The organism is Albibacillus kandeliae (assembly GCF_003116585.1).
Lineage (GTDB): Bacteria > Pseudomonadota > Alphaproteobacteria > Rhodobacterales > Rhodobacteraceae > Albibacillus > Albibacillus kandeliae.
In genome coordinates this window covers 1-57,341 of the sequence record NZ_QEHM01000016.1, presented here as the reverse complement: position 1 = coordinate 57,341, position 57,341 = coordinate 1, and the positions used below count along the sequence as shown (strand labels likewise).

At 66.5% G+C, this 57,341-nt stretch carries 47 protein-coding genes and 1 pseudogene (1 of these 48 running past the window's edge); 25 read left to right on the top strand and 23 right to left on the bottom strand.

Translation table 11 applies throughout. The features are described from left to right. The 3 genes in view from DDT93_RS25470 to DDT93_RS25460 are tightly spaced (at most 58 nt apart) and all read left to right on the top strand, a layout consistent with a single transcriptional unit that may run on beyond the window. Positions 1–215: the end of a hypothetical protein gene (locus DDT93_RS25470; protein ID WP_157960300.1), read on the top strand. The gene continues 901 nt to the left of window position 1, outside the view; only the last 215 of its 1,116 coding nucleotides appear in the window; its start codon lies off the left edge, out of view; it ends in the stop codon at positions 213–215. 43 nt (positions 216–258) lie between these two features. After that, positions 259–1,395, top strand: coding sequence for a hypothetical protein (locus DDT93_RS25465; protein WP_109468742.1), 1,137 nt, complete (start codon positions 259–261; stop codon positions 1,393–1,395). Between the two features lie 58 nt (positions 1,396–1,453). Then, positions 1,454–3,238: a glycosyltransferase gene (locus DDT93_RS25460; RefSeq protein ID WP_109468741.1), complete on the top strand. Its 1,785-nt coding sequence runs from the start codon at positions 1,454–1,456 to the stop codon at positions 3,236–3,238. A 22-nt stretch (positions 3,239–3,260) separates the two neighbouring features. Here DDT93_RS25460 and DDT93_RS25455 read toward each other — a convergent pair whose 3' ends face one another. Further along, positions 3,261–3,914, bottom strand: coding sequence for an ABC transporter ATP-binding protein (locus DDT93_RS25455; RefSeq protein WP_109468762.1), 654 nt, complete (start codon positions 3,912–3,914; stop codon positions 3,261–3,263). Positions 3,915–3,989: 75 nt separating this feature from the next. Beyond that, a complete protein-coding gene (locus DDT93_RS25450; RefSeq protein ID WP_232825577.1) occupies positions 3,990–5,363 on the bottom strand; it encodes a sugar transporter in 1,374 nt (457 codons plus the stop codon). A gap of 109 nt (positions 5,364–5,472) precedes the next feature. Between DDT93_RS25450 and DDT93_RS25445 the strand changes: the two genes are divergently transcribed. Then, entirely contained in the window at positions 5,473–6,306 is an 834-nt protein-coding gene (locus tag DDT93_RS25445; RefSeq protein WP_109468740.1) for an ABC transporter permease, read from the top strand. Positions 6,307–6,333: 27 nt separating this feature from the next. On the opposite strand, the gene DDT93_RS25440 is transcribed toward DDT93_RS25445, so the two are convergent. Beyond that, positions 6,334–7,311, bottom strand: a complete 978-nt coding sequence (locus DDT93_RS25440) for a glycosyltransferase (RefSeq protein WP_109468739.1) — start codon at positions 7,309–7,311, stop codon at positions 6,334–6,336. Between the two features lie 268 nt (positions 7,312–7,579). Between DDT93_RS25440 and DDT93_RS25435 the strand changes: the two genes are divergently transcribed. After that, positions 7,580–8,581: an NAD-dependent epimerase/dehydratase family protein gene (locus DDT93_RS25435; protein ID WP_109468738.1), complete on the top strand. Its 1,002-nt coding sequence runs from the start codon at positions 7,580–7,582 to the stop codon at positions 8,579–8,581. 381 nt (positions 8,582–8,962) lie between these two features. On the opposite strand, the gene DDT93_RS25430 is transcribed toward DDT93_RS25435, so the two are convergent. Further along, positions 8,963–10,084 carry a ParB/RepB/Spo0J family partition protein gene (locus tag DDT93_RS25430; protein WP_109468737.1) on the bottom strand — a complete coding sequence of 374 codons (1,122 nt, stop codon included), beginning with the start codon at positions 10,082–10,084 and terminating at the stop codon, positions 8,963–8,965. A 45-nt stretch (positions 10,085–10,129) separates the two neighbouring features. Further along, entirely contained in the window at positions 10,130–11,557 is a 1,428-nt protein-coding gene (locus DDT93_RS25425) for an AAA family ATPase (protein WP_109468736.1), read from the bottom strand. On the opposite strand from DDT93_RS25425, the gene DDT93_RS26645 reads away from it, so the two are divergent. The 7 genes from DDT93_RS26645 to rfbA all read left to right on the top strand — a co-directional run bounded on the left by DDT93_RS26645 (position 11,556) and on the right by rfbA (position 17,265). After that, entirely contained in the window at positions 11,556–11,837 is a 282-nt protein-coding gene (locus tag DDT93_RS26645; RefSeq protein WP_157960299.1) for a hypothetical protein, read from the top strand. The two genes, DDT93_RS25425 and DDT93_RS26645, sit on opposite strands and share 2 nt — an antisense overlap. A gap of 132 nt (positions 11,838–11,969) precedes the next feature. Beyond that, the gene (locus DDT93_RS25420) at positions 11,970–12,980 is read left to right on the top strand and encodes a replication initiator protein A (RefSeq protein ID WP_232825576.1); all 1,011 of its coding nucleotides are present in this window, start codon (positions 11,970–11,972) and stop codon (positions 12,978–12,980) included. A gap of 2 nt (positions 12,981–12,982) precedes the next feature. Then, positions 12,983–13,771, top strand: coding sequence for a sulfotransferase family protein (locus DDT93_RS25415; RefSeq protein ID WP_109468734.1), 789 nt, complete (start codon positions 12,983–12,985; stop codon positions 13,769–13,771). 159 nt (positions 13,772–13,930) lie between these two features. Continuing rightward, entirely contained in the window at positions 13,931–14,497 is a 567-nt protein-coding gene (gene rfbC, locus DDT93_RS25410) for a dTDP-4-dehydrorhamnose 3,5-epimerase (protein WP_109468733.1), read from the top strand. Then, the gene (gene rfbB, locus DDT93_RS25405; RefSeq protein ID WP_109468732.1) at positions 14,494–15,534 is read left to right on the top strand and encodes a dTDP-glucose 4,6-dehydratase; all 1,041 of its coding nucleotides are present in this window, start codon (positions 14,494–14,496) and stop codon (positions 15,532–15,534) included. The genes rfbC and rfbB overlap by 4 nt, the downstream gene beginning before the upstream one ends. Then, complete coding sequence (gene rfbD / locus DDT93_RS25400; protein WP_109468731.1) at positions 15,531–16,397, top strand: dTDP-4-dehydrorhamnose reductase; 867 nt, start codon at positions 15,531–15,533, stop codon at positions 16,395–16,397. The genes rfbB and rfbD overlap by 4 nt, the downstream gene beginning before the upstream one ends. Further along, entirely contained in the window at positions 16,390–17,265 is an 876-nt protein-coding gene (gene rfbA / locus DDT93_RS25395; RefSeq protein WP_109468730.1) for a glucose-1-phosphate thymidylyltransferase RfbA, read from the top strand. Before rfbD ends, rfbA begins: the two co-directional genes overlap by 8 nt. A 23-nt stretch (positions 17,266–17,288) precedes the next feature. Here the strand turns inward: rfbA and DDT93_RS25390 are convergent, their stop codons facing one another. Both DDT93_RS25390 and DDT93_RS25385 read right to left on the bottom strand, forming a co-directional pair. Beyond that, positions 17,289–18,428, bottom strand: a complete 1,140-nt coding sequence (locus DDT93_RS25390) for a glycosyltransferase (RefSeq protein WP_157960298.1) — start codon at positions 18,426–18,428, stop codon at positions 17,289–17,291. Positions 18,429–18,522: 94 nt separating this feature from the next. After that, complete coding sequence (locus DDT93_RS25385; RefSeq protein WP_157960297.1) at positions 18,523–21,696, bottom strand: hypothetical protein; 3,174 nt, start codon at positions 21,694–21,696, stop codon at positions 18,523–18,525. 1,061 nt (positions 21,697–22,757) lie between these two features. On the opposite strand from DDT93_RS25385, the gene DDT93_RS25380 reads away from it, so the two are divergent. From DDT93_RS25380 to DDT93_RS25355, 6 genes are all read left to right on the top strand, one after another. Beyond that, the gene (locus tag DDT93_RS25380; RefSeq protein WP_109468727.1) at positions 22,758–23,858 is read left to right on the top strand and encodes a Gfo/Idh/MocA family protein; all 1,101 of its coding nucleotides are present in this window, start codon (positions 22,758–22,760) and stop codon (positions 23,856–23,858) included. 14 nt (positions 23,859–23,872) lie between these two features. Beyond that, on the top strand, positions 23,873–24,742 hold the full coding sequence (locus tag DDT93_RS25375) for a hypothetical protein (protein WP_109468726.1): 870 nt from the start codon (positions 23,873–23,875) through the stop codon (positions 24,740–24,742). Positions 24,743–24,752: 10 nt separating this feature from the next. After that, positions 24,753–25,544, top strand: coding sequence for an FkbM family methyltransferase (locus tag DDT93_RS25370; protein WP_157960296.1), 792 nt, complete (start codon positions 24,753–24,755; stop codon positions 25,542–25,544). Continuing rightward, entirely contained in the window at positions 25,541–26,362 is an 822-nt protein-coding gene (locus tag DDT93_RS25365; protein ID WP_109468724.1) for a WecB/TagA/CpsF family glycosyltransferase, read from the top strand. The genes DDT93_RS25370 and DDT93_RS25365 overlap by 4 nt, the downstream gene beginning before the upstream one ends. 159 nt (positions 26,363–26,521) lie before the next feature. Further along, complete coding sequence (locus tag DDT93_RS25360) at positions 26,522–27,103, top strand: DUF433 domain-containing protein (protein WP_232825575.1); 582 nt, start codon at positions 26,522–26,524, stop codon at positions 27,101–27,103. Further along, on the top strand, positions 27,100–27,483 hold the full coding sequence (locus DDT93_RS25355) for a DUF5615 family PIN-like protein (RefSeq protein ID WP_109468723.1): 384 nt from the start codon (positions 27,100–27,102) through the stop codon (positions 27,481–27,483). Before DDT93_RS25360 ends, DDT93_RS25355 begins: the two co-directional genes overlap by 4 nt. Positions 27,484–27,497: 14 nt before the next feature. Here DDT93_RS25355 and xrtD read toward each other — a convergent pair whose 3' ends face one another. Next, positions 27,498–29,102: a VPLPA-CTERM-specific exosortase XrtD gene (xrtD, locus tag DDT93_RS25350; RefSeq protein ID WP_109468722.1), complete on the bottom strand. Its 1,605-nt coding sequence runs from the start codon at positions 29,100–29,102 to the stop codon at positions 27,498–27,500. Positions 29,103–29,515: 413 nt separating this feature from the next. Here xrtD and DDT93_RS25345 point away from each other — a divergent pair, with 413 nt between their 5' ends. Next, positions 29,516–30,475 (top strand): glycosyltransferase, encoded by a 960-nt coding sequence (locus tag DDT93_RS25345; protein ID WP_109468721.1) that lies wholly within the window; start codon positions 29,516–29,518, stop codon positions 30,473–30,475. Between the two features lie 6 nt (positions 30,476–30,481). Here the strand turns inward: DDT93_RS25345 and asnB are convergent, their stop codons facing one another. The 3 genes from asnB to DDT93_RS25330 all read right to left on the bottom strand — a co-directional run bounded on the left by asnB (position 30,482) and on the right by DDT93_RS25330 (position 35,849). Further along, positions 30,482–32,431, bottom strand: a complete 1,950-nt coding sequence (gene asnB / locus DDT93_RS25340) for an asparagine synthase (glutamine-hydrolyzing) (RefSeq protein ID WP_109468720.1) — start codon at positions 32,429–32,431, stop codon at positions 30,482–30,484. A gap of 3 nt (positions 32,432–32,434) precedes the next feature. Then, positions 32,435–33,727: a glycosyltransferase family 4 protein gene (locus DDT93_RS25335; RefSeq protein ID WP_109468719.1), complete on the bottom strand. Its 1,293-nt coding sequence runs from the start codon at positions 33,725–33,727 to the stop codon at positions 32,435–32,437. 70 nt (positions 33,728–33,797) lie between these two features. After that, the gene (locus DDT93_RS25330) at positions 33,798–35,849 is read right to left on the bottom strand and encodes a PKD domain-containing protein (protein WP_109468718.1); all 2,052 of its coding nucleotides are present in this window, start codon (positions 35,847–35,849) and stop codon (positions 33,798–33,800) included. 484 nt (positions 35,850–36,333) lie between these two features. Here DDT93_RS25330 and DDT93_RS25320 point away from each other — a divergent pair, with 484 nt between their 5' ends. Genes DDT93_RS25320 through DDT93_RS25305 form a run of 4 tightly spaced genes read left to right on the top strand, consistent with a single transcriptional unit; the run spans position 36,334 to position 40,475 of the window. Next, positions 36,334–37,932 carry a hypothetical protein gene (locus DDT93_RS25320; RefSeq protein ID WP_157960295.1) on the top strand — a complete coding sequence of 533 codons (1,599 nt, stop codon included), beginning with the start codon at positions 36,334–36,336 and terminating at the stop codon, positions 37,930–37,932. Beyond that, positions 37,925–38,926, top strand: coding sequence for a glycosyltransferase family 2 protein (locus tag DDT93_RS25315; RefSeq protein WP_109468715.1), 1,002 nt, complete (start codon positions 37,925–37,927; stop codon positions 38,924–38,926). The genes DDT93_RS25320 and DDT93_RS25315 overlap by 8 nt, the downstream gene beginning before the upstream one ends. Beyond that, positions 38,923–39,507, top strand: a complete 585-nt coding sequence (locus tag DDT93_RS25310) for a serine O-acetyltransferase (protein ID WP_109468714.1) — start codon at positions 38,923–38,925, stop codon at positions 39,505–39,507. Before DDT93_RS25315 ends, DDT93_RS25310 begins: the two co-directional genes overlap by 4 nt. Continuing rightward, positions 39,504–40,475 (top strand): glycosyltransferase family 2 protein, encoded by a 972-nt coding sequence (locus tag DDT93_RS25305; RefSeq protein ID WP_109468713.1) that lies wholly within the window; start codon positions 39,504–39,506, stop codon positions 40,473–40,475. Before DDT93_RS25310 ends, DDT93_RS25305 begins: the two co-directional genes overlap by 4 nt. Before the next feature lie 6 nt (positions 40,476–40,481). Here DDT93_RS25305 and DDT93_RS25300 read toward each other — a convergent pair whose 3' ends face one another. The 9 genes from DDT93_RS25300 to DDT93_RS25260 form a co-directional block, all read right to left on the bottom strand. Further along, positions 40,482–41,861, bottom strand: a complete 1,380-nt coding sequence (locus DDT93_RS25300; protein ID WP_109468712.1) for an oligosaccharide flippase family protein — start codon at positions 41,859–41,861, stop codon at positions 40,482–40,484. Positions 41,862–42,211: 350 nt separating this feature from the next. Then, the gene (locus DDT93_RS25295) at positions 42,212–42,460 is read right to left on the bottom strand and encodes a hypothetical protein (RefSeq protein WP_109468711.1); all 249 of its coding nucleotides are present in this window, start codon (positions 42,458–42,460) and stop codon (positions 42,212–42,214) included. 189 nt (positions 42,461–42,649) lie between these two features. Beyond that, the gene (locus DDT93_RS25290; protein WP_109468710.1) at positions 42,650–42,907 is read right to left on the bottom strand and encodes a hypothetical protein; all 258 of its coding nucleotides are present in this window, start codon (positions 42,905–42,907) and stop codon (positions 42,650–42,652) included. A 238-nt stretch (positions 42,908–43,145) separates the two neighbouring features. Beyond that, complete coding sequence (locus tag DDT93_RS25285) at positions 43,146–43,427, bottom strand: hypothetical protein (protein ID WP_109468709.1); 282 nt, start codon at positions 43,425–43,427, stop codon at positions 43,146–43,148. 170 nt (positions 43,428–43,597) lie between these two features. Beyond that, positions 43,598–44,317: a YjbF family lipoprotein gene (locus DDT93_RS25280; protein ID WP_109468708.1), complete on the bottom strand. Its 720-nt coding sequence runs from the start codon at positions 44,315–44,317 to the stop codon at positions 43,598–43,600. Continuing rightward, positions 44,314–46,578 carry a YjbH domain-containing protein gene (locus DDT93_RS25275; protein WP_232825573.1) on the bottom strand — a complete coding sequence of 755 codons (2,265 nt, stop codon included), beginning with the start codon at positions 46,576–46,578 and terminating at the stop codon, positions 44,314–44,316. The genes DDT93_RS25280 and DDT93_RS25275 overlap by 4 nt, the downstream gene beginning before the upstream one ends. A 172-nt stretch (positions 46,579–46,750) precedes the next feature. Next, a complete protein-coding gene (locus DDT93_RS25270; RefSeq protein WP_109468707.1) occupies positions 46,751–48,625 on the bottom strand; it encodes a polysaccharide biosynthesis protein in 1,875 nt (624 codons plus the stop codon). A 392-nt stretch (positions 48,626–49,017) separates the two neighbouring features. Further along, positions 49,018–49,629, bottom strand: coding sequence for a sugar transferase (locus DDT93_RS25265; protein WP_109468706.1), 612 nt, complete (start codon positions 49,627–49,629; stop codon positions 49,018–49,020). Between the two features lie 25 nt (positions 49,630–49,654). Continuing rightward, positions 49,655–50,530, bottom strand: coding sequence for an NAD-dependent epimerase/dehydratase family protein (locus DDT93_RS25260; protein WP_109468705.1), 876 nt, complete (start codon positions 50,528–50,530; stop codon positions 49,655–49,657). Positions 50,531–50,654: 124 nt separating this feature from the next. On the opposite strand from DDT93_RS25260, the gene DDT93_RS25255 reads away from it, so the two are divergent. Then, on the top strand, positions 50,655–51,785 hold the full coding sequence (locus DDT93_RS25255) for a polysaccharide biosynthesis/export family protein (RefSeq protein WP_109468704.1): 1,131 nt from the start codon (positions 50,655–50,657) through the stop codon (positions 51,783–51,785). A 538-nt stretch (positions 51,786–52,323) separates the two neighbouring features. Next, complete coding sequence (locus DDT93_RS27185) at positions 52,324–53,736, top strand: tyrosine-type recombinase/integrase (protein WP_109468703.1); 1,413 nt, start codon at positions 52,324–52,326, stop codon at positions 53,734–53,736. Between the two features lie 538 nt (positions 53,737–54,274). Here the strand turns inward: DDT93_RS27185 and DDT93_RS26640 are convergent. The 3 genes and pseudogenes from DDT93_RS26640 to DDT93_RS27180 form a co-directional block, all read right to left on the bottom strand. Further along, positions 54,275–54,610, bottom strand: a complete 336-nt coding sequence (locus DDT93_RS26640) for a hypothetical protein (RefSeq protein ID WP_157960294.1) — start codon at positions 54,608–54,610, stop codon at positions 54,275–54,277. Positions 54,611–54,860: 250 nt separating this feature from the next. After that, a complete protein-coding gene (locus DDT93_RS25245) occupies positions 54,861–56,543 on the bottom strand; it encodes a hypothetical protein (protein WP_157960293.1) in 1,683 nt (560 codons plus the stop codon). Positions 56,544–57,039: 496 nt separating this feature from the next. Next, positions 57,040–57,207: pseudogene (locus DDT93_RS27180) on the bottom strand (hypothetical protein); the annotation flags it as partial. Positions 57,208–57,341: the final 134 nt, after the last annotated feature.

The following is a 57,341-nucleotide window of genomic DNA, read 5'->3' as shown; positions in this document are numbered from 1 at the left end:
CCCTGCTCGAGACCGAGCTGAACCAGGCCGTCGAGAGCGCCGCTGCCGAGGCCCAGTCCACCGATCCGGCGGATTACCTCTCCGCCTCCGAGATCCGCTCCCTGACCATCCTCTCCGAGTTCATCTTCGAGATGCTCAAGGCGCCCAAGGTGAAGTGGTCTTCGTTCCTGCACAACAAGCGGGTCCTGGACGTGAAGAAGGCCAAGCTCTCCTGACCGTCCCGCCCCTCCCATCGGCACGCAGAACCAGGTCCCGCCCATGAAAGCCATCCTCTACTTCGGCCATCACAAGGTCGGCTCCACCGCGCTGCAGAGCTTTCTCTACCAGAACCAGGTGGCGCTGATGCGCCAGGGGCTGCTCTATCCCGGGGTCGATTTCGAGAGCCTGTCCCTCACCCTCGCGCGGCTGCTCGGCGAGCTGGATATCTCCGCCGATCAGGCGGCGGAGATGCTCGAGGCGCAGACCGGGCCGACCCCGATGAACGCCCGCGAGCCGCACAACGCGCTGGCCTTCCAGATGATCGCGCAGACCCACAAGGGCAAGGCACCGAACTGGCACCCCCTCCTGCCCGGCACCGGCCAGATGATCCGCGCCCTGCGCATGCAGCAGCGCTTCCTGCGGCCCTCGACGGTGGTGCTCTGTTCCGAGGTGATGTCGAACTTCGGCGCTGATCACCCGGAGCTGATCGACCGCGTGCGCGAGATCTACCCCGAGGCCGAATACAGTCTCTATTGCGTGCTCCGGCGGCCCGACGAGTACCTGGTATCCTGGCACGCCCAGCGGCTGCGCTTCGGCAACAAGCTGCTGCCGCTGAACGGCGGGGCACTCCAGACCTACATCCGCGGCATCCATTTCGACTACCGCAAGGTGGTGGAGCCCTGGCGCGACCGCTTCCCCGGCGCCACCCTGCACCTGCGCAACTACACCGACGTGCTGAAGAGCGGCGGATCGGTCGAGGACTTCTTCGCCGAGACCGGCCTCGAGATGCCCGCAGGCGCCATTCCCGCGGGCCGGGCCAACGAGAGCCTGCCGCGCGCCGCGATGGAAATCGCCCGGCGCGCCAACCAGGACCTCCCCCCGCGCGAGGCGCAGGAGATGCGCCAGTACCTGCTGACCTGCGACAGGCACGTCACCCCGGTGCCCAACCGCGATGTCGAGATGTTCGGCGCCGAGATCCGCGCCGACCTTGCCGAGCGTTTCGCGCCGATCCACGACTGGCTGTCGGCCGAGATCGGCCGCCCGTTCTTCCCCGATCTCGACGAGATGACCCGCACCCTCCCGGTCCCCGAGGCCGAGGCCACCGCCGACCTGCTGGCCAGGCTCCCGCTCTCCACGCTGCCCAACGAGACCCTGCGCAGCTTCATCCGCACCCTTGCACGGGAACAGGCCGCCTGATCCCGTGCCCCGGACGGGCAGCCGGACCCCCGGCTTTTGCCCTTGTTAGAGACTGATCATGATCACGCTCCAGAACATCATCTTCCCCGAACCGGCGATCTGCACCGAGCATCCGCTCTATTTCCACACCAGCGGACCGGCCGGCTTTTCCCAGAGCGAGGGCACGATCTGGCTCGGACAGGGCGGCACGGTGGCGCTGGACACCTACTTCAACCTGTTCAGCCTGTCGAAATGGATCCGGGCCTGCGACCTGCAGACCCTGCTGTTCGAGCTCTCCGGCAGCGGCCGGATCGAGCTGCGCGTCGTGCAGGCGATCTCCGAACGCTCGTGGGAGCTGCTGTTCTGCGACATCATCACGCTGGAGCCGGGCAGCCCGCAGGTGGTCGACCTCACCGACCTCATCATCCGCCCGGCGCAGAGCCTGATCTTCGTCGAGATCCGCTGCCTCGACCCCAAGGGCGTCCGGATCACCGGCGGGCGCTTCGCTACCCGTGACACCCCCGGCTCCGCCGAGGGGATCCTGCCGAGCCTCGCCATCTCGATCACCACCTTCAAGCGCGAGGAACAGGTGCGCGAGACGGTGGCCCGGCTGGAAGACTTCCTCGCCGGTTTTCCCTATGCCGACCGGATCCGCGTGCAGGTGGTCGACAATGGCGACAGCGCCGGGATCGCCGCGAGCGACAGGGTGGTGCCCTTCATCAACCCCAACTACGGCGGCGCCGGCGGCTTTGCCCGTGGCCTGCAGGAGGCCGAGAAGGCCGGCTTCAGCCACGTGCTCTTCATGGATGACGACGCCTCCTTCGACATGGAGAGCATCGCCCGCACCTACATGTTCCTGGCCTTCTCCAGAAACCCCAGGACCGCCGTCTCGGGCGCCATGATCAACAACACCCACAAGTGGGCCATGTGGGAGAACGGCGCCTGGTTCGACGGCTCCTGCCACCCGCTCTACTGCGGCACCGACCTGCGCAATCCGGCCCGGGTGATCGAGATGGAGCACGAGACCCTGAAGAACCGCCCGGCCACCCTCTACGGCGGCTGGTGGTTCTTCGCCTTCGCCATCGCCGAGGTCCGGCACCGCCCCTTCCCCTTCTTCGTGCGCGGCGACGACATCTCCTTCTCGCTGATGAACGACTTCGACATCACCACGCTGAACGGCGTGGTCTCGTTCCAGGACGATTTCTCCGAGAAGGAAAGCGCCCAGACCCTCTACCTCGACCTGCGCAACCACATCATCCAGCACCTGGTGACCCCCGGGCTCCAGCGCAGCGCCCTCGGCACCGCCAAGGTGCCGATCCGCTTCATCATGCGCTCGCTGCTGCGCTTTCACTACGAGAGCGCCGAGGCCCAGCTGCTGGCCTGGGAGGACGTGATGCGCGGCCCCGGTTTCTTCGACGACAACATCGACATGTCGCAGCGCCGGGCCGACATCAAGGCGATGATGCAGACCGAGGTCTGGGCCCCCGTCGACGCTGCCGCCATCCACGAGAAGAAGCGCCTGACCAAGCGCTCCCGCCCGCGCCGCACGCGGCTCGGGATCTATACTCTAAACGGGCATCTTGTGCCGTTTTCGCGCCGTCGCTGGGACCGGATCATGCTGACGATGGCCGACCGCGGCATCGTCTACCCGGCCTTCGGCGCGGCCGAGATCACCTACCTGAACGCCACCCGCGACAAGGCCTATACCGTCACCCAGTCCAAGGCGCGCTTCTTCTCGATCTGCTGGAAGATGCTGAAGATGACCCTGCGCTTCCGCCGCGAGTTCGACGCCCTGAAGGACACCTACCGCGGCGGCTACGACGAGCTGACGACGCCGGGCTACTGGGAACGCAAGCTGGCCTGAGCCCTCCGGCGCCGCGAGGCCTCTAGAGCATGGAGGCCTCGTGCACCGCGATGGCCTCCTCCAGGTCCTCGAAATAGGTCAGCCGGCCGTGCTCCAGCACCACCCCGGCGTTGCAGAACTGGCGGATCTGGTTCATCGAGTGGTTCACCATGATGGCGCTCGACTGCTTCATCCGGTCGGCGAAGATCGCCCGGCTCTTGCGCTTGAACACCGCGTCGCCCACCGCCGTGGTCTCGTCCACCAGGTAGGTGTCAAAGCGGATGCCCATGGAGGCGCCGAAGGCGAGGCGCGATTTCATGCCCGAGGAGTAGCTCCGGACCGGCATGTGGAAGAACTTGCCGAGCTCGGCGAAATCCTCGACGAAATGGATCAGGTCGTCGGTGTCCACCCCGTAGACCCGGGCGATGAAGCGCACGTTCTCCGCCCCGGTGAGGTCGCGGTGGAAGGAACCGCCGAAGCCCACCGGCCAGGAGATGGTGCCATCGCTGACGATGCGCCCGGAGTCGGGCCGGATGGTGCCCGCAATCATCTCTAACAAGGTGGATTTGCCCGCCCCGTTGCGCCCCATCAGCGCCAGCGACTTGCCCGAGGGCAGCGTCAGGCTGAGGTTGTCGATCACCACCCGCTTCTCGCCGCGCACCCGGAAGCTCTTGGTCAGGTTTTCGAAACGGATCACGGCGAAACCTCCGGTCTCGCCGCGGGTCGGCACTGCCGGCCCTCCATTCCGGGAACCACGCCGCCCCCCATGCCCTCAGCTCCGGTCGCGGATCGAGTAGTAGATCAGCGCCATGATCGACCAGGCCAGCACCAGGAACAGGGCCGCCAGCGCGATGATGATCGGGCGGCGGGGATATTCCGAGGTATGGGCCAGGGTCGGCTCCACGTAGGTGGCAAGGTAGCGGCTCTGCCGCTTGGCGTCGTCGCGGGCCACCTGCATCGCGGTCAGCGCGGCGCGATAGGTCTCCTCGGCATAGCTGGCGTCCACCGTCAGGCTCTCGAACTCGGCAATCAGCTCGGGGTAGTTCTCACCCACCGCGCCGGTGTCGGTATTGTCGCTGGTGAAGGTCTGCCGCTCGCTCTGGATGCGTTCCCGGATCACGTCGATGCGCTGCTGCGCCTTGGTCACCCGCGGGTCGCTGTCGGCGGTGGTGGTGCGCAGCAGGTCGTATTCGATCAGCGCCTCGGCCAGCTGCTGCTGCAGGCTGTTCATCACCCCCATGCGGCCCTGGATGTCGGCTGCCGGGTCGACGATGCGGGTCCGGGTCCGGAAATTGGTCAGCGCCTGCCGCGCCTCCTTCAGCCGCGACACCGATTCCTCCAGATCCTCCCGCGCATAGCGCAGGGCATCCTCGCGGGCCTGCGTATTCAGCGTGTTGATCCGCTCCTGGCTCTGTTTCAGCACCTCCCGGGTGATCCGCCGGGCGGTGTCGGGGTCGAAGGCCACCGCGCTGACCTCGATCAGGCCGGTGCTGGAGTCATAGGCGACCCCGACGATGCGGTTCCAGTACCAGACCAGGTCCTCGGTGGTGGCCTCGGGCCAGATGCCGAACACCCAGTCCCGCGGCCAGACCTCGGCGTAATGGGCGCGCAGGTCCACCTCGCGGTCGACGGCCTCGACCATCTCCTGGCTCTGGATGAACTCGTAGAGGATGTCGCTGTCCGAAACGGTCGAACTCCCGGCGAACTGCGCCAGCCCGCCCAGCAGCTCGGTGGCACCGCCGCTCTCCTGGCTGCGCACGGTAAAGCCGGTGGTCGAGAGATACTGGTCGGTGGCATAGATCCAGAGGTAGAGGATCACCGCCGCCAGCGGTGCCAGCACCAGTGCCACGAAGCTGGCGACCAGCCCCCAGTGGCGCTTCCTCATCCGGGCCGGCCGGGCGATGGGCTGGACCTCGATGACCGAGGCGGCCTGCTCCTCGGCGCGGGCCAGTGCCTTGCGCATCTTCTTCTCCGCCTTGCGCTTGGCCTTGCGCGCGGCCCGGGCCTCCGGGTCCATGGCGGGCACGGGCGCCGCCTCCTGCTCCGGCGCGACCGCCTCGTCGGCCACGACTTCCTGCAGCCTCGCCCGGCGGACGCGGCGGACTCCCTTGCCGGCCGGGCCGGCTGCCCTGGGGGTGCGGTTCATGCGGTCGCTTTCCTGCCTGTCCCGGCCCCGTCGGAATGCGAAGCCGTTTGTATTCTGCCCCCTTTTCTTACATAAGCGGCAGGGTAAACGCCAGCCGGGACACGCTTTCATGGCCGCTCTTCCGCCGCCGCTTTCCCCTTCTCCGCCCCCCGCCCTGCCGCCCGCCAACGCCGGCAGGCGGCGCTTTGCCACCCTGCGCACGGTGCTGGCGCTGATGCTGCGCGAGATGTCGACGCGCTACGGCAATACCCCCGGCGGCTATGTCTGGGCCATCCTCGAGCCGCTCGGCGCGATCCTGGTGCTCAGCGTCGGCTTCTCCTTGGTGCTGCGTTCACCTTCGCTCGGCACCAGCTTCCTGCTGTTCTACGCCACCGGCTACCTGCCCTTCTCCCTGTTCAACAGCATCTCCAACACCACCGCGCGCGCCCTTAACTTCTCGCGGGCCCTGCTGCGGTATCCTGCCGTCACCTGGCTCGACGCGGTGCTCGCCCGCTTCCTGCTCAACACGCTGACCTCGGTGGTGATCGCCACCCTGCTCTGCGGCAGCATCCTCATCCTCGAGGACGCCCACGCCGCCCTCGACGCCCCCCCGGTGATCGAGGGCTTCGTGCTCACCATGCTGCTCGGGCTCGGCGTCGGCACGGTGAACTGCGCCCTGATCGGGCTGCTGCCGGTCTGGGAGGTGGCATGGTCGATCATCACCCGCCCGCTGTTCCTCGCCTCGGGCGTGCTCTACATCTACGAGGACCTGCCGCAGATGGCCCGGGACATCCTGTGGTACAACCCGCTGATCCATGTCATCGGGCTGATCCGCACCGGCTTCTACCCGACCTACGCGGCGGCCTACGTCAACACGCTCTACGTGCTCGGCCTGTCGCTGGCGCTGCTGGCGATGGGGCTGATCCTGCTGGGCCGCTACCACCGCGACATCCTCAACAGCTGACCCGTTTCGCGCCGCAACAGAGCCTGTTCAGCGCCGTTCGGCCATCTCCAGGACCCGGGCGTGATCGATCCCGGTCCGCCGCAGCAGCCCGTCCCGCACCGCCGCCCCCAGCAGCCGCAGGAAGGCGCGGCGCTCGCCGGAATGGTGGCGCACCTTCGACAGCCACTTGGGCAGCACCGCCAGCAGCGCCAGCCAGAAGAACGGCCCCGCCGCCATGCGATAGAGGATCAGTAGGTTACGGTGGTAGTAATAGACCTTCCACAGCGGCAGGAACCGCCCGCGCTGGCCGTTGAAGGTCGATAGGTCATGCTCGAAGGACACCTCCGGCGCGAACCAGAGCCGTCCGCCCGCCTTGCTGAGCCCCAGCGTGTAGATGCCGTCCTCGCCGTAGACGAAGAGGCTGCCGTCCGGGTAGCCCGCCCGCTCCACCGCCGCACGCGACAGGAACAGGCCCACGAAGGAGGCGACATCCACCGCCCGCCCCGGCCCGGCATAATCCTCCGGTTCGATGTGAAAGCCGCCGCGCCCGCCGCCCAGCAGCGTGCGGCGGAACTCGCGCCCGTGCCAGAAGGGGTTGCGCGAGGGGCGGTTCATCTCGCAGATCTCGCCGCCCGGGAAATAGACCGCCGCCACCACTCCGTCGCAACCGCTCTTGTCGAGCCGGTGAAAGGCGGCCAGCGCCCCGGGGCGCGGGCGAGCGTCGTCGTCCATCACCACGATCCAGTCCGGGGCCAGCCCCGCCATGGCAAAGCGCATCCCCGCCTCGAAGCCGCCAGCCCCGCCCAGGTTCGAGGCATTGGGCCGCAGCACCAGCCGCGGGTCGTCCAGCGTCGCCAGCCAGTCCCCGGTGCCGTCGGTCGAGGCATTGTCGACCACCACCACCGCCGCCAGGTCCTCCGCCGGGGCCTCCAGCAGCCGCGCCAGCGTCGCCTGCAGCTTCTCCAGCCGGTTGTAGGTCACCACCACCGCCACGAGGCGCTGCGGTCCTGTCTGCGCGTTGTCCATGCCTGCCTGCTCTTCTTCTCTGCCGGGGGCAAAACTCACAAATCGGCCTGCGAGTCAACGCGGGGGCGCTGTCCCCGTCGCCGCAGGCGGCGACTCCCCCGGGATATTTGGGACCCAAAGAAGCAGCCCCGCGCCCGCCCTTCTTTGGGGTCCAAGTATCCCGGGGGTGAATTGGCCGCAGGCCAAGAGGGGGCAGCGCCCCCGAAAACGCCCTCGGATCAGAGCGTTGAGATTTGACAGGGGCGGCGGGGCAGGGCACCAAGTCCTTATGAAAACCGCTCTCGTCACCGGCTCGGCCGGCTTCATCGGCTACTTCCTCTCGACCCGGCTCATGGAGCTCGGATGGCGTGTCGTGGGGCTCGATGCCTTTTCCGATTACTACGACGTCCGGCTGAAGGAACGCCGCCAGGGGATGCTGTCGCAGTCCGGGCAGTTCGCGCCGGTGCGCGCGCGGCTGGAGGAGCCGGGGCGGCTGATAGCGCTGTTCGAGGATTACCGCCCCGAGCTGGTGATCCACCTCGCCGCGCAGGCCGGGGTGCGCTACTCGATCGACAACCCGCGCTCCTACGTGGAGTCGAACCTCGTGGGCACCTTCGAGCTGCTGGAGGCGGCGCGAGCCTTTCCGCCCGAGCACATGCTGCTGGCCTCCACCTCCTCGGCCTATGGCGCCAATACCGAGATGCCCTATCGCGAGGTCCAGAAGGCCGATCACCAGATGTCCTTCTACGCCGCGACCAAGAAGGCGACCGAGAACATGGCGCATTCCTATGCCCATCTCTATGGCCTGCCGACCACCATGTTCCGCTTTTTCACGGTCTACGGGCCCTGGGGCCGGCCCGACATGGCGCATTTCAAGTTCACCCGGGCGATCCTGAACGGCGAGCCGATCGACGTCTACAACCACGGGAAAATGAGCCGGGACTTCACCTATATCGACGACCTGGTCGATGGCATCTGCGCGCTGATCGCGGCGGTGCCCGGCGACGCGCCGGTCTCGGAGCGGGATTCCCTGAGCCCCGTGGCGCCCTTCCGGGTGGTGAACATCGGGGCCTCGACACCGACGCCGCTGATGGAGTTCATCGAGGCCATCGAGGCCGCCTGCGGGCGGGAGGCCGAGAAGGTGATGCACCCGATGCAGCCGGGCGACGTGCCCGCCACCTGGGCCGATACCGGGCTGATCGAGGATCTGACCGAGTTCCGCGCGCAGGTGCCGGTGCGCGAAGGGGTGCAGCGCTTCGTCGACTGGTACCGGGACTATTACGGGGTGTGACGTAGGCTTGGAAGCCGCGTCACACCCCGGGCTTAATCCGGAGTCCCGCTGAGGGAAGCCCTGGGGTCGGGGCCCCGGATCAAGCCCGGGGCGGTGGGGAGGCTGGGGCGGTGGGGAGGATCATCCGGAACACGTCTTTTCAATGACTTACGGGAAAAATGTTTCGCGCGCGAAACATTTGGTTTTCGAGATGTGTTTGGGAGAGGGGCGGCGCCCGGGGCTTGCCTCAGAGCCTCTTGAGGCGAGCGGCGTCATTTGCCTGCGAGGCCCCGGGGCAAGCCTGGGGCGTGGTGCGCGGAAAGTCAGAAAGTCATATTAAATGATTTCAATGGGTTAGCGGAAATTTGTTTCGCGCGCGAAACATTCCATTATCGGAATGCATTAGCGCGCCTTCAGCCAGGCCTGCAGCGCCGAGAAGAGCTCGGGCGAGACGCCGGCGCCGCTGAGCTGGATGCGGCCCTGCGTCCGGTCATAACTCACCTCCACCGCGCCCTTCAGCCGATGGGCCACGCCCTCGGCGTCGAGTCCGGTGACCCGGGGGGCGGGAGCGGGGCCGCGCGGGGCGGCCTCGGACTTGCGCTCGGGGGCAGGGACAGGGGCCGGGGCGAGGCCGGAGAAAGGATCGCCCGCCCCGCGCTGGCCCGCCAGCGCCGCGGAGAGGCGGTCGAGTTCGTCTTGCGCGCTCCGCGCCGGGGGATCGATCAGCGCCGAGACCAGGCGCGACTTGAAGCGGTGATCCTCCGACAGGGTCCGCGACAGCTCCAGCCCCAGCTTCTCGGGGATGCTGGTGGGGAACTGCAGCAGGGAATCCAGCGCCTCGACCAGCGGGATGAAGCTGTTGATCTTGGAGCGCTTGGAGCGCGAGACAGAGTCAAACAGCCCCTGCAGAGCCGCTTTCTGCGTCGGGTAGAGCCCCGCGCCATAGGCGCGCAGGGCGATGCGTGCCCGCTCGTAATGCGAGAGGTTGGCGCGGATCTCGTTTTCCTCGACCATCGCCACATAGGCCGCCTGCATGTTGTCGGGCGCGACGATGCGGGCGCGCACGGTGGCAAAGCGCGGATCCTCCGGCGCCTCGTGATGCAGCCGGGTGAGGGCGGTGAGGCGGCGCCAGCCCGAGATCAGGCCGTGGGTCTTGCCGTCCTTGGGCCCGGAATAGGCGATGACCTCGATCGGCGTCTGCTGGCCGCGGGCCCGCAGGGAGGAGATGAGCGCGCCCATCTCCTCCTCGTCCTGCACCAGGCGGTCGCGCATCAGGTAGCCCTGGTCGATCACCCCGAGCGGCAGCGCCTCGATCAGGCGCCCCTCGCTGCGGGCGCTGGAGAGGGCGGCGGAGAGTTCGTCGAGCGCGGCACGGGTGGCCGCCTCGCCCGCCACCTGGGCGATGGGGGCGCTGCCCATCCCCGCCATCGAGGGCGAGAGGGCCGGGCGGCTGCCGGCGGAAGGGGCCGGGGCGGCGGCGAGGAAGCCGTCCTGCGCCGGGGTCAGTCTCTTGCGTTTGGCCATGTGATCTCCTCTTCCCGCCCTTTGTCAGAGTCTTCTGAACAGGCTCTAAACAGCGCGTTCGCTGGTTGCGGCCTGCCCGCTTTCCTCGTCCCGATCCTTCTCGTCGCGCCGCCAGATGCCCAGCAGCAACCGTTTGAAGGCGGCATAGGTTTCGTCGAATGTCTCGCGGCCGCGGGCATAGGTCTCGCGGTTGAAGTCGCGGTAGTCGGCCTCGTAGATGCCCGAGACCTGCTCGCCCGCCTGCCCGATGAGGGCGGTGAAATCCTGCTTGTGCGGGCTGAGCGTGCGCCCGAGGTAGGCCTGCATCAGCGCCGAGAGCTCGCCCTGCTGGGCCCCGTCATAGCGGGTGATGACCGCGCGCACCGCGTCCCATTCAAAGGCCAGCCCCTCGCGCCCCAGCGCCCGGGCGGCGATGTTCTCGCCCTCCTCGATGCTGTTGAAGGTCGAGTGCAGCATGTCGAAGAAGCGGCCCGTGGAGTCGAACTCGAGGAAGGAGGCGCCGAGCGGCACCAGCAGGATGTCGGCGGCGGCAAGCCCGTTGATGGTCAGGTAGCCAAGCGCCGGGGGGGTGTCGATGAAGACCACGTCGTACTGGTCGAGCACCCCGTCGGCCTCGAGCCGGTCGGTGAGGGCATCCCAGAGCTTCCAGCTGCGCGCCTGCATGCGCCAGACCGGGATCTGGAACTCGGCCCAGTAGAGGTTCAGCTGGGCGCCGATCAGGTCGATGTTGGGCCAGTGGGTGGGCTGGATGATGTCCCTGGCGGTCATGTCCAGCGCCGCGCTCAGCGCCTCGTCGAGCGGCTGGGGCGCCTCGCCCCGGTCGAGCCGGCGCTGGTTGTCGGCGCGCAGGTGCTCGCCGTAGTGGCGGGCGAGGAGAGGGAAGGCGGTCTGCCATTCGTCCTCGACGCGGCCGCCGAAGATCGAGGTCATGGAGCCCTGGCTGTCGAGGTCGATCACCAGCACCTTGTAGCCGTCGAGGGCGGCCGACATGGCGAGATGCGCGGCGGTCGAGGTCTTGCCGACGCCGCCCTTGAAGTTGGCCACGGCGACCATCTTGGCGGGCAGCCCCTCGGGGCGGTAGGGCAGGTAGTTCTTGGCCTTGGACCCCTGCGCGCCGAAGAAGCTGCGCAGGCGCAGCACCTCGTCGAGGGTGAACCACTTGGCGCCGCCCTCGGATTCCGACAGGCCCTGGGGCAGCTCGGGGTTCTGTTTCAGCACGCGGCGGAAATGGGCCTGGGCCACGGGGATCAGGTAGCGGGTGATCTCCCAGGTCGAGAACAGGCGCAGGCTCTTGCGGCCCTCCGCGTCGAGCCCCCGGCTGGCGAGGTCGGCCCGGCCCCGGGCGCAGGCGGCGGCGATCTCGGCGAAGCCCCCGGTGGAGGTCGGTGCCTCCAGCTCGGCCAGCGCGGTGTCGGGGTCGATGTTGAAATAGGGCGGCAGAGCGCTCTGCGGAAAAGCGGTGTCCTTGGCCATGATCCTGCTCGATGTGCTGTGTTTTGGTCAGACTACCACAAAAGACAGCACATGGAAGAAAAAGGCGCACGCCCTGCCGATTTCCCTGGTTTTTCTCAGCAAATTAGCGGTGCGCAGGGGCAGTTTACCCCGGTTTTCGCGGGCGTGCGGATTTTTTTCTCAAGTTATAATCCTGTTATTTAGTGTTACGGAGATCCGGCCGCGCGCATCCAGCCTTGAAAACAAGGGCAGGGCGGCGGCTTTCGGGGCAGGGGGTGACTCTGAACCCCCGATAAAATGACTCTGTTCCCCCGATCCTCCGACTCCGAACCCCCGTTGTGCGGCCATGTGGATAACTCTAGGCTGGGTGTCATTGAAACCACGATCGCGAGTCGGGGAAACCGGCCGTGAAAACGGGCAGTGGGAGCAGGCAGTGACAGCAGCAGCCGCAGGCGGCGACGGGCTTTTGCCCGATCGTCATCGCCAGGGGGATTTCTTCCTCTGCGACATCTTCGATGCGATCCCCAAGGATGACATCGCCAGCATGGAGCACCCGATCTTCTCGCTGGCGACGCGGCCCGACCGGCGCATCCTCTCCTACGAGCACAACGGCACGCAGATCGAGGTGATCCCCTCGGTCAAGGGGCTGGCGACGATCCACGACAAGGACATCCTGATCTTCTGCATCTCCCAGCTGATGGGGGCGATCAACGCGGGGAGAAAGGTCAGCCGCACGCTGCAGCTCAAGGCGCACGACCTGCTGGTCGCCACCAACCGTGAGACCTCCGGCGATGCCTACCGCCGCCTGCGCGAGGCCTTCGAGCGGCTGGCGGGCACCCGCATCACCACCAATATCGTCACCGGCGCGCATGAGGTCACCACCGGCTTCGGCCTGATCGAGAGCTGGGAGATCGTGCGCAAGACGCGCGGCGGGCGCATGGTCAGCGTGGCCGTCACCCTCTCGGAGTGGCTCTACCGCGCGGTGCTGGCGAAATCGGTGCTCACCCTCAGCCGCGACTACTTCCGCCTGAGAAAGCCGCTGGAGCGGCGCATCTACGAGCTGGCCCGCAAGCATTGCGGTCGGCAGGACAGCTGGCGCGTCTCGGTCGACACGCTGCTGAAGAAATCCGGCTCCGCCTCGCCGCGCCGGGTGTTCCGCGCCATGCTGCGCGAGATGATCAAGTCGGGCCACCTGCCCGACTACGCGATGGCCGAGGAGGCGGGCGACCTCATCCGCTTTACCCAGAAACACCCGGTGACCGAGATGCCGCCCCCGGTGATCAGCGACAGCGCCCGCGCGCAGGCCCGTGACCTGGTGCCCGGGGTCGATGTCTACGGCCTCGAGGCCGAGTGGCGCGCCGTCTGGGCCCGCACCGGCGGCCAGCGCCTGAGAAAGCCCGACGCCGCCTTCCTCGGCTGGGTCAGGAAGCGGGCGGGGGGCTGAGCATGGACGCGGACCATGACCGAGGGGCCGTGAAACCCTCGTTTCTCGTCAGTTTTCCGAGGTCGGGGAGCAACTTTCTCCAGAATGTCCTGAGCAAGTCGTGCCAGGTGGCGGCCCGCTCCATCTACGCGGCAAACCCGGCCGAGGTCGAGGGCGGCAATCTGAAATCCCACGCGCCCACCCCGGAGTACCTGGCCGACGAGGTGACGCGGCGCCTAGGAGATGCCGCCCCGCAGGGTCATGTTCCGGTGATCTGGCTCGTGCGCGACCCCCGGGACGCGATGATCTCCTTCTACGAATATTCCCGACACCGTCTTGGGATGGAGCTTGACCAGACGCGGTTCTGCACCGATTTTGACTGGTTTCTGGCCGCGCCCATCGACCGGACCTGCGAGCGCCGGACGCTCCAGTCTCCGCTGACCGTCATGGAGGCCTACCGGCTGCATCTGGCCAGATGGCAGCAGGAGCACGCGGCGGGACGGGTTCTGTTGGTGCGCTACGAGGAGCTTCTTGTGCGGACCGAGGAGGTTTTCGCCGCGATTGCTGGGGCTCTCGGCCTGCCTGCCCCTAACCGGCTGGAGGGGATCGAGGAAAAGGTATCGCAATATTCGGACGACGGCCGGGCGCGGGGCACATCCGGGGCCTGGAAGCAACACCGCGAGACCTACGCCGAGATCATCGCCCGGGTCGAGGCGGCCTTGGGGTCGGAGATGGAGTGCCTCGGCTATCTGGTCTCCCCTGGCGGGGCAAAACCCTGGCGGTGGCTGCCGCGCCTAGGGCGCAGGGACTGAGGGAGAACCTCCAAAGGCAGAACAATCGGGGCTGGAAGATGCTTTTGTTGTCACGCGGGCCTCACCCGTCCCGGTTGCGCCGCTGGGAGTGCTGCAACGGATGACAGGGCCCGGGGTGCTTGCTAAGGAAGCCGCAGAGTGACGAGGTATTGAGTAAGCATGCAGATTGAAGACACTGCCCTGCCGGGCGTGAAGATCCTGACGCCGAAACGGTTTGGCGACGCGCGCGGCTTCTTCAGCGAGAGCTGGAACCGGCGTACGCTGGAGGGGCTCGGCATCGGGTTCGACTTCGTGCAGGACAACCATTCGCTCTCGGCAGCGGTGAACACTGTGCGCGGCCTGCATTTCCAGGCGCCGCCCCATGCCCAGGACAAGCTGGTGCGCTGCGGGCGGGGAGCGCTGTTCGACGTGGCGGTCGACATCCGCCGGGGCTCGCCCACCTACGGGCGCTGGGTCGGGGTGGAGCTGAGCGCCGAGAACGGCCGCCAGCTGCTTGTGCCCGCGGGCTTCCTGCATGGCTTTGCCACCCGCACGCCCGAGACCGAGGTGATCTACAAGTGCACCGACTACTACGAGCCCGAGTGTGACGGGGCGGTGCGCTTTGACGACCCGGGCATCGGCATCGACTGGGGGCTGACCGGCGTGGCGGTGCTCTCGGACAAGGACGCGGCGGCGCCGCTGCTGAAGGACTTCGACAGCCCCTTCGTCTGGGAGGGTGCGCAATGAAACTTGTCGTCACCGGGGGGGCGGGTTTCATCGGATCCGCCGTGGTGCGCCGCGCGGTGCGGGCCGGGCACGAGGTGGTGAACGTCGATGCGCTGACCTATGCCGCCTGTCTCGACAACGTGGCCGAGGTGGCCAAGGCGCCCAATTACACCTTTCTCGAGGCTGATATCCGCGATCGCCGGGCGATGGACACGCTGCTGGCAGAGCATCACCCGGATGCCATCATGCACCTGGCCGCCGAGTCCCACGTGGACCGCTCGATCGACGGGCCGGGCACCTTCATCGAGACCAATATCACCGGCACCTACACCCTGCTCGAGGCCGCGCGCGCCCATTGGGTCGCCCGCCGCCGTCCGGCGCAGTTCCGCTTTCACCATATTTCCACCGACGAGGTCTTTGGCTCGCTCGGGGTCACGGGGCAGTTCACCGAGGAGACGCCCTATGACCCGCGCTCGCCCTACTCGGCCTCCAAGGCCGCCTCGGACCATCTGGTGCGCGCCTGGCACGAGACCTACGGGCTGCCGGTGGTGCTGACCAACTGTTCCAACAACTACGGCCCCTTCCACTTCCCGGAAAAGCTGATCCCGGTGGTGATCCTGAACGCGCTCGCCGGCAAGCCGATCCCGGTCTACGGCGCGGGCGAGAACGTGCGCGACTGGCTCTACGTGGAAGATCACGCCGAGGCGCTGCTGCTGGTGGTGGAGAAGGGAGCGGTGGGCCGCTCCTACAACATCGGCGGCGAGAACGAGGCGCGGAACATCGACCTTGTGCGGATGATCTGCGCGATCCTCGATGCCAAGCGCCCGGGGGCCGCGCCTTACGCCGGGCAGATCACCTTTGTCACTGATCGTCCGGGGCACGACGCGCGCTATGCCATCGATCCCACGCGGATCCGCGAGGAACTGGGCTGGCGGCCCTCGGTCACGCTGGAACAGGGGCTGGAAAAGACGGTGCAGTGGTACCTCGACAACGAACCCTGGTGGCGGGCGCTGCAATCCCGCGCCGGGGTGGGCGAGCGGCTGGGAGTGAAGGCGTGAGGATCGCGGTCTTCGGCAGGACCGGGCAGGTGGCGACGGAATTGCAACGGCAGGCGCCCGGCGGTGTCACGCTCGACATGATCGGGCGCGATGCCGCGGACCTGGCCCGTCCCACCACCGTTCTGGAGGCCCTGCGCGCGCGCGATGTGGACGCCATCATCAATGCCGCGGCCTATACGGCGGTCGACCGCGCCGAAACCGAACCTGGCCTCGCAAGCGCCATCAACGGCGCTTCCGTGGGCACCATGGCCGAACACGCTGCGGCCCGGGGAATTCCCTTCGTCCATATCTCCACCGACTACGTCTTTGACGGAACCGGCGAGGCCCCCTGGCGCCCCGGCGATCCGACCGAACCGCTGGGGGTCTACGGGCAAAGCAAGCTTGCGGGCGAGGCGCTGACCCTCAACGCGGGCGGCATCCATGCCATAATCCGCACCTCCTGGGTGGTTTCGGCCCATGGGAGCAACTTCGTGAAGACCATGCTGCGGCTGGGGGCCGAGCGGGACGCCCTGCGCGTGGTGACCGATCAGGTCGGCGGGCCGACACCGGCGGCGGATCTGGCGCGGGCCTGCCTGGCCGCCGCCCAAGGGCTGGCCGACCCCGGCAAGAGCGGCACCTATCACTTCGCCGGCGCGCCGGATGTGAGCTGGGCGGGGTTCGCCCGCGAGATCTTCGCCCAAGCCGGGATTGCCTGCGCGGTCGAGGAGATCACGAGTTCGGACTATCCCACCCCGGCGGCGCGGCCGAAGAATTCGCGGCTCGATTGTACCTTGTTTGAGACTGTTTTTGACATGCCCCGGCCCGACTGGCGGGCGGGGCTCGACGATATTCTGAAGGAATTGGGAGCCGTCCGACATGGTTGAACGCAAGGGCATCATTCTCGCCGGGGGCTCGGGCACGCGGCTCTACCCGATCACCATGGGCGTCAGCAAGCAGCTGCTGCCGATCTATGACAAGCCGATGATCTACTACCCGCTGACCGCGCTGATGCTGGCGGGGATCCGCGAGATCTGCGTGATCACCACGCCGCAGGACCAGGACCAGTTCCGGCGCACGCTGGGCGACGGCAGCCAGTGGGGCGTGTCGCTGACCTACGTGGCGCAGCCCTCGCCCGACGGGCTGGCGCAAGCCTATATCCTTGCCGAGGAGTTCCTTGCCGGTGCGCCGAGCGCGATGGTGCTGGGCGACAACATCTTCTTCGGCCACGGGCTGCCCGAGCTGATGGCGCGGGCCGACACACAGCCGGAGGGCGGCACCGTCTTCGGCTATCACGTGGCCGACCCGGAGCGCTATGGCGTCGTCGCCTTCGACAAGGCGGGCGCGGTGCAGGAAATCATCGAGAAGCCCGCCGTGCCACCCTCGAACTACGCGGTGACCGGGCTCTACTTCCTCGACGGCACGGCCCCCGCGCGGGCGCGGCAGGTGACCCCCTCGGCGCGGGGCGAGCTGGAGATCACCACGCTTCTTGGCATGTACCTCTCCGAGGGGCTGCTGAAGGTCGAGACCATGGGGCGCGGCTATGCCTGGCTCGACACCGGGACCCATGCCTCGCTGCTGGATGCGGGCAACTTCGTGCGCACGCTGGAGGAACGGCAGGGCCTGCAGGCGGGCTGCCCGGAGGAGATCGCCTTCAACCGGGGCTGGATCGACGCCGACCAGCTGAAGGCGCGCGCCGAGATGTTCGCCAAGAACACCTACGGCAGCTACCTGGCGGGACTGTTACGCGATTAGAGCCTGTTTTCGGGCCTGCGCACCTAGGCATCCAGGCTGAGGTCGCGCCCGGTGTCCGACACGAAGCGGTTCTCGGCCAGGTAGGTGCGGGCGGCGCGGAAGGCGTTCAGCGCGATGCGGCGCTGTTCGCCCGGATCGGCCAGGATCCCGCGGGTGACCTCCTCGAGATCGGAGAAATCCCATTTCACCGGCAGGTAGGTCTCGCCGGGCAGGTAGAGATCCGGCAGGGTCTCGAGATGGGCCATGTCCGGCTTGACCAGCACGGCCCCGGTCATGAAGGCCTCGAGGTCGCGCCAGCACAGCTCTCCATAGCCGAAGGGGCTCCAGCACAGGCGGGCGCGGCGCATCTCGTCTAGGAACTCGGCCTGCGGGATCCGGCCGTCCGGGGTGAGGGTGACCCCGTCGAGAGCCCTGGCGGCCCGGTCGGCCTCGGCGCGCATCGCCGAGTACCAGGGGGTGCCCTTGACCGCGAGCCGGGAGTGCAGATCGATGGGACGGTCGGAGAACGAGGGCTCGGGCCCGAGGAAGCCGTCGCTGAGATAAGCAGCGGTCAGGAAGTTCGGCACCAGGCGCAGCCGGTCCAGCAGTTCGGGGGGCACCTGCCAGTCGGTCGGTTCCTGGTCGATGCCGTAGAGCGCGCCGTAATACTCGGAGAGATTGGTGTCCCCGGAGGGCATGGGGCGCAGGAACTGGCCGCGATCACGGAACAGGGCCTTGCGCAGGTAGACGTCCACGTGGGGGGCGACGGCGCGGCCGTAGCGCAGGTCGCACTGGGCGAAGGGGTCGAGGAAGATCATCCGCGCGCCGGGGTGGCGCTCCCGGTAGCGGGCGAAGGCGGTGTCCAGGTACGCGTCGGTGGCGGAGAGCCAGGGCTGGACCAGGACGACATCGGCCGCCGGCCCCGTCTGCCCTTTGAGGAAGTTCTCGACCGGGAGAGCGCGGACATGGGCGCCGAACTGCGCCGCGAAGGCCCCGGCGAAGCGGAAGAAGGGGTAGACCTGCGACCAGCCGATCGGGTTCGCGTGATAGTAGACGAGGACCCGGAGCCGGGCCCGGGCCGGAAAGCCCCCGCCCAGGGCCGAGCCCAGGACGGTATGGACGCCGCGAGAGAACCGGTGCCTGGCGATCCCCTCGCGCAGGGAGAAAAAAGTATTCTTTATCATGGTACTGGTCAGGATCTCGCCATTGCCGCGCCGCCGCTGCATAGCGCATTTCCGGGCCCGGGTCGACCGAGCGGCGCGAGCCCCCGGCGGGAGCTCAGCCGATGGGCAGGTCGCTGGAGCCGTAGGCGACATCCTCGCTGACGATCCCGGCCGAGAGCGAGGAGCTGCCCAGGGTGTCGAGGCTGGTGCTGCCATGCCCGGCGGTGATGGCGAGGGTCACCGTGTCGGTGTTGTAGTTGACCACAAGGCGGGCGTCGTAGGCGGCGCCGAGGCCGGTGATCTCGTAGTCGTCGAGCCGGCCGATCAGCTCGTCCACCTCGATCAGGGTGAACTCGCCCGCGCCGCCGGTATAGTCGCTGAGGTCGATCGAGAGCGTCCCGTTCAGCGAGACGCCCGATTTCACGCCCGAGTCCTCCCACTTGCCGCTGTGGAATTCCTCGATGGTGCTGACCCCGGCGGCATCGGCGATGAAGCTCAGGATGCTCGAGTCCTCGAGGCTGAGGAAGGCGAGGCCGTTGTCGTCGTCGCCGTCGAAGCCGATAACGGCGCTGGAACCGGTGACCCGCAGCTCGCTGCCCGCGGTGACGTGGTAGCTGCCGCCGTCGGTGGCCAGGATGGTCTGCCCGTCGCTGGCGACCAGCAGGGTGGAGCCGGTGACGTCGCCGGTGTTGGCGAACCGGCCGCCCTCGACCTCGATGGTCAGCTGGTCGCGGTCGCTGTAGCCGTCCATCCAGAACTGGCCGGCGCTCAGGGTGCGGATCAGCCCGCCCTCGCTGCCGACCGAGAGCGTGTCGTCCACCGTCAGGCGGCCGTAGTTCACGTAGAGTTCGCCGCCGTCGCCGAGGTCGAGGTTGGCCAGCGTGGTGGTGGCGCCGTAGTGCACCCAGTTGCCGTTCAGGTCGACGCTGTCGCCGTCCTCCGGCACGGTCTCGCTGTCCCAGTTGATGCTGTTGCCCCAGCGCATGCCCGAGGCCAGCGCATTGGGGATGAAGGTATGGCTGGTGGCGCTCGCGTCGCCGTCGATCTCGATGCCGAAGCCTTCCTGGAACCAGGCCACGATGGTTTCCGCGGTGATGGTGTCGTCGAGGTCGGTGTCGGCCAGCGCGATGAGATAGGCCATCAGGTCGCTGATGGTGGCATCCGGGTCGCCCAGCAGAGCGGCGGCATAGAGCTGGATCGTGGTCTGGTCGGCCGAGCTGGAGTCGACGCCCGCGGTATCGGTCTCGTTGCCCCAGTTGTAGACCACCGTGTCGTTGTAGGTGGTGTCCTGTTCGATGTTGAGCGCGTAGTTCAGCTTGTCCTTCTGGGCCTGTTCCTCGGCGTTGTTCGGATCGGCGAGATGGGCGATGAGATTGTCCAGATAGGTCGTCCCGTAGCTCTTGTCCCAAGCGCCTGCGGTGTATGCTCCTACCAGATAGTAGTTGTTCTCCTTGCCTGCACCGGAGGTAATCACGTTGTCTGCAATGAAGCTGAAGTTGCCGATGGGGCCATTGTTTTCATGGTCGAGGCCACCATAGATGCCACCAAACACCCCCAAACCAATGTTGTTATCGAGTAAAAGGTTTCCTTCGACATAGGCACCACCCCGAAGTTGAACTCCGAAGGAAGAGCCTTGTGCCGATATGTTGTTCGTGAATGTGACGTCGGTGGTATTGTACTGTATGTAAACGTTATGACTATGTCCGCTGGCTGGCATGCCGTATTCTGTTGACCCATTCGGATCGTAGCCGTCCTCCCAGCCGTTGTGCCAGAAGATGTTGCCGTCGAGCAGTAGCCCGGTGGTTCCGGATGAATAGAGGCCTTGAGTAAAGCCGGTCCAAGTGTCGCCCTCAGGGGTTTCGAGAACCACGTTGGCGATCTCGGAATCCCGCACGGTGAGCCCCGAGCCGTCCTTCAGGGTCATCATCCCTTCGCTGTAGATATCGTTGAAGATAATGTTGTTACCATTCAGGGAGATAACTTCATCGGCGAAGGCGACGTCGTCGAATACGATGTATTGGCTATCCTCCTGAAATATATAGACTTTTTCGCCAAGGACCGGCCGATCGCCCTCGCCCCAGGACGAGATGTAGATCGGGTGCAGCGCATCCTCGCCCGAGATGCCGCGGCTGATCAGCCGCGAGTTGTCGCTGCCGCCGATGTCATCGTAGGTATAGCCCTTCTCGAACAGCAGCCAGTGCGAGCTCTCGCCGTCTTCGCGGGTGATCCCGTACCAGAGTTCCAGGCCGATGTCGGCGGCGAGGGCGGTGTCCTCGGTGGCGCCGTACTCGGGGTGGTCCGCCAGCCATTCGGCGGTGACGGCGCTGGCGTCGATGCCCTCGATCCTGGCGATGTCCGCGGCGGTCAGCCCGTCCTCGCTGGCGGTGACATAGACCTTGCGGTGGGTCTCGCCGGTCTCGACGATCAGGTCGCCGTTGTCGTCGGTCTCGAGCATGTAGTGCTCGCCGAAGCCCCAGCCGGCAGCCTCTTCGGGTTCGGCCACGTCGAGGGTCACGGTCTGGGTCTTGATGGCCCCGTTGCCGTAGGTGACCTCGATGTCGAAGGAGAGCGAGCCGCTGTAGTCGCTGCCCGAGAGGACCACGGCGAGCGTGTTGTCGGGGTTGACGGTGACATTGCCCACCTCCGGGTCGCCCAGCGCGCTGATCGAGGCGATGTTGCGGTCGGTCACGATCTCGAGGGTGGTGACCATGCCGCCGGAGACCGAAACGGACTCGCCGAAGGTCAGCGGGGTCGTGGCCAGCGCGTCGGATTCGGTGCTCTCCGCACTCTCGCCGGAGAGGGAGGCGCCGGAGCCCATGGCGATACCTGAGTCGACACCGGTTTCGACAACCGTTTCGACGCTGGTTTCCAGCGTCGGGCTGGCTGCGGCGGATTCTGGGGCGGCGGCCGTGCTGACGCCCGAGTCGGTGAAGATGTTGTCGGCCTGTGCGGTGGTGCCCGAAGAAGCGCCAGAGGTGGTTCCCGTCGAGACCGAAGAGGTCGAGGCCATCGCGCCGCCACCGGAGGAGACCGAGGGGGCGGGGAGAGCGGCGTGCTGCAGCGCACCAGCGGTGTCGTGGAACAGGTTGCGCCAGGTGCCCGGGCTGACCGGTTCGGCCCCGGTCGCCACCGCGGCGACGGCATCCGCGATGATGTCGGCGGCGGCGATGCCGTGGGATCCGGCCCCGGTGCCGGCAGCCGGGGCCCCGGCGAGGAAAGCGGCGAGGGCGCTCTGCGGGGCGGTGCCTGCCTCGGCCGACGCACTGTCTGAAACGGGCTGATTTGTCACTGCAGACTCTGTATTCGAGTCTGTAGCAGAGTCTGCGCCAGACTCTGCACGGGCGGTTTCGGCAGCGACGGCGGGGGTTCCGGCAAAGGATTTGCCCTCGGGGGCGGTTTCGCCGTTCCAGGAGGCATCGCGCTGCGGGCGGGTGGCCGCGACGGCCGCGGCCGCGGTTCCCGCGGCGGCGATGCCGGCAAAAAGGGCAATCAGTTCTTCGGAGCGTCGGCGATCTGGGTGGGAGGCGAATCGATCCCGGAAGGTGGTGATGTTACCGTGCATACAATGTCCCGTTCGTTTCCCGCCCGGCCTGGCCCGTGTCCCTGCGGGCCTGTGCCTGCTGCATCCCATTCGGTCGCTTCCGCGTCCTGTCATGCCGTGGGAAACCCCCACGGACGTCGCGACGACCGAAGGGCAGTCTCGCCGCCAAAAACGGCCAAACTGGTGTGAAAATGTGGAAAAGATGCGCTGTGTCTGTCCGATTGCAGCAAATCCTCCCGCGCCCGCGAAACCGCGGGTGCGGGAGGCAAACTGCCAGACTGCCCCAAGTCTGCATGTTCGTCCCGTCGTTGGCGTGAGTGGCGCCGGTGTCATGTCCCCATCCGGACTGTGGGCCGCAGGGAGAACGGGGAAAAGCCGATGTCCCGGAATCCCCCCGGAATCCGCGAAAACCCGCCTACAGGTAGGGGGTCGCCTGCGGAAAACCGCCAGATATTGTGGCTTTTCCCAGGCAGACCGGGGGCCGGAGCAGCCTCGGAGCACGATCCTGCCGACCGGGGCGGGGCGCGCGCGCGGGCGGGCGGCCCGGGGCGGCCGGGGAGTCGCCGCGCAGGGCGGGGGATTCGCCCCGGCGCGCGCCCCGGAGGGGGCTGGATGCGGAGGGATTTGACAGGTGTGGTGTGCGCGGTAGATTCCACGGCAGATGCCCCGTCCCTTCCGCGCGGGAGCCTCAAAATGGCCCTATTATTGTTGCATGACGGGGTGGAATGATTGATAGGTCGGGCAGTTTGTTTTTGTGGGCGCGCAAGCGGCTCCGTCGAGCGCCCGCCGGTTCAGGTAGTTTGAGGGGCATGACTCAAGAAAAATTGAAACTGGCCGTCGTGGGTCTGGGCAAGATGGGCCTGTCACACTTCGCGATGGTCAATGCGCACCCCGAAGTCCAGGCCGTCGCCTGTGACGGATCGGGCTTCATGGTCGATGTGCTGAGCAAGAATGTCGGCACGCCGGTCTACCGCGACTTCGATGAGATGATGGACCGCGAGGCGCCGAAGGCGGTGGTCATCGCCACGCCCTCGCGGCTGCACGCGCCGATGGTGCGCCGGGCGCTGGAGGCCGGGGCGCACGTGTTCTGCGAGAAACCCTTCTGCCTCGACTGGCAGGACAGCGACGCGCTGACGGCGCTCGCCGCCGAGAAGGGGCTGGTAGCGCAGGTGGGCTATCACTACCGCTATGTCGGCGCCTTCCTCGAGATGAAGCGGCTGATCGAGGCCGGGGCCATCGGGCGCATCACCCATGTGCTGGCCGAGGCCTACGGGCCGGTGGTGCTGCGCGCCAAGCGCCAAACCTGGCGCACCCAGAAATCCGAGGGCGGCGGCTGTCTCTATGATTATGCCGCGCACCCGCTGAACCTGCTGAACTGGTTCTTCGGCGCCCCCGCCCAGGTCACCGGCTCGGTGCTCGACTCGGTCTTTTCCGAGGGCATCGACGACGAGGTCTTCTCGACCCTGCGCTGGAACGACGGGCCGACCGCCCAGCTCTCGGTGAACTGGTCGGACGAGAGCCACCGCAAGATGTCCACCAAGATCAGCCTGATCGGCACCAACGGCCGGCTCTTCGCCGACCGGCAGGAGTGCCAGCTGTACCTGCGCAGCCCGGTCGAGGGGCTGGAGGACTACGAGCCGGGCTGGACGGTGAAATACACCACCGAGCTGACCGACGACCGCTGGTTCTACCTGCGCGGCGAGGAATATTCCGCCCAGCTCGACGAGTTCATCGCCGCCGTCCGCGCCGGCGAACGCACCTCGCGCGAGAACGGCTTCGGCTCGGCGGCCGAGACCGACCGCACCATGGCGATGATCATCGAGAACGCCCGCACCGGACAGCCGGTGGGCGCCCCGCCGGTGATGTCGAAACCGGAAAAGACCGCGCGCAAGCGCTGGTTCGGACGCTGAGAGGGGCCGGGACCATGGACAAGCTTCTTTTCGGCGACAACCAGTTCTTCGGCATCAACCACATGTCCGAGGAGAAGGCGCGGGCCCAGGCCATGCGCTTTCAGAAGACCGACGCCATCATGGACGTGCTCGACACCGCCTACGATGCCGGCATCCGCACCTTCATGTGCACCACCCACGACCGCATTGCCGAGATCGTGACCCGGGTAAAGGCGGATCCCGCGCGCTATGGCGACTTCACCTTCTATCCCTGCATGCCCTACGCCCACAAATACGCCAACGCGGTGACCGATCACGGCATGGTGGGGGCGCTGCGCAACTTCATGCCCGAGGACGGCTTCCTCGCCACCGCGCTGGCGGGGGGCAAGGCGCTCGCCACCCGCGAGGTGGACGGCATCGCCAAGGTGCTGATCGACATGGAGATGAAGATGTTTGCCGGGGCCCGCGCGCCGGTGGTCTTCATGCAGAACGTCTTTGCCGACCTGCTGCTGGGCATGGGCTTTACCCGCGCCTTCCGCATCTTCCACGACCACGTGGTCGAGAAATACGGCGCCCAGCCCGCCTATATCACCATGAACATGCCGATGCTGCTCGACGCGCTCGAGAAGGAAGGCATCGAGCGGCCGATCATCTGCTCGAACATCAACAAGCTGGGCTTCCGCATGTCCGGGGGCTTCGACGCCTACCTCGACGCGCTGAAGTCGGGCCGGGTGCGGGCGGTGGCCATGTCGGTCTATGCCTCGGGCGCGATCCCGGCGGACGAGGCGATCCACTGGATCTCGGAGCTGCCGGGGGTGGAATCGATCGTCTTCGGCGCCTCTTCGGCGGGCAACATCCATTCGACCAAGGCGCTGGTGGACAAGTACATGGGAGTCTGTGCATGAGGCCGCGTTCGTGAACAAGCTGTACCTCAAGCACCGGCTGGTGACCTCGCCCGCGGGCGTCCCGCTGCTGAACCTGCGCCACCGGCTGTCCCGGTTCCGCTACCTGCGTCATCCCGAGCTCGCGCTGCTGCGCGAGGAGGAGACGATGATCCACACGCTGATCCAGCGCAGTGTCACGCCGGACTCGGTCTGCGTCGACGTCGGCGGCCACATCGGCTCGATCAGCGATGTCTTCCGCAGGGCCGCGCCCGGCGGCCGGCAGGTGATCGTCGAGGCCAGCCCGACCAAGGCGGACTGGCTCCGCCAGGCCTTTCCCGGTGCCGAGGTGCACCAAGTGGCGGTCTCCGACAGCGAGGGGGACGTCAGCTTCTTCGAGAACCTCGACCAGTCCGGCTTCAGCTCGCTGCGGGCCCGGGACACCCGGGGCCGGGTCCAGAAGATCGACGTGCGCTGCACCACCCTCGACCTGCTGCTGAAGGACCTGCCGCGGGTCGATTTCATCAAGATCGACGTGGAAGGGTTCGAGCACAGCGTGGTGCGCGGGGCCCAGGAGATCCTGCGCCGCCACCGGCCCGTCATGCTGTTCGAGGCGGGGGCGGCCACCGACGCCGATATCGACAACGAGGAATACGTCAGGCTGTTCTCGCTCCTGACCGGGCCGCTCGACTACGAGATCCGCCCGGTGTTCGGCGACATCTACGGCAAGGCGCCCATCTCGCTGGAGGAATTCGGGGCCATGCGCACCTATCCCTTCATGGCCTTCAACTACGTCGCACGACCCAAACAGGTGAGCGCCGCATGAACGAGATTTCGAGCAACTACTACGAGACGCCGCAGGAGGCGGGCAGCCCCCGGGCGGCGATGAAACGTGTCCCCCTGCTGAACGCCTTCGTGCACGACGTGGCGATGGACGACCTGGTGGAGAACTTCCGCGAGGGCGTGATGCTGACCCTGCACGTGGACATGATCATGAAGCTGCAGAAGGATCGTGCGTTCCACGACCTGCTGGAACAGTTCGACGTGGTCACCTGCGACAGCCAGATCATGTACTTCTCGACCCACTGGCTCGGCACCCCGGTGCGCGAGCGGGTCTCGGGCAGCGACTACTTCCCCCGGTTCTACACCCGCTATGCCGATGACCCCTCGATGACGGTCTTCCTCTGCGGCGGCAAGCCCGGGGTGGCGGACCTGGCGGCGCAGAACATCAACGCCAAGGTCGGGCGCGAGATGGTGGTGGGCACCGACAGCCCCGCCTTCGACTTCGACCGTGACCCGGAAGAGATCGAGCGCATGATCGCCGCGATCAACGCCAGCGGCGCCACCGTCTGCCTCGTCGGCCTGGCCGGCGGGCGGCAGGAAAAGTTCATCATGAAGTACCGCCACCGGATGCCCGGGGTGAAGCTGTGGCTGCCGCTGGGCGGCACCATCGACTACGAGAGCGGCACCTTCGACCGCCCGCCGTCGTGGATCACCGAGTCGGGCTTCGAATGGCTCTACCGCCTGATCAAGGAACCGCGCGCGCGCTTCCACCGCTACGTGATCCACGAGCCACCCTTCCTCTGGGCCATTCTCAAGCAGAAGCTGGGCCGATACCGCGATCCCTTCGCCCCCGGGAAATGACGGCGGCGGATCCCCCGGATCCGCCCCCCCGAACGCAAACGCCCCCGCAGGAGAGCCTGCGGGGGCGTTTTGTCTTGGCATCCCGTGTCCCGCCGTGGAGCTGGCGAATTGACTTTTCCGGCCGCCCCACTAAATCTTTCCCTGAGAAGGGAGACATTTATGGGTGCGATGGAGCTGACTGTGAGGGAAGCGGCCGAACTCTCGGGCGTTTCGGCGCGCAGTATCGAGAAGGCGGCCGAGGAAGGCGTGGTCACCAAGAAGGTGATCCAGGGCAGCTTGAGGGCCATACCTTCGGCGCATGTGCCCATGCATGTCGTGGCCTATGCTTCGGTTCTGAAGCACACGCAGGGCTTTCATATGAGCCTGAGCACGAAGAAGCGCCTGTTTCGCTGCATCAGGGAGTTCGGTGACGAGCTTGGCGCTTTTGAACCTACGCCCGGGGTGCGCCTGTCTGTCGACACCCTGGCCGCGGAAGAGTGGGCGCGGGCACGCAACTATGTCGCGGCGAAGGGCGCATACCTGGAGTCGCGCGCGGATATTCTTGGCGGCGAGCCGATCATCAAGGGAACGCGCATCACCTGCCGGTCTGTGCTGGGCCGGATCGAAGATGGTGATACCCTCGAGGATCTCTGCGACGACTACGACGATATTCCGCGCGAGGCTTTCGAGGCGGCCATCATCTATGCCCGCACGCATCCGCCGCGCGGACGACCGGTCAAGGGTAAGCCCTGGCGCGCATGAGGCTGTTTCTCGATGAATGCCTCTCGCCCGGAATCGCGCTCAACCTGAATGCCGACGGCCGGCACGTCGTGGTGCACCCACGCAACGATGGCGGCCGCGGAGAGCCCGATCACAGGGTTCTGGCGCGATGTACGGCAGAGAACCTTGTCCTCGTGACCGAGAATGCCCGGGACTTTCGGGCTCTGGCGGGAAGCAGTGACATTCACCCGGGCATGATCCTGCTGCCCTGTGTGGGCCGGCAGACGTCCGAGGCCCTCATTCGCAAGGTGATCGCCTACCTCGAAGCCCGGGGCGATCCTGACGACATCATGGTGAACCACATCCTCGAAATAGACGAGCAGGGCCAGATCGAGATCTACGCCCTGCCCGGGGAAGACTAGGAAGCCTCCGTCGCCTATTCGTTCGGCACGAAGCGCGGCAGCGGATCCTGCAGCACGCGCAGCATGTCCTTCAGCCGGGCCTCGGCATGGTCGTCGGTTTCCTGCCGGTCGATGGGGGTGGTCAGGCGCACGATGGCGCCGTCGGTGCGGCCCTGGGTGAGACCGTCCACCATCAGCCAGAACTTGGCCGCGAAGTCCCAGGCGAGGCGCCGGTCGCGCTGCTGGAACCAGTAGTAGACCATCATCCGGGTCTCGCCCTTCTGGATGATCGCGCGGTTGATCTCGAAGGGCTTGTCGGCCCCCATAGCGGCGGTGATGTCGGTGCGCTCCAGCCAGGCGATCTCCCAGCCGGCGCCGGGCAGGCAGACCTCGGGCGAATGCACGCCTCCGTCGCTCTGGTCGTCGTACCAGGCCATGAACAGGTTTACCGGATCGCCAGCGCCTGGCTTCACCAGTTGGATCGACAGGTAGTCATCGGCGCCTAAAACCTTCGCAACCTGTGCATCAAGGGTCTCGCGCGGGCCGGCCTGCTGCCAGTCGCCGAGTTTGCGCGGGAAGGTTAAGAAGCTTTCGCGTCCAGGTGCATGACTGCCTGGTTCGGGTATCGACGAGATCGCTGCGGCCGAGCCGAGCATCAGGACGGCGGTGACCATCAGCGCCGCCGAGGGCTGCACGTGCTGGATGCGCGCCGCCTGGGTGCCGAGGCCGCTGGTGTCGAGATCGAGCGCGGTGGCGAGGCTGAGCCGGTCGGGATGCAGGAACAGCATCAGCCGGGCCAGGCCGAAGAGGATCACGATGCAGCAGAGGAAGATCACCCAGCCCTCGAAGAAATGGGTGAAGCCCTCGAGCCATTCGACGCCGTAGTACTGGACGATGATCCCGGCCACGGCGATGCGCACCGAGTTCATGAAGATGGCGATCGGCACCGCCGAGACCAGCAGCACCGCCTTGTGCCAGGTCGGGCCGCGGTAGAGCACTGCGAAGATGTAGGAGAAGCTGAGGATCGGGAACATGTAGCGCAGGCCCGAGCAGGCTTCGGCCACGTGCATCTTGAGGACCCCGAGGTCGATGATGTTGCCGTCGAGGAAGACCGGCACATGGGTCAGCTGCAGGAACCAGACGCCGAGCTCGGAGGAGAGGAACTGCAGCGAGGTCGAGACCTTGTAGTAGATCGTCCCCGGCAGCGGCAGCATGTAGACGAGGTGCAGCACCGGCGGCCAGAAATGCCGCCCCGTGCGCCAGCCGAAGCTGATCAGCAGGATGCCCCCGACCCAGAGGATCAGCGCGTAGGCGACGATGTCGTGGATCCGCGAGAAGGTGCCGAGCGTGCCGAGCAGCAGCGAGACCACCACCAGGGCGACGCCGGGCCAGCGGTCGGTCTTGACCCCCGGGGTGACCGGGTGCTCCTTCAGCTGGCGCAGGAACAGCAGCAGCGACAGCACCGGGATCAGCGGACCGTGGCTGTATTCGGGCAGCTGCCAGGCGATCAGCAGTTCCTCGATCCCGGCACGGAAGAAGATCAGCGCACCGAGGGTGGCGACCAGGAACCAGAACAGACCCATATGGAAAAAGGCGGACAGCCCGGGGCGCTCGGAGGCGCCGGTACTCGAAATCGACATCAATCACTCACGCGTGGTGGATCACCAGAAACAGCAGGGCCAGTTTTGCAGATTCTGGCAGGCTTGGCCAGAAAACGCCGACAGGAAGGGCCGCGGCCACTTTATTGTGATCGCTGCAGAAACAGTCGGGCCGCGCGTCCGGAGCTGTTTCAGATCGCACCCGTTGCGCCTGCGGGCGGGGTGGCAGGCGCGGCGGGCAGCGCGATTCCACCGGGGCAGACCCGCGGCAGAGGGCAAAAACCCCCGCGTTTCCGGGCGGATAGCCTCCGGACCGGGTGCGGCGCGGGGTGGCGGGGCCGGGTCCTGAGCGCCCCGCGCCGCGGCGCCGGGCGCGCGGCAAGGCTTGCGGCGCAGGGACAACCTCGGGCAGAACGGGCGCGAGGTTTCATCCCTGATCAAGTTGCCGAGTTTTCATGACCGAGTTCCGTTCCCCCGTCCTCCCCGATCCGCGTTCCTACGTGGTGATCTCGCCCTGCCGCAACGAGGCGAATTACATGCGCCGCACGCTCGACAGCATGGTGGCGCAGAGCGAGGTGCCGGCGCTCTGGGTGATCATCGACGACGGCTCCACCGACGAGACCCCGGCGATCCTGGCCGAATACGCCGCCCGCCACGACTGGATCCGGGTGGTGCAGAAGCCCGACCGCGGCCACCGCGCGGTGGGCCCCGGCGTGATCGAGGCCTTCTACTTCGGGCTCGATACGGTCGACCTCGACGCCTATGCCTACCTCTGCAAGCTCGATCTCGACCTCGACCTGCCGCAGGGCTACTTCGCCGGGCTGATGGACCGGATGGAGGCCAACCCGCGCATCGGCACCTGCTCGGGCAAGGCCTATTTCCGCAACGGCGCGGGCGCGCTGGTCAGCGAGGAGATCGGCGACGAGATGTCGCTCGGCATGACCAAGTTCTACTCGGTCGCCTGCTTCCGCCAGATCGGTGGCTTCGTGCGCGAGGTCATGTGGGACGGCATCGACTGCCACAAGGCGCGCCAGCTGGGCTGGACCCCGGTCAGCTGGGACGACCCCGAGCTGCGCTTCGAGCACCTGCGCCCGATGGGATCGAGCCAGCAGAGCATCTTTACCGGCCGCCGCCGCCACGGCTTCGGTCAGTATTACATGGGCACCCACCCGCTGTTCCTGCTGGCCTCGGCGGTGAACCGGATGAAGATCCCGCCCTACGTGGTCGGCGGGCTGTCGATGGTGCCGGGTTACTTCGGCGCCTGGTGGCGCGGCGAGCAGCGCCAGGGCGACAAGGAACTGATCGGCTTCATCCGCGCCTACCAACTGCGCGCCCTGCGCGTGGGCAAGGCCCGCGCGGTGGCCGAGATCGAGGCCGAGCGCGCCCATCTCTGGCAGCCCGAACGGGCCGCCTGAGGCCCCTCAGGCCAGGGTCTCCTCGGCCCAGGCCTGGTACATCAGCACGTTCCAGAGCTGGGGACCCCAGTTGAAGCTGCCCGAGAGGTGCTGCTGCCAGAGGCGCGCCACCAGGTCGGCGTTCAGCACCCCCTCGCGGCGCAGCCGGTCGCGGTCGAGCAGGGCGGTGGCCCAGTCCTTCAGACCGCCCCGCAGCCACAGGCCGATCGGCACCTCGAAGCCCATCTTGGGCCGTTCGATCAGCTCGGCCGGTACATAGCGGTAGAGCACCTGGCGCAGGATCCACTTGCTCTTGCCCTCGTGCAACTTGAGGTCGGCCGGCAGGCTCCAGGCAAATTCGGCGATACGGTGGTCGAGCAGCGGCGCCCGGCTTTCTAGGGCCACCGCCATGGTCGCCCGGTCCACCTTGGCGAGGATGTCGTCGGGCAGGTAGGTCAGCATGTCGAGCTGCATCAGCCGCTCTTCCACGCCGAGATCGCCGCGCGGCGGCAGGTGCTCGGCCAGCAGGCTCTCGGGGGCGGCGGCGCCGGGCACCGCCGCGTCGGGAAAGCGCCAGACCGAGACCATCTTGCGGTGCAGATCCTCCAGCGTGTCGCTGGCGGCGTAGTTGGCCAGCCGGTGCAGCCGCTGGCCGATCGGTTCCTTGCCCTGCGGCGTCGGCACCAGCGGGCCGAGCGCCCGGGTCAGCCAGGCCGCCGGGATGCCCCGGATCGCTCCGGCGCCCAGGTGGCGCAGCGGCGCCGGCATCGCCTTGAGCCGGGCGCGCAGCTTGGCCGCGTGCTGGTAGCGGCCGTAGCCGCAGAAGAGCTCGTCGCCGCCATCGCCCGACAGGGCCACGGTGACATGGCGCCGGGCCAGTTCGGACACCAGGAAGGTGGGGATCTGCGAGCTGTCGGCGAAGGGCTCGTCATACATGCGCGGCAGGCGCGGGATCACGTCGCGCAGCTCCTGGTCGCTGACGTAGAGCTCGGTGTGGTGGGTGCCGAGGTGGGCGGCCACCGCCTTGGCGAATTCCGCCTCGTTGTAGCGCCCCTCGTGGAAGCCGATCGAGAAGGTATGCACCGGCCGCTCCGAGAGCTGCTGCATCACCCCCACGATGGTCGAGCTGTCGATGCCGCCCGACAGGAAGGCCCCGAGGGGCACGTCCGACATCATCTGCTGGCCGACGGTCTCGCGCAGGAGCGCGTCGAGCTGGTCGATGGCGGTGGCGGCATCCGGCGCGGCGGCGCGGGGGGCGGCGGCGATGGCGGCCCCGTCCCAGTAGCGGCGGATGATCGGCGCGGGCCGCTCCAGCGACAGGGTGACGATCTCGCCCGGGCGGACCTTGTGCAGACCCTCGTAGATGGTGCGGTCCTCGCCGACATTGCCGTGGCGCAGGAAGCCGAGCAGGCTCGACCGGTCCAGCCCGGCGGCAAAGGCCGGATGCGCGCGCAGGGCCTTCAGCTCGGAGCCGAAGAGGAAGGCGGCGTCGCGCCCGGTGCCCTGCCAGCCGTAGTAGAGCGGCTTTTCCCCCAGCCGGTCGCGCACCAGCGTCAGGCTGCGGGCGGCCCGGTCCCAGAGGGCGATGGCGAACATGCCGCGGGCCTCGGCCAGTGCTTCGTCGAGGCCCCAGGCGTCGATTCCGGCCAGCAGCGTCTCGGTGTCGGAGGTGCCACGCCAGGCCGGGGCGCGGCCCTCGGCCTCCAGCCGTGCGCGCAGCACCGTGTGGTTGTAGATCTCGCCGTTGAAGACCATCTCGTAGCGCCCCGAGACCGCCGACATCGGCTGGTGCCCGGCGGGGCTCAGATCGACGATGGCCAGCCGCAGGTGCCCGAGGGCGACGCCGGCCTCCGGGTCGATCCAGTGGCCGCGGGAATCCGGCCCGCGGTGGGCGATGGCCTGCATCATCCCCAGCACGGTAGCCTCCGCGTCGGGGCCGTGGCCGGGGTGCCAGAGAAAGCCGGTGATGCCGCACATGGATCAGTGTTCCTTCGGGTCGGAGAGGGGGAGCGGGCGCAGGGCGTCGCCGCCCCGCCCGGCAAAGAGCGTGGCGAGCCGGGCGGCCTCGCGGCGCACGTCGAACTCGGCGCGCACCTTGCGGCGGCCGGCCTCTCCCATGCGGGCCCGCAACTCCGGGTCGCCGGCAAGGCGCAGCAGGGCCTCGGCCAGCCCCTCGGCATCGCCGGCATGGACGGTGAGGCCGTTGACGCCATCCTCGACCAGCTCGCTCACCCCCGCGACGCGGGTGGCGATCACCGGGCGGGCGCTGGCCAGCGCCTCCATCAGCACCACGGGCAGGCCCTCGGCGAAGGAGGGCAGCACCAGCGCGTCGGCCCGCGCCAGGTTCTCGGCGACGCCCGCCTGCGACTGGTAGCCGGTAAAGCGCACCGCGCCGCCCAGCGGTGCCGCCAGCCGTTCCAGCCGGGCCCGGTCGTCGCCGTCGCCGACCAGCGTCAGGCGCAGGTCCGGGCGGGTCTCCAGCGCGCGGCGGAAGGCCTCGAGCAGCACGCCGACGCCCTTGATCGCGGTCAGCCGCCCGACGAAGACGAACGCCACCCCCTCCTGCCGGGCCTCCGGGGCAGGGGCGTCATAGCGTTCGGGGATCACCCCGCAATGGACGATCTTCATCTTGGCCCAGTGCGCCGGGCCGGAGAGATACATCATCTGCGACCGCGCGAAATGGCTGATGCAGGCCACGAAGGTCGCCTTCTCGGTCTTTGCGGCCAGCTGCCATGTCTCCGGTTCGAACAGTTCGCTCGGCCCGTGCATGGTAAAGCTGAAGGGAATGCCCGACAGCTCGGAGGCCAGCAGGGTGACATGGCCGGGGGCGGTCACGAAATGGCAGTGGATCTGCTGCACCCCGCGGTGGCGCAGGTGGCGCGCCAGCAGCATCGCCTCCGCCAGGTAGGCCAGCTGTTTCAGCCCCCCCTTCAGCCCCGGCTGGGCGGTGCGCCAGGACAGGGCCAGGGTGCGGCCGAGCCGCCCCGGCGCGGCCAGCGTGGCGCCGAGCGCACCGAGCACGGCACCGGGCGACTTGCCCGCCGGTACGATGAAGAAGGTATCAGCTGCAGCGGCGCGTTCCTCTGGGCCGATCAGCATAGATTCGTCCGGGCGACGGACAGAGCAGGGTAGCACCTCGAAGCCAAGGTCACGCAGGGCGGTTACCTCGCGCAGGATGAAGGTATGAGAGGCAGCTGGGTAGAGTGCTGTGACATAAGCGATGCGGGGCAAGGGATCGGAAACGTGGGATGAAACAGAAATGGGTACCGGCATCGTGGGAAAATATCCTATGGGTCCCGGTTGTTATCGGCAAGCGTGCTGGGCGGGTAAAGCCGAAATACCCCTATTCTGCCTCCCAGGCTCCGGCTGAGGGTGGTTCGGGGCGCGGTTGCAACAGCGGGTCCTGGTAGGCGGCGAGCCCGGAGAGCGCCGCGCCGAGCGCCGCCGAGCCGGGCAGCGGCACCAGCCGCATCCAGCTGTCGGAGGGCGGCGCGTAGGTGGTGTCGAGGCTGAAGTCCACCGGGCTGCGCTTGCCGCCGCTGCGCGGAGGCCAGAACAGCTCGGTCGAGAGCGGCGCGTAGGTGGTCACCGGCGCATCCATTGCGGGCTCGTGGATCACGTTGTTCTGCGTCACCACGCCGGTGAAATCGCCGCCCGGGTCGCGGTGGAAGGGCACCGAGTCGGGGCTGCCCGAATATTGCTGGTCCTGCGAGCGCAGGACGCAGAAGGTATTGTTGTAGACCTCGATCGGGGCCGCCAGCACGGCGGCGCCGGGGGTCTTCTTGTTCTCGGTGACGACGAAGGCCCAGGTGTCGGTGAAGTAGAAGGGGGTCGCGGGGATGATGCCGCTGACGTTGCGCACGGTGGCGCCGGTCAGGTTGCACAGGACGATGCCGCGGGTGCTGTATCCGCCGAGCCCTACCACCCCGTCGACGATGATGTTGTGCGTGCTGGTGCCGATCGCTTTGCTCGAATTGCCCCCGATGTCGATCAGGTAATAGCCGAACTCCATTACGTTGGAGTGCAGGTTCACGATCGACCCCTCGGCCTTGGGCGAGTTCTGTACCTTGATGCAGGGCTGACGCATGTCGGTATGGAAGAAATCGTTCCCTGCGACATACATGTTCTGACCGTGGTCAAAGCGGATCGGTGCCTTGGAACTGCCGCCCGAGAAATCCCCCTGATCGTCGTAGGTCGTCGGTGCTCCAGTATTTTGCACCAAGCTGTTGCCAGTGGCACAGATGGTGCTGCGCGGATGTTCGCTACAGCCCCCGATAATCGGGTATTCGCCCCCGAAATCGGTTAGGGCGCAGTCGTTGATGTGACAATGCACCTTTCCTTCGAACCCGCCTACATTGAAGCCGATGGTCGAGCGCTGAAAGCCGGAGAAAGCGCAATCGTCGATCAGGATGTCGATGTACTTCTGTATAAGTATCCCGTTCACCGAGATTCCGTCGAGATCAGCCGAGCCTCGCGGTGCCGTAGCCGTAGTCGAGGGATCGAAATTTCCGAGGAAGTTCAATCCATGGATACGCAACTCTGGGATGAAGGTGCCGTTCAGGCCGCCGAAGGTTCCGAAGACATAGACTGCGCGCGCCCGGATCTTGGCGGCCTTGTTTGTATCCGTCCGGGCCATCATTCGGGGTCTGTCGCCGCTGCCATAAGCGCCCAGCGACATCATGTAGGGTGCACTTGATCGCAGCAAGATGTCGCTGGTATAGCTCGCACCGCGCTTGAACAAATAGCGAGTAGGGGTACCCGCCTTGTCGGCGGGAGCGTAGGCATTGATGAGCGCCTCATCGATCAAATCGGCATTGGCCAAGCGTGCACCGGCCGGTGCCCCGGAGAAGTCGCTATCGCCCGTGGGGTTGATGCAAATCGTGTTGCTCCCAGCGAAACTGTTGCCGGGATCGGCCACTGTTAAGTCCAGGTGGGCCTCGGCCCATTTGCCGCTGGCCGGTTCGAGCACAAGCAGCGAGACGGTGAAGCTGCCTGGAGTCTTGTAGACATGACTGACGAAAGGCCCCTTAGCGACGCCGCTATCGCGCCAGCCGTCGAGCAGCCGTTCGGGCTTGTCCCAACTGCTGCTGTCGCCGAAGTCCCATAGGAAGATCAGCCGGTGCAGCCGCGCATCGTAGGCCTCGCCGGGGGCGGGGGATGGAGTATCGAAATCGGTGCCGGAGAGGTCGACCCAGAACCGCACGCTATCGGGCGCGCAGGCAAGAAGGGTACGGTCCGGCACGATGGTGAGGGTGCCGCCGGTCGGCGCCGCGTCAGGAGCGAGCACGCCTTGCCAGTCTGCCGCTGGCATCGGCCCGGCCACGTGGCCGTTCTGCGTCGAGATGAGACTGAAGCTATCGCCGGCGCCAAGTCCCAGGAGTTTCAGTCGTTGCATCAGAAGGCTCCGCAAATAAAGCTGTCGAACTGGCAGGGGAGGGAGGCATCGGTACGCGAAGACCTACGCTCCGGTGGGCCGGTAACGAGGGCTATATCGGTACAGGCGTAGACCCCGGTGCAGTTGACCGAGAATCGGAGCGAGTTCCCCTCCGCCTCCAAACGAAGAATGTCGTGGTCAGAGATAAACACCCGGCCCAGAAGGTCAATGATACTCATGGTGCCCGCCACTCGCTTGATCAGGAAGGAATTTGGAATTCCTGAAATAGACCGTCTCGGTACCGCCGCTGGTGATGTCAGATTCACCAATCCCGCGCGCATGGATTGCTCGGGCCCTTTCGCCCGGCCGGGGAATTCCATAATGATGCCATGTCATTTCTCGCAAAAACGCCCTATTTGACCGATCTACGGATACCCGGACCACCGCCCCCCGCCGGGGATTTCGAAACAGGGCCCCGAAGGACGAACGCGAACCAAGATCGATGATGCCGCCACTTCTCGCCCTGTTCTCCTGGCCCGTTGTCGTCCTCGTCCTCGGCCGGGCCCTGGCCGGTCCGCTGGCCTTTATCCTGGCCATCCTGCTGGGCTTCCTGTTCCTGCCGGAGAACACCTCGGTCGACCTGCCGATGCTGCCGGCGCTGACCAAGCACTCGATCCCCGCGCTGGCGGTGCTGCTGTTCCTGCCCCTGTTCCTCGCCGGTGACCGGGAGGGGCCCCACCCGCCGCTGTTCCCGCGCCACTGGGTGATCCGCATCGCCGTGCTGGTGCTGGTGGTCGGCGCCTTCATGACCGTCTCGGGCAATGGCGACATGCTGTTCCCCGGTGGCGGCCGGGTGCTGCGCAGTCTCCAGACCTACGATGCCTTCTCCGAGATCCTGAGCGTCCTGATCCTGATCCTGCCGATGCTGCTGGCGCGCCGCCTGCTGGCCCGGCCCGAGCATCACCTGCTGCTGATCAAGGTGATCTGCATCGCCATGCTGGGCTACTCGCTGCTGGCGCTCTACGAGATCCGCATGTCGCCGCAGATGAACCGCATACTCTACGGCTTCTTCCCCCACAGCTGGAGCCAGCACATCCGCGGCGGCGGGTTCCGCCCGCTGGTGTTCCTCGAACACGGGTTAATCCTGGCGCTGGTGATGGTGCTGGGCATCCTCGCCGCCGCCGGGCTCTCGCGGCTGGACCGCGCCCGGCGCACGCTCTGGCTCGGGGCCACGCTCTGGCTGCTGATGACCCTTGTGCTCAGCAAGTCGCTCGGCGCGCTGCTGATTGCCCTCGTGCTGCTGCCGGTGGCGCTGCTGCTGCGCCTGCGCCCGATGCTGATCGTCGCCACCGTCATCGCCGGGATGGTGATGGTCTACCCGATGGTGCGCTCGGCGGGGCTGGTGCCGGTCGACCGGGTCGAGGATCTGGCCGTCGGGATCAGCGAAAGCCGCGCCAGTTCCTTTGCCTTCCGCCTCAGGAACGAGGATGTGCTGCTGGCGCGGGCCAACGAGCGCGCGGCCTTCGGCTGGGGCGGCTGGGGTCGAAACAGGGTCTACGACGCGGAAACCGGGCGCGACACCAGCATCACCGACGGCTACTGGATCATCTTGCTCGGCACCGGGGGCTGGGTGCGCTACCTCTCCATCTTCAGCCTGCTCTGCCTGCCGATCGGCCTGCTGCTGGTGCAGGCGCGGCGCTCGGGCATCGGGCTCGAGAGCGGGCTCCTCGCGCTGATGCTGGCGGCCAACCTGACCGACCTGATCCCGAACGCCAGCCTCACCCCGCTGACCTGGGTGATCGCCGGGGCGCTCTGGGGCCGGGTCGAACTGGGCCGGATCGAGGAGCGCGGGGCCGTGCCTGCCGGAGAGGGCAGCGGGCGCCGGGAGCCGGCCTATCGCCGGGCAACCCCGCCCCCCGCCGCCGGGCGCGACGCCGCCCCGGACTGGCGGCGGGTGAAAACGGTGGAGCAGGGCGGGGAAAACGAGGGGCCGGAGCCGGGGGATCCCCCGGGCAGCGGCAGGAGCGGGGAGGGCACCCCGCGCTACAGCCGGCAGGGCCGGCAACACAGGCGCCAACGCGACAGGGAGACGGCAGATGACTGAGGCGGGCATGGCACCGGGGGCGGAGATCTCCGTCGTGGTGGTGAACTACGGCACCGCGGAGCTTGCCATCGCCGGGGTCGAGAGCGTGCTGGCGCGCGACCACGGCGGGCGGCGCGTCGACATCCACCTCGTCGACAACGCCTCGCCGGGCGACGACCGCGCGGTGCTGGCCGAAAAATGCGCCAGCACCGCATGGCAGGGACGGGTGACCTTCTATCCCGAGACCGAGAACCACGGCTTCGGGCGCGGCCACAACCTCGTCTTCAGGGCGCTGGCCGCGCGCGCGACCCCGCCCGACTACGTCTTTCTGCTGAACCCCGACGCGCGGCTCGAGAACGAGGCCATCGCGCTGCTCGCCGATTTCCTCGACGCGACCCCCGAAGCGGGCTTTGCCGGGGCCGGAATCTCGAAACCCGACAGCGGCCCGGTCACCGCCGCCTTCCGCTTTCCGGGGCTGGTGTCGGAATGGGTGCATACCCTCGGCTTCGGCCCGGTGTCGCGGCTCTTCGCGGGGCACCGGGTGGCGCTGCCGCCCAACCATCCGCGCGGCCCCGTGGGCTGGGTCGCGGGCGCGGCGGTGATGGCGCGCCTGTCGATGCTGCGGGATCTCGACTACTTCGACCCGGCCTATTTCCTCTACTACGAGGAGGTTGACCTGATGCGCCGGGCCAGCGCCGCCGGCTGGCAGATCTGGTACCTGCCCGAGGCGCGGGTGATCCATGCCGAGGGCGCCGCCACCGGCGTGCGCAGCCATGACGCCGCGCGCCCGCCGCGCCCGGCCTACTGGTACCAGTCCTGGGCCCATTACTACCGCGCCGCCAAGGGGCCGGTGGGCGCGGCGGCGCTGGCGCTCGGGGTGATCGTCGCGGCGGCGGGGCACCAGGCGCAGATGCGCCTGCGCGGCAAGCCCTCGGCCCTGCCGGGGCGCTTCATCCCCGATTTCTGGAAGGTGGCCGCGCGGCCGTTGCTGCAGGGCCGGGATCCGCTGGCATGAGCGAAACCCCCGAACAGCGCGCCGCCCGCTTCGCCCCGAACCCGGGCACCCGGAACTGCAACCCCGAGGGCATCTCCTTCTGGGCGCTGGTCGCCGAGGATTTCCGCACCAATGACAGCGACCTCCTCTCGCAGGGGTTCTGGACCCTGTTCTGGCACCGCTTCGGCAACTGGCGCATGTCGGTGCGCCCCAAGCTGCTGCGCGCGCCGCTGAGCCTGATCTACCGCATCATGTTCAAGATGTGCGAATGGGTGGCGGGCATGATGCTGCCCTATACCGTGCGGGTCGGGCGGCGGGTGCGGCTCGACCATTTCGGCGGCATGATCCTCGTCGCCCATACCATCGGCGACGATGTGATCCTGCGCCAGAACACCACCCTCGGCATCGCCCGCACCAGCGAGAACCAGTCGCGCCCGATCATCGGCGCGGGAGCCGACATCGGCGCGGGGGCGGTGATCGTCGGTGCCATCGAGATCGGCGCGGGCGCGCGGATCGGGGCCAATGCGGTGGTCACCCGCGACGTGCCCGAGGGCGCCACCGCCGCCGGTATCCCGGCGCGGGTGGTGGGCAAGACGACATGAAACCCTTCTCTCTGAAACCGGGCGCGGTGATCATCGGGCGCAACGAGGGTGCCCGTTTCCTCGCCTGTCTCGAGGCGCTCGGCGAGCAGTTCTGCCACGTGGTCTACGTCGACAGCGGCTCGACCGACGGCAGCCTCGCGGCGGCGACGGCGGCGGGGGTCGAGGTGGTGAACCTCGACATGCGCCAGCCCTTCACCGCCGCGCGGGCCAGGAACGCCGGGCTCGACCGGCTCTCGGCGCTGCCCGAGCCGCCCGAGTTCGTCCAGTTCATCGACGGCGACTGCGCGCTACAGCCGGGCTGGGTCGCCACCGCCACGGCCTTTCTCGCCGACAACCCCAGGGTGGCGATGGCCTGCGGGCGGCGGCGCGAACGCTTCCCCGGCGCCTCGGTCTACAACCGCCTGATCGACCGCGAATGGGACACGCCGGTGGGCCGGGTCAGGGCCACCGGCGGCGACGTCATGGGACGGCGCGCGGCGCTGGAACAGGTCGGCGGCTTCGACCCCGCGCTGATCGCGGGCGAGGAGCCCGAGCTCTGCCTGCGCCTGCGCGGGCAGGGCTGGGACATCTGGCGGCTCGATGCCGAGATGACTGAGCACGACGCGGCGCTGACCCGCTTCCCGCAGTGGTGGCAGCGGGCGAAGCGCGCCGGTTACACCTATGCCGAGGGCGCGGCGATGTACGGGGCCACGCCCGAGCGCCACAAGGTGCGCGCGCTGCAGAGCACGCTGCTCTGGGGGCTGGCGCTGCCGCTCCTGATCCTGCTGGCGGCGCTGTTCCTCACGCCCTGGGCGCTGCTGGCGGTCCTGCTCTACCCGGCCCAGGTGGCCCGCCTCGCCCGCCGCTCGGGCGACCCGGCGCAGGCCCTGTTCTTGGTGCTGGCCAAGTTCGCCGAGGCCGAGGGCGCGCTGACCTACGGCTGGCGCCGCCTCTCGGGCGCGCGGGCGCGGCTGATCGAGTACAAGTGAGCGGCCTCAGCCGGCCTGCAGCACTGCCCGGACCGCATCCTCGTTGACCCAGAGCACCCCGGCCGCCCCAAGCAGGATCACCGCCAGCAGGCCGAGGTCCACGAGCGGATCCCAGCCCCGCGCCCGCTGCGCGAAGAAGGCGGTCAGCGGGTAGAGCAGCAGCTGCGCCGCCGGCGGCGCCACCACCACCCCGATCAGGCCGAAATCGCGCACGAGGAAGAACAGCAGGCCGGTCTGGCACAGGGCCAGCAGCACCAGCTTGATCGCGTAGTCGCGCGAATTGCCCCGCGCCAGCAGCAGCATGTCATAGCCGTTGAGTGCGGGGGCCGGCAAGAAGGCCAGACTCAGCAGCACCATGATCGGCCCGGCGAGATGATAGGTGTTCTCGTAGAGGACCTCGACGAAGAGCTCGCCGATCAGGCCCAGGAACAGGCCGATCCCGATCAGCCCGGCGGCCAGCAGCACCCGGGCGCGACGGATCTTGGCCCGGTTCTCAGCGCTCTCGCTCGGCGGGGTCTTGGTATAGAGTGGCAGAAGAACACGGTAGCCGAACTGACCGGCCAGCAAGGTCGGGATCGAGGCAGGGAAGTATCCGATGTTGTAGATCCCCAGCCCGGCCATCGAGATGAACTTACCCAAGATCGCCCGGTCTGCGTTGTTGACAAGGAAAGTCGCGATTGAGCTGAAGAACAGGAACTTGCCAAAATGGAAAAGCTCGCGCGCTGCTGTAGGTTCCCAGGTAAGCCGGCTGGCGGGGCCAGGCAGCAGCAGGTGCGACAGCAGAGACTTCATCGCCGAAGCCATGAGCATGCCGATCAGCAGTGACCAGACCGACCCGGTGAGCCAAGCGAGACCCACCATCATCGCAATGCCGAAAGTCTGGCTGCCCAGTTCCTGCACGGTCATCCGCCCCAGAACGATATGCCGGTTAGCGGCCCAGATCTTGCCCGAGCAGGTTCCAAGGATCATCGCGTTGAGGCCTGCCACCGGTAGCAACTGAGCAAGCTGGGGCTCGCCGTAGAAGCGAGCGACCGGCAAGGAGATAGCCGCGACTATCAGCCCGAGAAAAGCTCCGCGCATCAGTTGCAGAGTCCAGGCGGTGTTCAAGAATGCCGGGTCGTCGCCACGCTTACTCTGGACCACGGCTGTGTTGAACCCGATGTCCGAGAGCATCTGCGCGCCTATCAACACGATGTTTATCAGCGCCATGAGGCCGAAGGCCTCAGGAAAAAGCAGCCGGGTTAATACCAAGTTAGATACCAACCGCAAAAATTGCTGCGAGCCGAAGCCAAGAAAAGTGACAAGGGTTCCGCGCAGAGCCCGAGCGCGCAGCCCTTCGCCTGCTATTAGATCACGCAGGCGGGCAGAAACAGCAGTCAAGGCCATTGGCCTTGCATGGCGAAAGTCGCAATTATTACGTATGGCGGAGAAAAGGAAATGCCGGCCTTCCAACAGTAAGTCTGCAAGACAAAACCACACTCTGCCACATATTCGAGCGCAGTTTGCTGGGAGGCACGAGCTGGACCGATAGTTACAAGGTGCTTTAACATAACATTGATTACAGGACTACATCTGCCTGGTCGTGGAACATGACCGGGTGCCCGGCCCCGGACACATCAAGACCCCGCGGACGGGGTCTGTAAAGCGTTCTACAAAAAATAGCGCAGGGCCGATGCAGCCCTGCGTCAGATACCTTCTCCTCCTGGTCCGGGAAGGGACCAGGGGACAGACCAAGCTCAGCGGCTGGTGGTCGTAGAGCTGGTGGTGGTGTCGTCGTCGTCACCGGCGATTGCGGCAACAACCAGCACGCCAGCCAGGATGCCTGCGGCCGCGCCGAGGCTCAGGCCGGTACCGGCCAGGCCACCAGCACCGGTGGTGGTCGAGGTCGACGTGGTGTTTGCGGTGGGTGCGGTCTGGGCCACGGCAGCGGTTGCGGTGGTCAGGGTCAGTGCGCCCAGGGCCAGAGCGGAAACGAGGGTCTTCATGTCGTGAAATCCTTTTCGCGTCGAAGTTGTCCAAACTTCTAGCGCAGGAAAAAACACGATTCAATCTGGCCCGAGGCAAATCCATAGGATTGCGGGCATTTTTCACAAAGCCGTTGCAGAGATGCCCAATCGGACGTCACCGCAACGGACCCTGTGCGGGGGAGCGTCGGCCGCCGCTCCCTGGATCAGTCAGCGCGAGCTGCTGGTGCTGCTCGTCGTGGTGCTGTCGTCGTCATCGCCCGCGATCAGCGCGAGGGCGAGAACGCCGACACCGATGGCCACGGCGGCGCCGGTGGTCAGGCCGGTGTTGCCGAGGGTGGTCGTCGTGGTCTCTGCCGTCGGCACGTTGGCACCCTGGGTCTGCGCCGTGGTCTGGGCCATGGCGGAGCCGGCCGCCAGGGCGAGGCACAGGGCGGTGGAGCTGGCCAGGGCAATCGTCTTGGTCATCGCGACTTATCCTTTTTGCATGGGCGGCGACGGAGCCCGCCCGGAATTCCGGAAATTTCCATCGTCAGAAAACGGTAGGGCGCGGCCTGCACGGGGCAAGCAAAGAAATGCGCGGCCCCGGCGGCAAGACATTTTCCGCCGACGCGCCGTGCCCGGACAGCGGAAAGCCGCCGCAGCCGTCCCGATTCGCCTGCGGGACGGCTGCGGCGGCCCGGTTCGGCCCGGTTCGTCGCTGTCCTCAGCGGGTGCCGGAGGTCGTGGTGGTGGTGCCGGTGTTGTTGTCGCCGTTGTTGCCAAGGGCCACCGCCAGCCCGAGCGCGGCCAGCACCGCCGCGGCGGTCCCGGTGCCGAGCCCGGTGCCCGCGAGGGCCGCGTTCGAGACCGCCTGACCGGTCGCACCGGCGGTCTGGGCATTGGCGCCCTTGGTCTTGGCCACGGGCGCGGCATTGGCGGATTGCGCCGAGGCCATGCCGCCGCTGGCGATCAGGGCCGCGCTGAGCAGGGCGATAGTGGTCTTCATTCGTCTGTCCTTTCCTGGCCGCGGAGAGGACCTCTCTCCGCGTATTCTTATAGCCGTGACAGGACGTTAGCCCGGCGGACACCGGGGACAAGCGAGGTCTTGAAAAGGCGGCGGGAGCGGAGGCTTTCCGCCGTCCGGCCGGGGCCGGCAGGCGGGAAGACGCCCGCGGCTCAGCCGGTGGTGAGGCGGCGGATCCGCATGTAGCCGATGTGCGGGCCGGCCCATTGCCGCGACTGCCAGACGATGCCGCTGCGGGAATCGACCCAGTAGTCGTTGACCACGCGCCCGCCGGCCGCGCCCTCGGCGGTGCAGCTCTCGCGCAGGTGCCGCGCGGGGTGGGTCAGCTCGACGATCTCCACCGGCGCCGGGCCCAGGTCGGCAAGGTCGCAGCTCAGCACCAGCCGCCGTTCCTCGAGGTCGCCGGTGCGGACATACATGACCTTCTCGCCGCCGCTGGCCGGTCCGGTCACGCCCTCGGCCACCGCGACATCGGCAGAGACCAGATCGCCGCCGAGGCCCCGGGTCGCGATCAGCATCCCGTTGCGCATGGTCAGCGTCACCTCGTCCTCGGTCCGCCACTGCACCACCTCGCCCGGCGTGCCGTCGCGGCGCACCAGCGCCGCCGAGAGATAGGCGAAGATGTCGGGCCGCTCGAGGGTCACCTCGATGTAGGATCCCTCGATCTCGTCCAGCATCTTCCGGGTCAGCGGCGGGCGCTCGGCCCGGTGCATCCGGTTCTTCGCGATCGAGGCGCGGGTGGCCTGGGCGATCTGCGCATAGAGCGGCGGGGCGGCGTTGACGCCGCTGCCGCTGCCGCCGTTGCAGCCCGCCAGCAGGGCCAGCAGGGCCAGGGCCCCCGCCGCCCGGGTCATCAGCCGGTTTCCGTTCATTCCCAGATCCTCGGCCATTGATCGCTCAGCGCCTTGGCGTGCGAATCCCGCACCTGTTCGTAAAGCCGCCCCGGCACGTTCAGCCGCTGGCCGCCGTCGCGCTGGGTCGGGCGGATGCCGAAATTGATCGCCTGCTGCGTCGGCTTGCCCAGGAACCAGTTGACCGGGATGGTGAAGCGGATGCCCTTGTCGAAGGATCCCTCGCCGAAATCCTCGGCCGAGACATCGGTGACGGTGAACCAGCCGCCCACCGACCAGCCGTTGGAGAAGGTGCGGTCGAGGCTGACGGTGGCGCCGACGTCGCCGGCCAGGTAGCGGCCCGCGTCGATCTCGGCCAGGTAGCCGTTGCCGAGCTCGAGGTAGGCCGAGGCATGGCCGGTGAACACCGAGTAGTCCTGGAAGCCGAAGCGCTGGTCAAAATCGCGCTGGCGCACGTAGTTGGCCTCGACCCCGAGCCCGAGCCGGCTGTTCACCGGCTTCCACAGCAGCTCGGCCGAGACCCCGCCGAACATCTTCTCGAGGTAACCGCCGGTGACCCGGGCATAGAGGGCCCCGCCCGGACGCCACTGGCGCGCCATGTAGAGCCGGTTCAGCACGGTGTCTTCCTGGGCATAGGCGGTCTGGTCGGTACGCACATGCGGCAGCACCGAGTTCGACGGCCGCCCGTCCTTGACGTTGCCGGCGATGCGCTGGCGGATGTTGCCCGAGACCAGCCAGCCGGGGGCGAACTCGTAGGTCATCGACAGGCTGAGCCCGAAGTCGAGGCGGAACGGCCGGTCCGGGTCGAAGTAGGAGGGGTCGAAGTAGGGCCCCAGCGACCAGCGGTAGCTGGGGTAGGATCCCACCGGCCCCAGCGCCCCGGCGGGCGGCAGCGGCGCGGCCTCGCCGATCGCGGTCACCGCATAGAGCGCGCGCGAGGCGTCGGGGGCGAATTCCAGCGCCTCGAGGTCGCTGCGGCGCAGGGTCACCGCCGAGAGCGCGAGGCCCCGGCGGACCGGCACCAGGCGGAAGGTCTCGACCGAGTTCGGCAGCGTCGCCGCCAGCACCCGCGCCGCGCGGCCCACCGCGATGGCGTTCGAGCTGTAGCGGGTGTTGCGATAGCGCAGCTCGGCCCGGTCCGCCGAGAGCGAGATCGATTCAAGCTCCAGCCCCTGCTCAGACAGGCGGGTCTGCAGCAGGTCGCGCAGCAGCTGCCGGTTGGCGGCCGCCTGACCTGCCCCCTGCCCCGCAGCCTGGCTTGCGGCCGCGGCCCCGGCGGGGCCCGCCCAGTCCTCGGACCAGGACAGCGGGTTGTCGACCTTCGGCACCCGCACCGCCACCGGCTGCGGCGCCGGGGCGGCGATCCGGTTGGGCGGGCGCGAGGGGTTCACCTGGATGTTCGCGGCCAGGCCGAAGCGCGAGCCGTAGAGGTAGTAGGCGCCGAGGCGGGTGCTCTCGCTGGCCTGCCATTCGACGCCGAAGTTGAAGTCCGACTTGCGCTCGAAGACCGAGGTCACCCCGGTCTCGAAGTTGTAGGCGTCGGAGGAATATTCCGCCTTCACGCTCCAGCGCTCGTCCGCCTGCCACTCGAGCCCGCCGAAGAAGGCCGCGGGCCCGCGGAACCACTGGTCGTAGGCCACCTTGCCGCCGGTCGACTCCGGATCGTAGGCGGGACGGTCATTGCCGAAGGGCGCCCCGAAGGAGTTGTTGGTGCCGAGCCGGCCCCAGCCGACGCCGGCGCTCAGCTTCAGCCGCCCCGGCAGCCGCCCGGGCGAGAGCGCCGGGGTGTCGAAGCCCTTGGTGGCGACGATGTACTCGCCCGCGTAGATGCCGGTGCCGACGAAATCCTGCAGGCCCACCGCCACCGCGGGGCGGTAGCGCCCCTCGCTCAGCAGCCGCACCCGGACGTCGAAACCGCGGTCGTAATAGGTGTCGAACCCGCCGTAGTTCCAGTCGCGGATGCCGTTGTAGCGGAAGCTGGCCGAGAGCCAGGGCAGCGCCTGGAAGGTGGTGGTCAGCCGGCCCTGCCCGCCGAAGGAGGAGAAGGCGGTGGTGAACTGCGCGTCGGGCAGCATCTCGGCCGAGGGCATGTCGATGAGGCCGGGCGAGCCGTAGAAGTTCAGGCTGGGCGGGGGCGCCGGGTCGAAGCTCGGCTCCTGGCTGCCCGGGGCCGACAGCAGGATGTCCTCGGCCGCCAGCGGCAGCGGCAGCGCCAGGGCAAGGGCAAGCCCGAGGGCCGCCAGCGCCGTACGGGCGGAGATCGCGGGGTCTCGCTCTGTCACCTTGGGTACCGTCCTGCCTGCCCGTTTTGGTTTCGGGTGTTTTCCCGCTTAGACCACGAAGCGGGGCACGGGATCAATACGCGCCGCGCCCCGGGGGGCCAGCCCCCTCTTGGCCTTCGGCCAATTCACCCCCGGGATATTTCGATCCCGAAGAAGCCGGGCCCCGCCCCTCTCAGGAGGTCTTGCGCCCCGCCTCGCCCTGGGCAAAGCCCTCGACCCAGCGCGCCACCACCTGGCGCGCGGCCTCCTCGTCGCTGGCGGCGAGCGCATGGCGCAGCCCGCGCAGCACCGAGGCGACCTCGATTTCCGAGAGGTAGTCCTCGCGAGCGCAGAAGATCTTCTGGTAGCGGGTGCCGATCAGGTCGCCGGAGAGCGTCAGCTCCTCCTCGATCTTCTCGCCCGGGCGCAGGCCGATGAGGGCGATCTCGATATCGCCCTCGGGATGATCCTCGTCGCGCACGGTGTAGCCGGCGCTCTCGATCACCTGCCGCGCCAACTGCAGGATCGGCACCGGCTTGCCCATGTCGAGCACGAAGACCTCGCCGCCGCGGGCCTCGGATCCGGCCTTGAGCACCAGTTGCACCGCCTCCTGGATGGTCATGAAGAAGCGGCGCACGCGCACGTCGGTCACGGTGACCGGACCGCCGCGGCTGATCTGGTCCTGGAACAGCGGCACCACCGAGCCCGAGGAGCCCAGCACGTTGCCGAAGCGGACCATGGTGAAGATCGTCGAATCGTAGCGGGTGGCCAGATCCTGCACCACCAGCTCGGCCAGCCGCTTGGAAGCGCCCATCACGTTGGTGGGGCGCACCGCCTTGTCGGAGGAGACTAGGATGAAGCGCTCGACCCCGACCTCGGCGGCCTCGCGGGCCAGCGTCTGGGTGCCGAAGACGTTGTTGGCGAGACCCGGCAGCGGGTTCGCCTCGACCAGCGGCACGTGCTTGTAGGCGGCGGCATGCAGCACCACCTGCACCTGGTGGTCGCAGAGCACCTTGCGCACCTGGCGCGGGTCGGTGACCGAGCCCAGCACCGGCACGATGCTGATGCGGGTGCCCTCGACCAGCTGCTCGAGTTCCTGGTGCACGGTGTAGAGCGCCAGTTCGGAGAGTTCGTAGAGCACGATGGTCCGGGGCCGGCAGGCCAGCACCTGGCGGCAGAGCTCGGAGCCAATCGAGCCGCCGGCGCCGGAGACCAGCACCACCCGGCCCTGGTAGCTGTTCACCGCCTCGCCGAGGCTGGTGTCGGCGTGCTTGCGCCCCAGGAAGGTCTGCGGGGCCACCGGGGTCAGCTTGTCGATCAGGGCTTCCTCGCCGATCAGCTGGGCGAAGGAGGGCAGCGTCTGCACCTCGAGCCGCATCCGCTGCAGGCGGCGGGCGATCTGCGCCTGCTTGGGCTGGCTGAGCGAGGGCATGGCCAGCAGCACGCGGTTGATGTCGCGCTCGCGCACCAGCTCGGCGATGCGGGCGGGCGGGAAGACCGGCAGGCCGAGGATGGTCACCCCCTGCAGCGAGACGTTGTCGTCGACGAAGGCGACCGGGTCGATCCCGTCATGGGCCTTCAGCGCCTGGGCCAGCTGGGTGCCGGTGGCGCCGGCGCCGTAGATCAGCACCCGGCGGCGCGGCGAGGCGCGGCGGTAGATCGCCGTGACCACCTGGAACAGCACCGCCCGCGCGGCCACCACGAAGAGGAAGTAGGAGATGCCGAACATCACGTGGGTGCCGAGCGGCAGCGCCAGCTGGACGAAGACCGAGAGCGCCGCCGAGACCACGGTCAGCACCAGCGCGTAGATCGCGGTGAGCCCGACGGCGTGGCGTTCGTAGTTGTTCAGCTGGATGCTGGGCAGCCCGAGCCAGAGCGAGAGCCCGGCGGCAGCGGCCAGCAGGTAGGGCAGGATCGGCAGGGAGAGCCAGAGCGCCGCGAGGGGCGGGATCGGCAGGGACTGGACAGTGAAGGCAAACAGCAGCGCGGCGGGGATCAGTGCCAGGTCGACGGCAAGAAAGACGTACCCCTTCTGTTTGCGCGTCAACAAACCGAGAAGTTTCAACATTCAGGCCGTCGCCCCCAGAAATTCGACAGGGCTCACTGCAAAAACTCCACCTGCTCAGGCGAGCTGCCCCGTTCCGCCCGCCAGAGGAGAGCGCCGGCGCGGCATCGCAACCTTCATAATATTATCTGCCCGACAGACCGATCCCTACCCCATTTTCGGAGGGGGGCAAACAAATTCCCGATCCGTCCCGGAGGCTTTGGCAGATATTCGCTGCAGCGCGAGAAAAAGCGTTGAAAATCCCGGCGAATTCCGGCCGAGCCATGAAACTCCGACACGAATCATTAGTTGCCCGCCGGTTAATTCCCGGATTCCGCGGAATTAATCATTTCACTGCCCCGGCGAATTGCGCCTATTCCCGTGGGGTGATTCCACCGCGGGCCCGGCGCCCCCGCTCAGGACCGGCGGAACAGGTTGCCGATGGTCTGGAACACTAGGTCGAAATCGTAGCACATGCTCTGGTGGCGCTGGTAGATCAGGTCCAGCCGCGCCTTGGCCGGCACGCAGATCCGGGTATAGACCGCGTCGGTCTCCTCGGCCCGGCCGCAGCGCTCCAGCAGCGCCGCCTCGTGGCGGTGATAGGTGATCGAGGCGAGCCCGGTGACCCCGGGGCGACTCTTCAGCACCTCGCCGTAGAGGCCGGGAAAGCGTTCGACGTATTCGCGCAGGGGCGGACGCGGACCCACGAAGGAGAGATCGCCCTTCAAGATGTTCCACAGCTGCGGCAGCTCGTCGAGCCGCTTGGAGCGCAGCCAGGCGCCCGCCGGGGTGATCCGCGCCGCCTTGTCGCCGCCCGACACTCCGGCGTCGGCCGCGACCACGGTCATGGTGCGGAACTTCCACAGGGCGAAGGGGCGGTCCACGCCCTTCATCCGCTCGGCCACGTAGAACAACGGGCGGCCTTGCTGGAGCAACAACCAGATCACCACGGCGCCGAAGACCGGGGCGAGGATCACCACCAGGAGCGTGGCGAAGAACAGGTCGAAGATGCGCTTGCGCCAGGTCATGCCCAGCCCTTCCGGATGTCGGTTCTCATGCTCTGCCCTGCTCCGTTGCGCGCCATTCGGCGACCATTGCGGCGGGAAGACTATCCTGTGGCGTGAAGGGGTGGAAGGCCACCAGCCGGGCGACGTCGAGCGCCACCTCTGGGATCGCCTCCTCCGATGCCGGACGCGGGGTCCATGCCAGCCCGGCGGCGTCGAGTAGCGCGCCCATCCCGACCATGCCGGGGGCGGCCACATTCAGCACCGGCGGCAGGCCGGGGGTGCGCACCAGCCGCTCCAGCACCCGGGCCAGCGTGGCGACGCCGATGTAGCTGCGCCGGGGCGTGCGCCCGTCGGCGAAGCGGTCGAGCGCGAAGCCCGGACGCCAGTCGCCCAGAATCGCGTCGAGCCCGGCGATGTTGCCGATCCGGAGCGCGGTGACCTCCACCCCGAGATCCTGCCCCAGCCGGGCGCCCTCGGCCTCCATCTCCGCCTTGGCGCGGCCATAGTCCGAGAGCGGGGCCAGCGCCCGATCTTCCCGCAACAGACCCTGTTCCGAGCCGTAGACCGCGGCCGACGAGGCCAGCAGCACACGCGCGCCGAGCGCCGCGCCGAGCCGCACCGCCGCCGTGCCGAGGCGGATGTTGTCGGCGATGTCGGCGCCCGCGGCGGCCGCCGCGTTGGTCACCCCGGCAAGGCAGAGCACCGTGTCTATCCCCCGGCCCATCCCCTGCCCGGCCCGCTCCAGCGCGCCCGCATCGGCCAGCGGATCGGCTATCACCCAGGGGTCTGCCGCGCCGGCGGCGCCTCGGGGGGCCGCCCCGGGGCGGGCCTGCCACAGCGCGTCGCCCGGTGCCCAGGCGGCACGCAGAATCGCGCCGATCCGCCCCGTCGCGCCCAGAACCAGTGTCGCCGGTGTTGACATCGCCCCGCTTCTTCCTGTTGACCCCTTCCGGCCTGCCAGTATCTTGCGGCGGGAAAATTGCAACGCCTTTCGGGCAGGCCGGAACACCGACCGCGCGCCCCGGGCTCCGGGGGACGACCACCATATGCGCAAGCCTCTTCACCTCATCTCGATGTTGGGGCCAGTCCTGTGTCTTGCGGTGCTGGCCGGCTGCGGACGCCTGCCGTCCACCGGTCCGGTGGTAGGGGACGTGGTCAATGGGGCGGGCGAGTCGACGGCCGATTTCGCGGTCTACCCGGTCACCCGCGCCTTGCTGCCCACCATCACCCAGTGGCCCGCCACCGGCGAGCAGCAGCACCTGCCCTGGCTGCGTTCCAGCGAGGGGCCGCGCCAGCAGCTGATCCAGCCCGGCGACATCCTGACCATCCGCATCTGGGACAGTTCCGACAACTCGCTGCTGACCGCGCCCGAGCAGAAGAACATCGCGCTGGACAACATGAAGGTGGCCGCCAACGGCACCGTCTACCTGCCCTACGTCGGCACCCTGAGCGTCACCGGCAAGACCGAGGACCTCGCCCGCGAGGAGATGCAGACCGCGCTGGAGAAGATCATCCCCTCCGCCCAGGTGCTCGTCAGCCTGACCGAGGGGCGGTACAACTCGGTCGACCTGGTCGGCGGGGTCTCCAGTCCCGGCACCTACCCGATGCCCGACCGCAACTACACGGTGATGAGCCTGCTGGCGGCGGGCGGCGGCGTGCGCGAGAGCCTGAACAACCCGCAGATCCGCCTGATGCGCAGCGGCCGGCTTTACGGCACCTCGGTCGAGACCCTGCTGGAGCACCCCTCGCTCGACACTCGCCTCTCAGGCGGCGACCGGGTCTTCGTCGAGGAGGATGGGCGCTACTTCCTCTCCTTCGGCGCCACCGGGCGGCAGGCGCAGCACATCTTCCCGCGCGACGAGGTCTCGGCGATGGACGCGGTCTCGATCATGGGCGGCATCGCCGGGGGCCGGGCCGACCCCAAGGGGCTGCTGATCCTGCGCGAATACCCTGCCTCGGCGATCAGCGCCGGGGTGCGCGGGCCGCGCCAGACCCGGGTGGTCTTCACCGTGGATCTCACCTCTGCCGACGGGCTGTTCTCTGCCCGTAAGTTCGCGATCCAGCCGCAGGACCTGATCGTGGCGACCGAATCCCCGATCAATGACGTGCTGACTATCTCCAACATCGTCGGCGGCTTCTTCGGCGTCTTCAATCGCGCCAACAGCGCTGTAAACTAAGGGTTAGACCTGCTGCCCTAAACCACGTGTGGCTAACAATGGATTAGCTGCACCGCATCGAGTTGCACCTCTTCACTTGGCGTGATCGAGGATGGGCAGATTTGTCGCCGGACACTGGTGGCGCCCCTAGGCATCCCCATGCGCAACTCGGAAAAACCTAGGACTTCGTGTGCCCGTGTACCGACTTGAGGATGTTCAGCCATTCCCCCCAACGGCAAGCAGAACTGTACCACCAAAACACTCACTCTTGCTTGTTAGAGACGACTCTTACTCCGAGAAGCGCTCCCGAGCAGTGACTGTATTCTTCTCGCGGACCCAACACTGTGCGTCCACTTGCGGGGATAGCAGCCTGCTAACCAAATCTTAACCAACCGACTTGAGGCTGCTCCACGATCCTGGAAGGAAATGCACTTGTTGAACGCTGATCGTGAGTACCTTCATCTCCTTGAAACCGTCCTGCTGGACTATGTCGCGAAGTATGGGCTGACCACCGCGGCACGCGAACTCTTCCACAAAGATCCGTCGCTAAGAGGAAGTGATGAACAAGCTGGAGCTAATGAATCCGGAAGTGGTCAAGAACCTCCCTGAACGCGGTGCACCTTACTGGATGACTCTGGAGTATTGTCGGCACATTGGCGTCAGCAAGAGACCAGGAAGACCCCACGTCTGGATGGCTCGCGTGCGCACCAAGAGCGGCAAGTACAAGCGGTGTCAGCTAGATTGCTTGTCCGTGAGTTTCCCGGTCGCATACTCCGCCGCACAGTCTTGGTTCTCCAGAACCGAAATCATGCAGGTCGCATCGCCCCCCTACCCGATAGGGGTCAATCGCGAACTGAGATACTCCAAGATCATATCCGGATTCACCATCGGAGATGCGCTAGCGGACTACGTTGAATGGAAACGCATCAGCGCAGCTCGTACGCACTTTGAAACCAACCTGTCACTGATCAACTACCACATTATTCCACGCCTCGGGCACGTACTGGCTAAAGATCTGACTGGGCGGCTCTTCACCGAGTTTTGCCGGGATGTCCTTGAGACACCACCCAAGAGAGGCAAACAGCCACTTGGAGCCAAATGTGACCTGGATAAAGTGCCTGCTGATCAGCTTCGGAAGCGCAAGAAAACGCTCAATGCTTTGATTGGGATTCTACGGTTAGCCCTGCAAATGGCTTGGGAGAACGGTGAGATTGAAGATGATCGGTCGTGGCGCTGCCTCAGGCGTGTCCCGAGCAGCGACGTACCGAGGCAGGTTTTTCTGTCCAGAAAGGGGTGTCGGGCGCTTCTGTCATCCTGTCGTCCTGACTTGGCGAACCTAATCCTAGGGGCTCTCTACACGGGCTGCAGGGTCGGTGAACTCGCTGCGCTAACAGTAAGAGATGTCGAACCAAGTTTTGCGGGTATCTACGTCTCTCCACAGAAAAGCCGCAGGGGACGATATGTTCATTTGCCGGATGAAGGCCTTCAGTTTTTCAGGTCAATGGCCAGAGACAAAGGTGCCGAGGAGCTCGTATTTCGAATGTCATCAGGCCGAGCGTGGAGCGGCGGGAACCATAAGCATCTGTTTAGAGATGCTGTGCGCAGAGCCGGTCTGCCTGCCGATTTCGTCTTTCATGGCCTCAGGCATACCTATGCGAGCCAACTCGTCGAAGCTGGCGCTTCTCTTGTAATCGTCGCCCGTCAGCTGGGTCATGCAAGCACAGACACTGTTGGGCGCACATATGGGCATGTCTCAGAGCACACGATCGAGCGAGCAATCTCCACAAGGTTTGCTCCACTCATACATCCCGCTCCCCATGACACACCGACTGCTGAACGTTCAGCAGAAGAGCTCACTCCCAACCTCAGGACCTCAGCGACATGGCCCCGAAGTAACTTCTCCAGATCAGGCACTGAGTTGACGAAGTTTCTGAGGATGATCGAGAACCCGGGCGACCAGATAGACCCATAGCGATTACCAATAGTCACCCCAAACAATGGACCAGAACCCAGACCGTATGACCTCAAATCGCACTCGCCCGAACTCTTATCCGTGCTACATTAAAGTCTACCCGCAAAGGAGGGTTGATCTGTGACAGCTGGTGAACTCGTGACTGCGATGGTCGGCGGAGGAATCATACTCCTTCTGGGGGGCGGAATGATCACCGTGAACCTGATCGCCAACTCTCGTCTTGCTAAGCGACGCACCGCTCGACTTGACCAGCGTCGAGAAGGGGCTCCGGAAGGCAAACTGGGGGACCGGTCGAACGACACTTCAATGGAGATACGGCTTTTAGCTCGCGCGCTTGCCGAGGAGTTGCGCGCCATCCGATAGACCCGGTTGAGAGGCAAGTCCCCATTAGCGTCCAGTTTGACAAGTCGTCGGCAAAGCGCGAAGGGCGATCGTCCCGCTTGAGCGGGAAGACCTGTGGGGCTGGGACGCCAAGCAGCACAGCAGCCGAGATGCCCGATAGGTGCATCGGATAGAGGTGGACGACATTCCTATCCTTTCAAGTGCTGTTCCCCGACATTGCACTATCTTCCAAGACGCCCTTCCGTTGTTTGGCGATCACCCGCGCTTTTCGTTTCTGCAATCGGTTCCTTTCACGGACAGCCGCCTGCTCCTCTGGTGACAGGCGCGCCCGAAACTGCTGCATACCCAACCGGGACTTCTCGTTCGCATTAGCGACTTGCTCTGGAGGAGCCTTGCGATATTCGCGAACTGGACGCTCTTCCGTTTCCGCAATCATCGCCGCGTACGCTGCCAACCGGTTGCCGATTGCACCCGCTACGACAGCCTCAGGAGACGAGATCATAGAAACCGGCAACGAGAGCTGGCGCTTCAAGACCCGAGAATGACCGACACCCACGCTGGCCCGATACGGCTGCGCTGCATGGGGGCTACACCGCATCGGGCCAGCTACCCGTGCGCTCCAAGGGGGTCATTCTTGGACGCCGATATGGAGTGACCCCTCGGTCTGGACCATGGGAGCCTAAGAATCTGATACGCTGAAAGGGCCTTGCTTGGATGAGCGAGCAGACTACTGCGATGGGGCAGCAGCCTGCTCTATTTTGGTTCAATGACCATCCATCTGTTTACGCAACACGAAGCTTCACGCCGCGCTCAACATTGCGATCTGGCAACATTCCCTGCCCACCTGCTGCGGCGAGGATAGTCTGGAAGTAACCGATGTAGGTCCGGCGGGTGCTGGCGCGAAGTGCTCGCGCATTTTCTTCATGAAAGTCCTCAATGAGTTTGTCACGAACTTCCGGGGTGAGATCAGAGAGGCGCATACCCATGGCATTAGGGAACTGCCGCGAAACGACGCGAGCCATCGTGTCCACATTGCGCCCCATACGCTCGCGCGCGCGAGGCTCAGTCCGCAGCCATTCGATGAAGTCACCAAACACCATGTCGGCATCGAGCGCTTGCGCGGCGAGAGCGATGAGCTTGAAGCTCTGAAGCTGTTGCCACCGGCTGCGACCGATCCAAAACACTTTGAGCCGGGCGCTTTCGTCGAACTCCATCCACTCCCGCTTGAAGAGCCGGGTCAGAAACGGCGCGAACGGAAGTTCGGTTGCGTAGCCGACGGCCTTGAGCGCAAGCATAAGGTTGTGGAAAGACGTTTGAGCTACAGGCACTTCAGTGAAAACGATCTGTCCGCCAATAAAGCCCAACTTGTCTGCGCTGTTGCCGCTCTGTTCGATCTTGTGGATAGCCTCAGTTGCGTCCTTAAGACCAACATTGCGGACAATGTGGTCAAAACGAGTCGCTCCCTCGGAGAGCTCGGTCGAGATGACATTGACGTCGTTGGCCATGGGCGAGCCACGGCGGCTATCGACGATTACCAACATGGCGATGAAGAGATCGACAACAATAGCAAGGATCACGGCCAAAAGTTCTTCCCGGTTGAGATCACCAGGATTAGCTAGGAGCCGGCCCCACACGTCGAATGCCCACTCGACCGGCGAGACGAAGGTGTCGTTGATCTCCCCTGCAGGCGGAACATCGCCGGCGAGCGCACGACGGACGGCCTCGATCGTGGCCGACAGTGCAGCATGCATCTGCCGCTCGTTATCAGCGATAGAGTTCAACGCCTTCTCTGCCTCGATGAGGTTTTCTTCGATCGCTCGATAATCGCGCGCACCGAAGGTGGACACACGGAGAGCAATCGTCCGAATCTCGGCAATGTCTTTCGCCTTTTCGGTTGCTTCAGCAAGCGAAGACGGATCGACAGACTGAGAACGCTTTAGAGCAAAGTTAACTTGGTGCATGCCGCGCTCGAGAGTGCGGTACCGGGGCCCCTTGCCAGTCTTACCCTCTTCGGCCATCTCGGTCTGGAGCGCGCTGGAAAGCTGCGTAAGTGCCGTGCGGATTTCGTCATTGATTTCAATCGCTGCGTCAATAGGTTGGATCACCGCTGCACGCGCGCTGTCGATCGTCGCACTATTCGCATTACCAAAGCTGTTAAAAACGCTGCCGTAAAACGCGAGACCAAAGGTGACGCTGATTGCGAAAGTGAACAAAAAGAGAGCCGTCGTCACGGTTTTCAGGGGATTGACTGAGCGCGGCAGCAGCGACACGTCCAACCACTTAACACCGAGAACCTGCACGAGAGCCGCAAAGAGCAGACCAGGCCCAGCAAAGAGCAGGCCGAGTACAAAGCCGTTTTGAGTAGGGTCGGTCGGACCACCCGTCTTAAGATAAACACCATAGGCCGTTGCCATCCAAGACAGAATAACGAGCAGCAGGAGCATGGGATTGCGAGCAATAGACATCTTTTTTCCCTCGTTTGAGTTTACGCTTTCAATTTGGCAAACTACAAACCACCTGTTCCAATGTGTTTTTACTCGCTTCTCGGAGAAGGACTGCCGAAAGACACGCGCAACTTTCGCGGAAATGGAGCAACAGGAATTCAAGAGCGGAGATTCGAGAATTCTCAGAGACGTGACCAGAGAAAACCATAGGCGATTGGGCAGTTGTCGGCAGAAGTTGCTCTGCGCGACCAGTCTTAGCCATCATTACTTAGTTACTCGACTATCACTTTGACTAGGTTTTTCTTACTACGTCACTGTTATAACGTAGAAAAACCCATGTTTTGGGGACCTACAGGTATGTCGCCCCAGCCAGAGATTCCGGTAGAGGCTAACGACTTATACAGAACTGGCCGCTGAATTACTCTCAAGGTGTTGCGGTTCGGCGACGAACCTAGTGTTTGCCGTACCTCAGGCGCTCGTATGGCGCGAGGATGATGTGTTCTACAGAAAGTTGAGATCAGGCAGCGTGGCGGTCAGTACGGTCAGCCCAGACTGAATCGAAAGATAGGTCTAGGCCGTCTCGGTTCAGATCAAATGTACAGTGCCCTCCAATCGGTAAGGTCATCTGTCGATCTGTGTGGCCTGCTGGTAGGTCGTAGGCGACCGGTATGTTGAGATGCGAGAAATGCTGATTGACCTGCCCCCTGCCGGTCCCTCATTCATAACGAGAGTCTGCAGGTTGGGTTTGGGTATTCTGGTTCCCGATCTGGCGCAAGCTCGCCGGGCGCGGAGCCCTCAAGCTGCTCAAGCGCTCGGCGG

What these genes read in the sequence shown, in the direction of transcription:
- DDT93_RS25465 (WP_109468742.1), top strand. Translation starts at nt 259, where the DNA reads ATGAAAGCCATCCTCTACTTCGGCCATCACAAGGTCGGCTCCACCGCG.
- DDT93_RS25460 (WP_109468741.1), top strand. Translation starts at nt 1,454, where the DNA reads ATGATCACGCTCCAGAACATCATCTTCCCCGAACCGGCGATCTGCACC.
- DDT93_RS25450 (WP_232825577.1), bottom strand. Translation starts at nt 5,363, where the DNA reads ATGAACCGCACCCCCAGGGCAGCCGGCCCGGCCGGCAAGGGAGTCCGC.
- DDT93_RS25445 (WP_109468740.1), top strand. Translation starts at nt 5,473, where the DNA reads ATGGCCGCTCTTCCGCCGCCGCTTTCCCCTTCTCCGCCCCCCGCCCTG.
- DDT93_RS25440 (WP_109468739.1), bottom strand. Translation starts at nt 7,311, where the DNA reads ATGGACAACGCGCAGACAGGACCGCAGCGCCTCGTGGCGGTGGTGGTG.
- DDT93_RS25435 (WP_109468738.1), top strand. Translation starts at nt 7,580, where the DNA reads ATGAAAACCGCTCTCGTCACCGGCTCGGCCGGCTTCATCGGCTACTTC.
- DDT93_RS25430 (WP_109468737.1), bottom strand. Translation starts at nt 10,084, where the DNA reads ATGGCCAAACGCAAGAGACTGACCCCGGCGCAGGACGGCTTCCTCGCC.
- DDT93_RS26645 (WP_157960299.1), top strand. Translation starts at nt 11,556, where the DNA reads ATGATCCTGCTCGATGTGCTGTGTTTTGGTCAGACTACCACAAAAGAC.
- DDT93_RS25425 (WP_109468736.1), bottom strand. Translation starts at nt 11,557, where the DNA reads ATGGCCAAGGACACCGCTTTTCCGCAGAGCGCTCTGCCGCCCTATTTC.
- DDT93_RS25415 (WP_109468734.1), top strand. Translation starts at nt 12,983, where the DNA reads ATGGACGCGGACCATGACCGAGGGGCCGTGAAACCCTCGTTTCTCGTC.
- rfbC (WP_109468733.1), top strand. Translation starts at nt 13,931, where the DNA reads ATGCAGATTGAAGACACTGCCCTGCCGGGCGTGAAGATCCTGACGCCG.
- rfbB (WP_109468732.1), top strand. Translation starts at nt 14,494, where the DNA reads ATGAAACTTGTCGTCACCGGGGGGGCGGGTTTCATCGGATCCGCCGTG.
- rfbA (WP_109468730.1), top strand. Translation starts at nt 16,390, where the DNA reads ATGGTTGAACGCAAGGGCATCATTCTCGCCGGGGGCTCGGGCACGCGG.
- DDT93_RS25390 (WP_157960298.1), bottom strand. Translation starts at nt 18,428, where the DNA reads ATGATAAAGAATACTTTTTTCTCCCTGCGCGAGGGGATCGCCAGGCAC.
- DDT93_RS25380 (WP_109468727.1), top strand. Translation starts at nt 22,758, where the DNA reads ATGACTCAAGAAAAATTGAAACTGGCCGTCGTGGGTCTGGGCAAGATG.
- DDT93_RS25375 (WP_109468726.1), top strand. Translation starts at nt 23,873, where the DNA reads ATGGACAAGCTTCTTTTCGGCGACAACCAGTTCTTCGGCATCAACCAC.
- DDT93_RS25365 (WP_109468724.1), top strand. Translation starts at nt 25,541, where the DNA reads ATGAACGAGATTTCGAGCAACTACTACGAGACGCCGCAGGAGGCGGGC.
- DDT93_RS25360 (WP_232825575.1), top strand. Translation starts at nt 26,522, where the DNA reads ATGGGTGCGATGGAGCTGACTGTGAGGGAAGCGGCCGAACTCTCGGGC.
- DDT93_RS25355 (WP_109468723.1), top strand. Translation starts at nt 27,100, where the DNA reads ATGAGGCTGTTTCTCGATGAATGCCTCTCGCCCGGAATCGCGCTCAAC.
- xrtD (WP_109468722.1), bottom strand. Translation starts at nt 29,102, where the DNA reads ATGTCGATTTCGAGTACCGGCGCCTCCGAGCGCCCCGGGCTGTCCGCC.
- DDT93_RS25345 (WP_109468721.1), top strand. Translation starts at nt 29,516, where the DNA reads ATGACCGAGTTCCGTTCCCCCGTCCTCCCCGATCCGCGTTCCTACGTG.
- asnB (WP_109468720.1), bottom strand. Translation starts at nt 32,431, where the DNA reads ATGTGCGGCATCACCGGCTTTCTCTGGCACCCCGGCCACGGCCCCGAC.
- DDT93_RS25335 (WP_109468719.1), bottom strand. Translation starts at nt 33,727, where the DNA reads ATGCCGGTACCCATTTCTGTTTCATCCCACGTTTCCGATCCCTTGCCC.
- DDT93_RS25330 (WP_109468718.1), bottom strand. Translation starts at nt 35,849, where the DNA reads ATGCAACGACTGAAACTCCTGGGACTTGGCGCCGGCGATAGCTTCAGT.
- DDT93_RS25320 (WP_157960295.1), top strand. Translation starts at nt 36,334, where the DNA reads ATGCCGCCACTTCTCGCCCTGTTCTCCTGGCCCGTTGTCGTCCTCGTC.
- DDT93_RS25315 (WP_109468715.1), top strand. Translation starts at nt 37,925, where the DNA reads ATGACTGAGGCGGGCATGGCACCGGGGGCGGAGATCTCCGTCGTGGTG.
- DDT93_RS25310 (WP_109468714.1), top strand. Translation starts at nt 38,923, where the DNA reads ATGAGCGAAACCCCCGAACAGCGCGCCGCCCGCTTCGCCCCGAACCCG.
- DDT93_RS25305 (WP_109468713.1), top strand. Translation starts at nt 39,504, where the DNA reads ATGAAACCCTTCTCTCTGAAACCGGGCGCGGTGATCATCGGGCGCAAC.
- DDT93_RS25300 (WP_109468712.1), bottom strand. Translation starts at nt 41,861, where the DNA reads ATGGCCTTGACTGCTGTTTCTGCCCGCCTGCGTGATCTAATAGCAGGC.
- DDT93_RS25295 (WP_109468711.1), bottom strand. Translation starts at nt 42,460, where the DNA reads ATGAAGACCCTCGTTTCCGCTCTGGCCCTGGGCGCACTGACCCTGACC.
- DDT93_RS25290 (WP_109468710.1), bottom strand. Translation starts at nt 42,907, where the DNA reads ATGACCAAGACGATTGCCCTGGCCAGCTCCACCGCCCTGTGCCTCGCC.
- DDT93_RS25285 (WP_109468709.1), bottom strand. Translation starts at nt 43,427, where the DNA reads ATGAAGACCACTATCGCCCTGCTCAGCGCGGCCCTGATCGCCAGCGGC.
- DDT93_RS25280 (WP_109468708.1), bottom strand. Translation starts at nt 44,317, where the DNA reads ATGAACGGAAACCGGCTGATGACCCGGGCGGCGGGGGCCCTGGCCCTG.
- DDT93_RS25270 (WP_109468707.1), bottom strand. Translation starts at nt 48,625, where the DNA reads ATGTTGAAACTTCTCGGTTTGTTGACGCGCAAACAGAAGGGGTACGTC.
- DDT93_RS25265 (WP_109468706.1), bottom strand. Translation starts at nt 49,629, where the DNA reads ATGACCTGGCGCAAGCGCATCTTCGACCTGTTCTTCGCCACGCTCCTG.
- DDT93_RS25260 (WP_109468705.1), bottom strand. Translation starts at nt 50,530, where the DNA reads ATGTCAACACCGGCGACACTGGTTCTGGGCGCGACGGGGCGGATCGGC.
- DDT93_RS25255 (WP_109468704.1), top strand. Translation starts at nt 50,655, where the DNA reads ATGCGCAAGCCTCTTCACCTCATCTCGATGTTGGGGCCAGTCCTGTGT.
- DDT93_RS27185 (WP_109468703.1), top strand. Translation starts at nt 52,324, where the DNA reads ATGAACAAGCTGGAGCTAATGAATCCGGAAGTGGTCAAGAACCTCCCT.
- DDT93_RS25245 (WP_157960293.1), bottom strand. Translation starts at nt 56,543, where the DNA reads ATGTCTATTGCTCGCAATCCCATGCTCCTGCTGCTCGTTATTCTGTCT.